Here is a 56,520-nt window from a genome sequence, read left to right as displayed (position 1 = left end):
ACGGCACCGCGCTGGAAGTGCTGGCGGGCAACGGCGTCAGAGTGCTGGCCGATGACGGGCTGACTCCCACTCCAGCGGTCAGCCACGCAATCCTGGTGCATAACGCCAGCGGCGGCGAGCAGGCCGATGGCCTGATCATCACGCCCTCGCATAACCCGCCGACCGACGGCGGCATCAAGTACAACCCGCCGCATGGCGGACCGGCCGAATCCGAAATCACCGGGCCCATCGCCGCACGGGCCAACGAGCTGCTGGCCAGCGGGCAGATCAAGCGCGGCGAGCCCAATGCCCAGCCATTCGACTTCCGCGAACTGTACATCGCCGATTTGGCGGAAGTGATCGATTTCAAGGCCATCGCGGATTCCGGAATTTCCATTGGCGCAGATCCGCTGGGTGGCGCTTCGGTCCACTACTGGGGCGAGATCGCCCAGCGCTATAACCTGAACCTCGAAGTGGTCAACGAGTCCGTGGATCCGCGCTTCGGCTTCATGACCCTGGACAAGGACGGGAAGATCCGCATGGATTGCTCTTCCGCCCATGCCATGGCCTCGCTGGTGGCCAATCGCGAGAAGTACGACATCGCGACCGGCAACGATGCCGACGCCGACCGCCACGGCATTGTCACCCCGGATGCCGGCCTGATGAACCCGAACCATTTCCTGGCCGTGGCCATCGACTACCTGCTCACCCATCGCCCGCAGTGGCCGTCCGATGCCCAGATCGGCAAGACGCTGGTCTCATCGGTGCTCATCGACAAGGTGGTGGCCTCCCACGGCCGGGTGCTGCGCGAGGTGCCGGTGGGCTTCAAGTACTTCGTTGAGCCGCTGGCTTCGGGCAGGGTTGCCTTCTGCGGCGAGGAATCGGCTGGGGCAAGCTTCCTGGACTTCTCCGGCAAGGCGTTCAGCACCGACAAGGACGGCCTGATGCTGGCCCTGCTGGCCAGCGAGATCCGCGCGGTAACTGGCAAGAGCCCCAGCCAGTTGCATGCCGAATTGGTCGAGCGCCATGGTCCCAGCTTCTACGACCGCTTCGATGCGCCTGCAAACCGCGAGCAGAAGGCCCTCCTGGGCAAGCTGGATCCTTCGATGGTCACTGCCACCGAGCTGGCTTCGGATCCGATTACCGCCAAGGCCACGCAAGCGGCCGGCTTCCCGATTGGCGGTCTGAAGGTTTCCAGCGAGCACGCATGGTTTGCCGCGCGCCCGTCGGGCACCGAAGACATCTACAAGATCTATGCAGAATCGACAAAATCACCCGAACATCTGCAGCAGGTGCTGGCAGAGGCCCGGGTGATTGTCGATGCCGCGCTAGCTGGCTAATTCAGCTTCGCGGTCCATGGGTCGATTTCCACGGCTGGCTGCTTGCGGGTAGCCAGCCAGTGGCCCAGCCACAGCAGCAGGAAGATCGGCAGGCCGATGTAGCTGGAAGCCATCTGCAGCAGGTTTCCATCCAGGATGGCCTGGTAGTTCTGGCCGGCGATCACAACGATCAGGATCACGAAGGCAAGGATCGGACCCAGCGGGAACAGCGGCGCCTTGTACGGGAGCTTCGCCAGATCCTGTCCGCTGGCAATGTATGCCGTGCGGAACTTGTAGTGGCACACCGCGATGCCCACCCACGCGATGAACCCGGACAGGCCCGAGACGTTCAGCAGCCAGGTATAGGCCGAGCCCTGCCCGATGATCGCGGTCAGGAAGCCGAAGAGGCCCACCGATGCGGTCATCAGCATGGCCGGCATGGGCACGCCGCGCTTGTTCAAGCGGGCGAAGATCTTTGGCGCCTTGCCGTCCAGCGCCATCGAATAAAGCATGCGTGCAGAGGCATATAGTCCGGAGTTGCCCGCCGAGAGGATGGCCGAGAGGATCACCGCATTCATCAAGGCCGCGGCGAAGGCCACGCCTGCGCGCTCGAAGACCAGGGTGAATGGCGAGGTGGTGATATCAGATGCCTCGGAGGAGAGCAGCGACGGATCCAGGTATGGGATCAGCATGCCGATTACGAAGATCGCGCCGATGTAGAACAGCATGATCCGCCAGAAGATCGCCTTGATGGCCCGCGGGATATCGCGCTTGGGGTTCTCTGCCTCGCCGGCGGCCACGCCGATCAGCTCCGTGCCCTGGAAGGAGAAGCCGGCAATCATGAACACCGAGACGATCGACAGCCAGCCGCCAACGAATGGCGCCTCGCCCTCGGTCCAGTTGCTGAAACCTGGCGTGGAGTCGCCCAGGATGCCGAAGATCATTGCGACACCGCAGATCAAGAAGACCACTACGGTGATGACCTTGATCGCGGCCAGCCAGTACTCGCCCTCGCCAAAGGCCTTGGCGGACAACGCGTTCAGGCCGGTGAGCAGCGCCAGGAAGACGGCAGCCCAGATCCATCCCGGAGTATCCGGGAACCAATAGGACATGATGATCCCGGCGGCTACCAGTTCGGCAGCCACGGTGATTGCCCAGTTGAACCAGTAGTTCCAGCCGATCGCGAAGCCGAAGTGGCGGTTCACGAAGACCGTCGCGTAGGTCTGGAAGGACCCGGCGACCGGAAGGCGGGCGCTCATTTCCCCCAGTGACTGCATCAGGAGCAGCACCATCAGGCCAATCAGCGCATAGGCCACCAGCGAACCACCGGGTCCTGCTTGCGCAATGGTGCCGCCGGAAGCGACGAAAAGTCCGGTACCAATCGAGCCGCCAATGGCAATCATCTGCATATGGCGAGCTTTGAGGCCACGCTTCAGACCGTCTTGGGACGGTGCGGGCTCAGTCATGCGTTACATCTCCTGATGCTTGAAAATTTCCAACCTATCAATCCAAGCACCCTGACAAGCCACAACACTATGAACCGCGCTACAGTAAGCGATCAATAATCTTTCGCTTAGCCCATGAATACGGAGGATATATTGCGCTCAGGGTGTCAACTACCGTCGTTTTGTTGAGTTCAGAGCGCATCTGTGAAAGCCGCTCGAATCCGTGCCTGCCATGGTAGGCCCCCATCCCGCTCGGTCCGATACCGCCAAAAGGCAGGGTTGGAACGACCATCTGGACCAGCGGGGCATTATGCACGATTGAGCCGGCGCGCACCCGGTCGGAGAAGATCGACTGCAGCCGCGGGCTTTCGCTCATCAGGTAGGCAGCCAGCGGAGACGGCCTCCGGGCGATGAATTCGAGGGCCTCCTCGAAGCTTTCCACCTCGATCACTGGAAGAATTGGACCGAATATCTCCTCGGTCATCAAGCTTCCTTCAAGATCTGGATTGCGCATGATGCTCGGTGCGATGCGCAGTGTTTCCTCGTCATATTCGCCCCCGAAAACCACCTCGCCCTGCTCGAACATCGACAACAGCCGGTCGAAGTGCTTGCGGCTGACGATGCGGCCGTAGTCCGGGTGGGTCAACGGCTCCTTGCCGTAGAAGCTGGTGATGGCCTGGCCCAGGCGCTGGATGAGCTCAGTGGAGTCCCCAATGCTCAAGACATAATCCGGGGCCACGCAGGTCTGACCGGAATTCATGAATTTGGCATAGGCGAGGCGCTTTGCCGAAGCCAGCGAATCGTTTTCCACCACGGCCGGCGATTTTCCGCCCAATTCCAAAGTGGTTGGCGTCAGGTGCTTTGCCGCCGCGGCAGCCACGATCTTGGCCACGCGTTCACCGCCGGTGTAGAAGATATGGTCCCAGCGGGCGGCAAGCAGCTCGGTGGATGTGTCCACTCCTCCCTCAACGACCGCATAAACACGTTCATCCAGGTAGACCGGGAGGAACTTGGCCAAGACGCCCGAGGTGGCCGGAGCCAGCTCGGATGGCTTGATCACCGCGGCGTTGCCGGCGGCAATGGCCGCGACCAGCGGTGCGAGTACCAGCTGGACCGGGTAGTTCCAGGCGCCGATAATCAGCACGACGCCCAGCGGACGCGGCTCCACCTTGGCCATGGCCGGCTGCAGGGCCAGCGGAACTTTGACGCTGGTGGAATCCATCCATTCAGCGAGGTGGCGTTGGGCGAAATCTATTTCTGCGCGCACCACGTCGATCTCGGAGAACTTGGCCTCGGTGGCGCTCTTGCCCAGGTCTTCAGCCAGGGCCTGGACAAAGTCTTCCAGATGCTCGTCGAGCATCTTTTCCAGGGCCTTGAGCTGCTGCAGGCGGAAGCGTCGCGGATGCGTGATCCGGGTGTCAGCGGAACGCCGCAAATGGCTCAGAACTGTTGCGATGCGTGATGGATGCTCGTCCACCGGAGGTGCGGAATCGCCGACCGGTTCGGGCAACGGCGTGGAAGTAAACAGACCCATGTTTTGAGCGTACGGCAACGAGGCGGATATTCACTGATTAATTCACGAAGGGATTCAATATGTATCAAATAGTTGATACATTAATGGCCATGAGCCAGATCCCGGCGAGCGCCATATCCATCGCTTTCGTTGGCGCAGTCATTTACCTGTGGTTGCGCTCCGTGGCGCATCGGCGTGAGGCACCGGCCATCGTCCGCGCCCAGTCGCACTCATTCTGGTGCGCATTGATCGCATTCTTCGCTTCGACTTCGTGGGATCTGCCTGAGACGTGGCGCATTCCTATGAACGGGACCGATTCGAGTTCGGTTTTCGCTGCAGCTCTCTCGCCGGGAATCTGGATTCTTCTCGTTTACCTCATTGGCTTGTTCACCTGGCCCAAGGAACTCCAGCCGGTGCGCACCGCCTCACTTGAGGCGCGCACCCTGGCGACGCCGTTCCCGAGGTCCCTGGGGATTTTCGTCGCGCTGTTGCTTCTGGCCGCGGTGGGATTGCTGTGGCCGGCCTCCCGCGTCGAAGGGAGCGTTGGCATCCCGGAGTCGGAAACCACTATGTTCGATTCTGATGGCAGCTACTCCTACACCTCTGCGGGCCCAACCGATGGCCTGCTGCCCGGAAACCAAATGCTCCCGGTCTTCATCGTGGCTCTGGCAGGTATCGTCGTGGCCGCCGGAGTGATTGCAGCAGTGATCCTGAACCGGCGCCCCTTGGCCGGCATCACCGCCGAAGACAACCAGGCCTTGCGCACGGTATGGCTCAACCGGTTGCTGCGCAATACCGGTATCGTGCTGCTGGCATTTTGCGTATCGGTGGCCAATTACTCGCAAGGCTATTCAACCGGTGGACCGTACGAGTTATTGAACTATGGCGCCCTTGCGGTGGCTCTTACGCTGTTCTTCTGGGGCCCGCGCACCACATTCTCGGCTCACTCCACCATCAGGGAACGGACCGCCTTCTCGCGATTGCGAGATCAGCTCTTCGCATTGCAATACACCACGGCTACCCTTGCATTGCTCGCCGTTGCCATCGGCTGGTCATTCCTACCCGTGGATGAGGAATTCCGGATGCCGACCAATGAACGAACTACGTGGATCCTGGTGCTCTTTGCCGGTGCGGCATTGCTCTACATCATGCTCAATACGCTGTATCTGGGCTACGCCAGCAAGGTGGCTCGGCAGGCGAGTGCAGCACCAAAGCATCATGCACCCCTGCCCTTGTGGTCCTACATCGCCGCTGGCTTGCTGGTTGCCATCTGCGCTTTCCTGCTATTGGATCCACCGCTGGAGACGCTTTGGGGGTTCGCTCCTCCGAACCGGGGACTAGTCATCGGGCTGTTGCTGCTGCTTGCGGCGGCGCATATGGGCTTCATCTGGTCCTGCCGCCGGGCGACTATTCCCTGGGCCGTCTCGCCAGCTGAAGAAATCTGGTATCGGCGGGTTCTGGAGCTGCGGTCGATGCGCGTTGCCACCAGCGCTGTGCTTGCCATGCTGCTGATTGGCTACGGCTTCCCAGCAGGCCTGGGGCTGTTTGCACTTCTGGTCTTCGTTGTCCCAGCGGTGATTTTTCTGGAGCGTCCTGGTACCGCGATGGTGCGTGCACAGCAGCCGACAGCAGCATCATGAGCACGCAAATCAGTGTCGACCTCGCGGCGGCCACTGCACCCTACGAGCAGATCCGCTTGCAGATCGCCTCGCTGATCACCCTGGGAGAATTGCCCGCAGGCAGCAAGCTACCCACCGTGCGCGCACTGGCCACCGACCTCGGTGTTGCTGCCGGAACGGTAGCGCGCGCCTACAAGGAACTGGAAGCCGAAGGTCTGATCACCTCTCGGCGGCGAGCCGGCACAGTGGTCAACGAACGGCTTCGGCCGGTGGATGCCAGCGAAGACCTGCTGGCCGCGGTGGATCACCTCTGGGCGCTGGCGGCGGCCCAGCAGGTCGATGCGGCCACGCTCAAGGCCTTGGTGGCGCGGCGCGAGCGTAAGTAACTTGTCCTTGGAACCGCTTGTGCGTACGCTCTATGGCAGTGACACGGGGTGTCGGAACAACCGACTGAGATGAGACCCGTTGAACCTGATCTAGTTCACGCTAGCGGAGGGATGTCGCATGGCTTTGCATGCAGTTGCCCAAGAATACCGGCAACAATCACCTTTGGTTTTCTGCCTGACCAACACCGTCGTAGCAAATTTCACCGCCAATGCCCTGCTGGCATCCGGCGCGTCCCCGGCCATGACGGATCTGCCCGGAGAGGCCGGCCCCTTCGCAAAGGCGGCTTCCGCCGTCTTGGTGAATCTGGGAACTCCGAGCACCGAGCAGCTGGCCGCCATGGAAGAAGCCGTGCAATCGGCGAGCGCAGCAGGCACCCCATGGATCCTTGATCCGGTGGCGGTCGGCGCCCTGCCGGTGCGCACGGATTTCGCGCGGCGCATTGCCCGGCAACGCCCGGCCCTGATTCGCGGCAACGCCTCGGAAATCCTGGCCCTGGCCGGACGGCAATCGGCTTCACGCGGTGTCGATGCCTTGGATGACGTCTCTGCCGCCTTGGCGGCTGGACGCGAGCTGGCCGAGCGGCATGACTGCGTGGTGGCCATTTCCGGCCAGTCCGATGCCATCATCGATGCCACGCGGACGGTCCTGGTGCACACCAACGGAATCGGCTTGACGCGGATCACCGGCGGCGGTTGCGCGTTGGGCGCGTTCTGCGCCGGCATGATTGCGGTCCACGATGACCCGTTCGAGGCCGCCATCGCGGCCCACGGCTTCTACGGGCTGGCCGCTGAAAAGGCCCTGGAGAACAGCACAGGTCCGGGCAGCTTCGCCGTCGCATTCATTGATGCGCTGTCCGCAACCGATCCAGAAGAACTTAAGACTTTGAAGCACGAGGAACTGAACCATGCATAATTACGGAGCCTACCTGGTAGCCAATACTGCCAGCTGCACCCCGCGCAGCACCCTGGAAGTGATCGAAGGCGCCGTCGCCGGAGGAATCCAGTGGATCCAGCTGCGCGCCAAGGATGAAACCGCCCGGGAATTCTTCGAGCTGGCCTGCGCGGCCGCCAAGCTCACCGAGGGCAAGGCCCAGTTGCTGATCAATGACCGCATCGATGTCTACCTCGCGGCGCGGGCTGCCGGCGCAGCCGTGAACGGCATCCATATCGGGCAAAAGGATGTGCCGGTGCAGTTGGCCCGGCAGATCATCGGCGAAGGTATCATCGGACTGAGCGCTTCCAGCGATGAGCAACTGGCCCAGGCGAACAAGGACGCCGCGGTCATCGACTATCTCGGTGTGGGGGCCGTCCGCGCCACCCCGACGAAGAAGGACCATCCCACTCCCCTGGGCCTCGACGGCTTTGCGCGTGCCACGACGCTGGCCTCACTGCCCTGCGTGGCAATCGGTGCCATTACCCACGAGGACGCGGCGGCCATCCGTGCCGGCGGCGGAGCGGGCATGGCAGTGGTCCGCGCCATCTGCAATGCAGAGGATCCGCAGCAGGCCAGCGCGCAGCTCGTTTCGGCATGGGAGGCCGCCAAATGAACATCTTGTCCATCGCAGGATCCGATCCTTCCGGTGGCGCCGGAATCCAGGCGGATCTGAAGGCCATTGCCGCCAACGGCGGCTACGGAATGTGCGTGATCACCGCCTTGACCGCGCAGAACACCCATGGGGTGTCCGGAGTGCAGGCGATCAGCGGCGATTTCGTCCTCGCCCAGCTTGAAGCCATCAGCGCGGATATCCGCATCGATGCAATCAAGATCGGGATGCTCGCCAACGCCGAGGTGATCCGCGCAGTCACCGGCTGGCTGGAAACCGTGGATGCTCCGGTAGTCCTGGACCCGGTCATGGTGGCCACCAGCGGAGACCGCCTGCTCGATGGCGAAGCGGCGCTCGATTCGCTGCTGGACCGGGCCACGGTGATCACCCCGAACCTGCTGGAACTGGCCAGCCTGCTGCGCGAGCCGGTAGCCGCATCATGGGACGAGGTGCTGCGCCAGGCCCAGCGCCTGGCGGCCAAGCACGATGCCCTGGTGCTGGCCAAGGGCGGGCATCTGGCCGGGGCGGTCTGCCCCGACGCGCTGGTAGCAGCGGACAGGGTGCGCTGCGAGCTGCACGGTGCGCGCCATGCCACCAAGAACACCCACGGCACCGGCTGCACCCTCTCCAGCGCCCTGGCCACCCGCTTCGCTGCCACCGGAGACTGGACCGCCGCGTTGGAGCAGTCCAAGGCGTATCTGTCAGCGGCAATTGCGGCGGCCGACCAGCTGCAGGTGGGCAGCGGGCACGGCCCGGTCAACCACTTCGCCGGGTTCTTCGCCGGCGCTGATCCGATGGCCGGCTGGTGGGAGGACATCGCGGGCCTGCGTGCGGGCATCGACGAGCTGGCGTTCATCATGCAGCTGGCCGACGGCAGCCTGGAACGCGAGAAGTTCGAGTACTACCTGGCCCAGGACGCCCTGTACCTGCAGCGCTACGCCCAGGTGCTGGCGCAGGCCAGCGCGCTGGCCCCGGACCTGGATGCGCAGCGCTTCTGGGCCAAGGGCGCCGGTCAGATCCTCGAGGGCGAGCTGCAGCTGCACCGCAGCCACCTAGTGGAAGGGCTGGCGAACCCTTCGGCGACCACACTGAACTACGTGAACCACCTGTCCTCCTGCACCGGGAGCTATGCGGAGCTGATCGCCGCAATCCTGCCGTGCTACTGGCTCTACCAGGACATCGGCAAGCGGCTGGCGGCGGCCAACCATGCCGGGCACCCCTACGGCGACTGGCTGGAGACCTATTCTTCCCCGGAATTCGACGAGGCCACCGCCCAGGCGATCGAGATGGTGCGCACCGCGTGGACGCTGGCCGACCCGGCGCTGCGCGAGAAAATGCGCCAGGCGTTCCTGCGTTCCAGCGAGCACGAGCTGGCGTTCTTCGCGCAGGCCCACGAGAACCAAGTAGAATTCTCTACGGCCTGAAACCCGCAGGGCCGGGAAGAGGAATCATGAGTTGGAGCATCCACGGCAACGGCAAGACCATCACCGAAGGCGAGGTAGTTGCCCCGGATGAGCGGCTGCATTGGCCGCAGACCGTTTCCATCGGCGCCCAGCACATCCTGGCGATGTTCGGCGCCACCATACTGGTTCCGACGCTGACCGGATTCCCGGTGACCACCACCTTGCTGTTCACCGGCTTAGCCACCATCATCTTCCTGCTGATGACCAGGAACAAGGTGCCCAGCTACCTGGGTTCCTCCTTTGCCCTGATCGCCCCGGTGGTCGCGACCACCGGGTCGCACAGCATGTCCGGCGCCCTGGGCGGCATCGTGATGACCGGCGTGCTGCTGTTCGTCGTCGGGCTGATCGTGCAGAAGACCGGCACCGGCTGGATCCACGCGCTGATGCCGCCGGTGGTCATGGGCACCATCGTTGCGCTGATCGGCTTGAACCTGGCTAGCGCCACCCTGGCCCCGATGAAGGACTTCCCGCTGACCACCTTCCTCACGGTGATCTTCACCGTGGTGGCCACGGTGGCCTTCAAGGGCCTGCTGGGCCGGCTCTCGATCCTTGTCGGCTTGGTCTGCGGCTACCTGGTGGCGCTGGCCCAGGGCCAGGTGGACTTCTCCAAGGTGGGCGACGCCGCATGGTTCGGCCTGCCCGAGTTCCACACCCCGACCTTCCATTTCGATACCGCGCTGATGTTCCTGCCTGCGGTCTTCGTGCTGATCGCCGAGAATATCGGCCATGTGCGCACCGTGGGCGTGATGACCGGCCGCGACCTGTCGGCGTTCAACGGACGGGCGCTGATGGCTGATGGCGCCGCCAGCGTGCTCGCCGGTTTTGGCGGCGGCTCGGCGACCACCACCTACGCCGAGAACATCGGCGTCATGGCCGCCTCGCGCGTGTACTCCACCGCCGCCTACTGGATCGCCGCGATCGTGGCCATGTCCCTGGCCTTCCTGCCGAAGTTCGGCGCCTTGATCGGAACTATTCCGGTAGGCGTGATCGGCGGCCTGGGCATCGTGCTCTACGGCATGATCGGCATCGTCGGCGCGCGCCTGTGGATCGAGGCGAAGGTGGACTTCGGCAATCCGATCAACCTGATGACCGCGGGCACCGGCCTGATCATCGCAATCGCGGTGACCAGCGAAATCGCTTTCGGCCAGTTCCAGCTCGGCGGCATCGCCCTGGGCTCGATCGCCACCCTGGTGGTCTTCCACCTGATGAGTGCCGTGGCCAAGCTGCGCGGCAACGACTTGGCCGACGCGCATAAGAGCGCGAAAATCTAGCAAGAAATATTTCGGCAGGCCGGCAGTGCGCGTTAGCGCACTGCCGGCCTGCTTTTTAGCGCAGGAATTCCCCTGCTGGTCAGGCGTGAAACAAAACGGTTGTTCAGGCCACGCAAAACGTTAAAGTAAGGAATCCTTCCAAATTGTGATTGATCTCCCAAGAAAATTCGGAAAATCTGGATTCTGCGGCGCTCGAATCCGATAGCATGGCACATTGTGACTGCGACAACACCAGACGGAAAACTCTCCGCGCGACTCATCTTCATCGCCCTCGGTGCTGCCTTGGGCGGGTTCGTTTTCGGATATGACTCATCAATCGTCAACGGCACCGTGGACGCCGTCGAGCACGAATTCGGGCTCAACGCGGTAACCATCGGCTTCACCGTTTCCTGCGCCCTGCTCGGCGCGGCACTGGGAGCATGGGTGGCCGGCATGGTCTCCGAACGCGTGGGACGCGTGCGCACCATGCTCATCGCCTCCATCCTGCTGGCCGCATCGGCCCTCGGCTGCGGCCTGTCCTTCGGCGTGGCCGACCTGATCATCTGGCGCATCGTCGGCGGCATCGGCGTGGGCTTCGCCTCGGTGATCGCCCCTGCCTACATCGCCGAGGTCTCCCCCGCCGCGCACCGCGGACGCCTTGGCACCATGCAGCAGATGGCCATCGTGCTGGGCATCTTCGTGGCCTTCCTGGTCAGCGCGCTGCTGGTCTTCGTGATGGGCTCGGCAGATGCCATCGGCCTATTCGGCTTGGCCGCCTGGCGCTGGATGTACCTGTCGCTGCTGGTTCCAGCGGCGCTCTACGGCCTGCTCTCGCTGCGACTTCCGGAATCCCCGCGCTATCTGGTCGAGCGCGGCCGCTATGTCGAGGCCGCTGCCGTGCTGACCCGCGATATGGGCATGAAGGCCGGAGCCGATGCCGAGAAGAAGATCGAGGAGATCCGCGCCACCGTGCACATCGAGCGGCGCCAGGCTTTCAAGGACCTGCTGGGACGCTTCGGCTTCCACCCGCTGGTGTGGGTCGGCATCCTGCTCTCGGTCTTCCAGCAGTTCGTCGGCATCAACGTGATCTTCTACTACTCCACCACGCTGTGGAAGTCCGTCGGCTTTGCCGAATCGGACTCCTTCACGATTTCGCTGATCACCTCGGTGACCAACGTGGTGGCAACAATCGTGGCGGTGCTGCTGATCGACGTTCTGGGACGTAAACTCCTACTGACCATCGGCTCGGCCATTATGACCCTGTCTTTGGGCATGATGGCAGTGGCCTTCGCTCAGTCCGTCACCATCGACGGTGCGGTATCCCTGCCAGGTAACTGGGGCATCGTTGCTCTGATCTCGGCCAACCTGTTCGTAGTCGGCTTCGGCGCCACCTGGGGCCCGGCCGTATGGGTACTGCTCGGCGAAATCTTCCCGAACTCCATCCGCGCCATGGCGCTGGGTGTGGCTGCTGCAGCCCAGTGGATTGCCAACTTCATTGTCTCCACCACCTTCCCGGCCCTGGCCGATGCCGGCTTGGCTCTGGCTTATGGCATTTATGCGGTCTTCGCGCTGCTCTCCTTGCTCTTCGTGATCTTCATGGTCAAGGAAACCAAGGGGCGCCAGCTGGAGGAGATGACCCTCTAGGCATCCCCTGGAGGCGAACCGTGCGCGTCGCGCAGCAGGAGGCAAGAACCCAAACCGGGTTCTTGCCTCCTTTGCATTCCGCGCTGCCTACCAGGCCTTGTTGGGCACCTCCGCGCCGGCCTCCCGTTGCAGCGAGAGCACATGCTCCAGGCTTGGCCTGCCTTCCAGCAACGGGCCCTGTCCGGCGAGCGCAACGCTGATAGCTTGCCCTGGCTGCAGGTCGACCTGCTGGCCGCGCACCCAGATCGGACGCGAGAATTCCCCATGCAGGGTGAACTCGATGGCTTCGGGGCGCAAGCATACGGAAATCCGCATGCCCCGCCACCCCAGGTTGAAACGCAGGGCCCGGAATCTCTCCGGGAGCCGCGGATCGAAGCGCAGCCGGTCGTCATCGTCGCGCAGCCCAGCAAAGCCGTAGACCAGCGCCGACCAGACCCCGCCGGTCGACGCCACGTGCACGCCGTCAGCGGTGTTGCCGTGCAGGTTCTGGAGATCCACGTTCAGCGCATGCTCGAAGTACTCCCAGGCGAGATCCCGGTACCCCACTTCCGCGGCGAGGATCGACTGCACCGTGGCAGAGAGCGTCGAGTCTCCCGTGGTCAGCGGATCGTAGTAGTTGAAATCGGCGAGCTTCTGGTCGTCAGTGAAATCACTGGACCGCAGCCAGAGGGCCAGCACCGCGTCGGCCTGCTTGATCACCTGGAAGCGGTAGATCACCAACGGGTGGTAGTGCAGCAGCAACGGCCGCTTATCCGCACCGGTATTAGCCAGGTCCCAGACTTCGCGGTTCAGGAAGTGCTCGTCCTGCGGGTGGATTCCTACAGCTTCCGAATACGGGATATGCATGCAGTCGGCAGCCTTGAGCCACAGCGCGAGCTCCTCGTCTTCCAGCGTGTGCCGGCTGGCCAGTTCCGCATACTCCCGCGGATGCTCCTGGGCCATTTCGGAGAGCAGCTGGGCGCTGCGGCGCAGATTGAAGCGCGCCATGACATTGGTGTAGAGGTTGTCGTTGACCACCGCCGTGTACTCATCGGGCCCGGTGACCCCATGGATGTGGAAGCTCTCGTTGCCCTGCTCGCCGCGCCAGAACCCCAGCGAAGCCCACATGCGCGCAGTGCCCACGAGGATCTCGGCCCCGCCGGCCAGCAGGAATTCGTCGTCCTCCATGACCCCGAGGTACCGGTTGAGCGAATACACCACGTCGGCGTTGATATGGTACTGCGCCGTGCCCGCCGGATAATAGGCGCTGGCTTCCTCGCCGTTGATCGTGCGCCAGGGGAAGAGCAGCCCTTCCTCGTTCATGGTCCACGCCCGCCGGGTCGCTGCCGGAATCATCGAGACCCTGGCGCGCAGCGTATTGCGCGCCCATTGCTGGTTCGTGTAGGTCAAGAACGGCATCACATAGATCTCGGTATCCCAGAAGTAATGCCCGGAATAGCCGTTGCCGCTCACGCCCTTGGCGCTGATGCCCAGTCCGTCGGCCCGGCCGGCGGCCTGGGCGAGCTGGAACAGGTTCCAGCGGATTTTGCGCTGCAGCTCGGGCTCATCGGTATCCACCTGCACATCGCTGCGTTCCCAGTAATCAGCCATGAAGCGGCGCTGGGCGCGGAAGTGCTCATCGATCCCCAACGGCACCAGATGCTCCAAGGCCCGCTCCGAACGCAGGAGCATCTCCTGGGCAGGATGGCGCCGCGAGGAGTGGTAGACCGCGAACTTGGAAACGCGCACGCCTTGCCCGGCGTCCAGCCTGGCGCTGACAACTTCATCCGCGCGGTCATCGCGTACCTTGCGGTCCACGGACAGTTCTGCCTGCGTCCCGCCGGTGGCTGACACCTCGTGCTGGACCATTGCCGCTACCGACATCCCCGATCCGAGGACCTCGTAGGAGACGCCCAGCCGGGGCCCATCGCTGTGGATGCCGGCAGGGTGCAGCGGATTGGCACGGACCGTCTCGCTTTTGCGCGGGTCAACGGGGCCCAAGGCATCGGCTTCCTGCGGGGACGCCACCTGGCGGCTGGAAGGATACCCGATCACCGAGGACTGGATCAGCACCTGGGCCGGGGCATCAAGCAGGCGCACATGCACGTCCTGCAGCGCCAGATGGCGATCGGTGAAGGAGATCATCGAGCGCGCGGTGACGGCCACGCGGTGGCCTTCTGCAGTTCGCCACAGGGTGTGCGCTGTCAGCGTCCCGTCAAGGAAATCCAAGCGCAGTTCGTCACGAACCATCTCGGTGCGGCCGACTTCCAGGGCCTCGTCATTGATGAAGACGCGCATGGTGCGGAAATCCGGGGCGCTGATCATGGTCTGACCGGTTTCGGCCAGCCCGAAGGCGCTCTCGGCATGGCGTATTTCCCAGGTCTCATGCAGCCCGTTGATGAAGGTGCCGCCGGCCTGGTCCCCCAAGCCCAGTTGCGCCGCCCGCGCGCCAAGGAAGCCGTTGCCCAGGGAGAACACCGTGTCCTCAGCGCCGCCGCTTTCGCGCTGGTTCCCGCGCCACAGCGACCAGGAGTCTTCTTCCCAGGCCTTGGCGTCATGCTCGGAGACCAGCTCGGACAGGTCATGGACCACGAAATGGGCGCCGGCGTCCAGCAGGGCCGCCTCGTTGTCTTCACGGGCCACGCCGATGACGCCGAAGCCTCCGGCACGCGCGGCGCTCACCCCGCTGGTGGCGTCCTCGATGACTGCGCATTCCTCCGGACGCCAGCCCAGATCCGCGGCGGCGGCCAGGAACGTGTCCGGGGCCGGCTTGCCCGCAAGCTGGCGCGCGGCGGCTTCCTGCCCGCCCATCACCAGCGGGAAATGGCCAGCCAATCCGGCGGCAGCCAGAACCATCCGCGCATTGCGCGAGGAAGACACCACCGCGACGTCCAGCCCGGCCTCCAGCACCTGCTGCAGGAAGGCCACGGAACCGGCGTAGGGGTCGATCCCGTCGCGTTGCAGCACCTGCGTGAACTTCTCATTCTTCATGTTCCCCAGGGCGCAGATGCTGTCCTCGCCGGGCAGGTCGCTTTCCTCGCCGCGCGGCAACTGGATGCCGCGGGATTCGAGGATGGCGGCCACCGCGTCATAGCGCGGACGGCCGTCCAGCAGGTTGAAGTAGTCCGCGGTCGTGTATGGAGCCACGCCCGGGTGCTTGTCGAAAAAGCCGGTGAAAAGTTCTTCCCACGCCTTGCGATGCAGCAGCGCGGTCGGGGTGATCACGCCATCCAGATCGAAGAGGACGGCCTTGTAATCACGATGTCGGTACTTAGGACGAAAAGCGTTCACAATCGAAATCCTTCGAAAGAGGAGCGTACTACTGGCCGTAGTCTTTACCGTAGCAACTGAACGCGCTTGCATCGACATACTACGATAAGAATGTGGCTCATTGGATAGATGCATGGAATAACGATGACTGGCGTGAGGCTACCGCCGAATGGATCGACGCTGCGTGCGAGGCCTATGGCATCGCGCGCACCGCAGGACCCGACTTCTGGCCTGCCGATCTGCACCAGATCCAGGCAACGGTGCAGACCGATGCCGCCGACCTGATCTTCAGCGCCAACGCTCCGGGGCTGGCCTCCGAGCCGGCCACCACGGTCGTTGCCGGCCAGCTGCTGCCCGACCGCGTGGTGATGCCGTTGGCCATCGACCGGATCGCCGGGTACATGCTCAGCCCGGACTACGGGCACACCCTGGCGGACCTGGGCGATTCGGTGGAGAACTGGGAGCTGGCCATGGCTTCGCTCGGCTCTTTCCAGGTCGCGCTGATGGGCCACGAGGACGAATTCTTCGATTCAGGGGTCACCGTGGTTGATCCGCAGTTCCTGCCCGAGCAGTACGAGCAGGCACTGATGATGCACGTGTCATTGGACCCCTCCCACCCGCTGCACCTGGATGGTTCCAGCGCGGATAAGCTGGTCTCGCATCTGGGTGCGCTGAAGAAGGCCACCGGCGCCCTGCATGCCGGTGCGGTGCCGTTGAGCATCGAGCACGGCAGCTTCGACTTGTCGCAGGTCGTGGTGCCAAGCGAAACCGGGGAACACGGCCGCATCCTGAATCTGGGCTCCGCGCATTGGGCGCACCCCTTCTCTTCGCTGAACACCCCGCTGGCCGCCATGTGCGAGGCATGGGATTGCGAAACCGGTGACGAGCGCGTGATGAAGGTGCTCTTCGCGTACCTGGACCAGTTCTCCGCCTACGGCTCGCCCGATGAGCTGTACGACCTGATCAATCCGGCCTGCCTGGTTGCGCCGCTCTCGCAGCATGAGACCTGGCTGCGCCTGCTCTTGGATGCCAGCGACGAGCAGCTTCAGGAGCATGCCCCGGCCGTGCTGGGTACCCTGGATATCTCCTAGGGCATATTTCACAGGCTCGGTTCAGGAGCCGAGAACCCGTACCAGCAAGGCCGCGTCATCGCTCATGATGGCGTCGGCCTTGCGGTCCATCAGCAGCCGCATGGTCGGCTCGTCATCGATGACCCAGACATGCACCTGCGCGCCGGCGCGGTGGACCGCCTTGATGAAGCGGCGCGTCGCCACCGGCAAGATGCCCTGCTTCAGCGGCACCTGGACTGCCCAGTAGCCCGCCAGCAGGCGCTTCGGAACCCAGCCCAGCAGGTGGGCGCACAGCCAGATGGCAACCATTTCGCGTTGCCCCGGCGAGCGCCGGATCGGCGCGGAGAGCAGGTGGCCCACCGCGGCGCTGCGCGCCGTGGAGAAGGATGCCAGGGCAATCTGCCCGTGGGCTTTCCGTCGCTCGATGAGCTCGGCCAGCGGCCCGATCACGTGCTCGTCCTTGACGTCCAGGTTCAGCGTGGCCTGCCCAAAGGCATCAAGCAGCTCGTCAAGCGTGCACAGCGGCTGCCCGCCGGCGCGGACCTCTGCCAGCTGTGCGTCGGTGAAGCCGTTGAAATTCCCGCTGGCGTCGGTGACCCGATCCAGGGTGTGGTCGTGGAAGAGGTAGACGGTGCCATCCGCCGAGGCGTGCACGTCCGATTCGAAGTGGGTGATGCCCAGTTCCGCGGCGCGCTGGAAGGCGAGCAGCGTATTCTCCTCGTTCCCTGTGCGCACCCCTCGGTGCGAAAAGGCGTAGGTCATTTCAGCAGGTCCTCGATGACTTGGGCTACCCCGTCCTCGGCCAGCGAGGGCGCGCGGAATCGGGCGGAGGCCAGCGTGGTGGGGTGCCCGGAGGACATCGCGTAGCCGTGGCCTGCGTATTCGAGCATTTCGATGTCATTGGGCATGTCTCCGAAGGCCATCACCTCGTAGGCGGCAATGCCCAGGCGCTGGCAGTATTCATGCAGCGTGGTGGCCTTGTGGATATCCACATGCGCCATTTCCAGCAGGGAAACGTCGAAGGCCGAATGGGTCACTGAAACCAGTTGAGCCAGCTGCGGCCCGGCCGCGGCATAGAACTTGTCGATCGGCAGGTGCGGGGAGCGGGCCAGGAACTTCACGATTCCCTCGGAATCAATGGAGTCGCTGGTCAGATCCAGCACCGCCTGCACGCCGAAGTTGTGGTGGCGGTCGGCGAATCCTTCGCCCAGGTGCAGCCCCTTGGTGGTCTCCGCGGCGAAGGCCGCCTTCGGTTCCAGCTCCAGGATGATTTCGCTCGCCTTGCGCGCGGTGGCCGCGCTGAGCGTGCGCGACCAGATCACTTCGTCCTGCTCCAGGTCGTAGAGCACAGCCCCATTGGAGCAGATGACCTTGCCCATCCCGCCGAAGGCCTCGATGATCGGGGTGAGCCAGCGGAAGGGGCGTCCGGTGACGAAGACAATCTGGATGCCGGACTCGCGGGCCTCGATGAAGGCGCGCTTGGTCCGCTCGGAAATGGTGCCGTCCTTGGCGACGATGGTGCCGTCGAGGTCCGAGGCGATCAGCTTGATCATCTACAGCTCCTGGCGGTGCGGCGGGTTCGCCCCTGCACGCTGCACGGTCACAGCGGCGGCCATGGCCGCGAATTCCAGGGCCTGGGACAACTCGTCAATCTGCAGCCGGTTCAGCTTCTCCCGGTTGGCCGCGCCAATCAGGCCGTGCTCGGCCAGCCAGCAGAGCAGCGCCGCGGTGAACGTGTCGCCGGCGCCCACGGTATCGGTCACCTCGACCAAGGGTGCAGCGAATTCGGCGTCGCCGGCGCGGACCACTCCCCAGGAGCCGCGCGAGCCCGCGGTGGAAACCACGATCGCCGGACCCATGTCCAGCCAAGCGCGGGCCGAGTCCTGGACCGAGCGCATCGGGTACAGCCACTTCAAATCGATGCCGGAAACCCGCACCACGTCGGCCTGGCCGACGAAGCGCTCCACCTCGGCGACGGTCTGCGCATGGTTGGTCACCAGCGACGGGCGCAGGTTCGGGTCGTAGCTGATGGTGGCGTGGGTGCGCGCTGCCGAGAGCAGCGGCAGCAGTTCTTCGGGGCTGAACAGGGTGGCGATGGAGCCGGTGTGCACCAGCTCGGCGTCCTGGGCCAGTTCCGGACCGATGGTCGGCATCTGCCAGTAGGCATTGAACGCGAAGGCCGCGCCGCCGGCCGGGTCGAGGATGCCGTGGGCGATGACGGTGGCCTGGTCGTCGGCCCCGCCCAAGTAGGCCACGTTGTTCTCCTGCAGGTACTGCTCGATCTTCCGGCCCTTGTCATCGGCGCCCCAGCGGGAGATCAGGGTGCCCGGGTAGCCCAGCCGGGAGAGCGCCACCGCGACGTTCAGCGGGCTGCCCCCGACGAACTCCTGGGCTGGGGCAATGCCTGAGGCCAGGACGTCAACGAGGGCCTCGCCGATCACCGTCGGGTTCATGCTGCTCCTTCAGTAGTGCAGTGGGGACAGGGCCCGCACGCAGGCAGCCCATTGGCTGCTGTGCGGATCAATCCAGGTGTAATGGTCGCCGTCGAACAGCGAGAAGCTGTGCTCCTGTCCGAGCGCGGCCGCCTTCTGGGCCGCGATGCGGGCAATTCTTGGAGGAACATCGCCATCGTCCCGTCCATGAAAGATTACGACACGGGCAGGCATTGGCCATAATTCCACCGGGTTGCAGGCGCCCAGAGACGCACCGCCGAGCATCTCGTCCACCGCGCCGTCGCTGAGCTTCAGCCGCTGGGCGGTGTCCAGGTCCAGCACCCCGGCCTGGCTGATCACCTGGGAGACCCGCTGGTCGTGGGCCGCCAGCACGCAGGCAAGCTGGGCACCGGCCGAATGGCCCATCAGCGTGATCGGCCCATCTTCCTTGACCAGGCCGAGCGCGAGCCGGGCATCGGCCAGCATTTTCGCCGCGCTGCCCGGCCCGCGCCGGTATTCGAGGTTGTAGGCGGGAATCCCGCGGGCAGCGAGATCCTCCGCCAAGGGCACGCCGAGGCTGGCCGTGTACTTCTCGCGCCAGTATCCGCCATGGATGATCATCACCGCTCCGCGGGCGATGATGCATTCGGGCTCGTAGAACTGGACGTACTGGTCCTGGTGCGCCCCGTAGTGCATGGCTGGCCGCCCGGCTAGTTGCCCGGGAAGACCGGCGAGCGCTTCTCGACGAAGGCGGCCCGGCCTTCCACCGAGTCGGCGGTGTGGTAGGCCTGGAGGAACGCGTCGACCTCGCGTCCCAGCCCCTGATGCGTGTCCAGCCCGTCCATCGAAACCATGGCGCGCTTGGCAATGGAGATCGCGGTGGGAGAGACCGCCGCGGCCTCTTCGATGGCCGCCACGGCAGCGTCGAGCAGCTGCTCGGCGGGGACCACCCGGTTGGCCAGGCCGATGCGCAATGCCTCCTCGGCCTTGATGCGCCGGCCGGTGAAGATCAGCTCGCGGGCCATCGCGTTGCCCACGCGGCGCGGCAGGCGCACCATGCCGCCAAAGCCGGGCACCAGGCCCAGGTTGACTTCCGGCTGGCCGAAGCTGGCCCGCTCGGATGCGTAGATGAAATCGCAGGCCAGCGCCAGCTCGCAGCCGCCGCCCAGGGCGAAGCCATTGACTGCGGCAATGACCGGGACTTGCAGCGACTCCAGGCGCTCAGTCACGGCGTGCATCTGCTTGGCGTAAGCGGTGAACGTGGCCTCGTCCATGGAGTTCATCTGGACGATATTCGCCCCGGCGACAAAGGACTTCTCCCCGGCGCCGGTGATGATCAGTCCGCGGTATTCGTATCCGGTGGTCTCGAACCAGTCCAGGAAGGATTCGAGGTCGTTGACTACTTCTTTTGCCAGTGCGTTCAGTGACTTTGGCTGGTCTACGGTCAGGATGAGGGCCGAGCCTCGGGTGCTCAGGCTGAGGGTATCGAATTGTTTCATACCCCTAACTCTCTCACGTAACCTGCGTCACGTGATGGATTATCAGCGGCGCTTGCGTGGTTTGGCCTTGCCCCCTTGCGGCTTCTTGGATGGGCTTTTGGCCTGCTGTTTTGCCTTGGCCTTGGCTTTTTCCTTGGCTTTCTTCTGCTCGTTGACGCGCTTGGCCTTCTGCTCCTGGTTGCGCACCGAATTCTGCCGCGAGGAGCTGGCGGTGCGTCCGCGCACAATGCCGATGAATTCCTCGAGCACTGCAGTGTCCTCGGTGGCGGTGGGCCAGGCGATGCCCACCTGGGTTGGCAAGCCGTCTTCGATGAGGCGCACCACTACGTCCTTGCGGGCGAAGAGCCGCGCGATTGACTGCGCGGTGCGCAGCACCTGGGCTCCGGAGGCGACGACCTCCATCGCTACCGGAATGCCGCCCACGGATTGAGGGTAATCGGCCAGGTCCAGTTGCGGAAACGAGTCGACGATGTCCAGCGGCACTGATTCTTCGTAGTACTCCACGTCGTGGTCCTTGCCCGCGCAGACCACTTCGAGTTCCTCATAGAGCGGGATGACGTGGCGCGTTGCATCCTTGGGCGAGTCCCCGCGGTAGCGCACGAACACTGCGTCGGCCTCGCCGTTGGCCAGCAGGTCCAGGATTTCCCCCTCGTCCAGGCGCCAGGCTTTCAGCTCGATGGCCGGATAGCGCTCCTGGAAGCGGTCCATCCATTTGCCGGGGGTGACGCCGGTGGCGTAGGCGATTCGAAGTTTCTGCACGGGTATAAGCCTACGCGTTGCCGGGTTAAATGCCGCAGGCGGGCACCGGTGATCCAGTGCCCGCCTGCGCTTGCGCAAGCTTGGAGGCCTACTTGTCGGTCTTCACGACCAGCACGTCGCACGGTGCCGAGTGGGCTACCGAGGAAGCAACGGAACCGAGCACGCGGCCCAGGCCCTTCATGCCGACGTTGCCGACGACGATCATCGAGGCCTTGCGGTCCTCGGCATCGGAGATCAGCACGTCGCCTGGCTTGCCGCGGCCGGCGGCAGCGGTGATCTTCACGCCTGGTACGGCGTTCTTCACGTCGTTGGCCACGCGCTGCGCGAGCTTGCGGGCCTGCTCTGCGTCGTCCAGGATCCAGGTATCGGAACCGATGGAAACGACCTCGGTGTTATCCGATGCGTGAGCGGTGATGACCACCAGGTCAGCGTCCAGCTTGACAGCGAGTTCTGCGGCGCGGCGGGCGGCGCGCCGTGCGGTTTCGGAACCGTCGACGCCTACGATGATGGTTTCAGACATATTGTTCTCCTTCATATGAGTGATGCTTTAAGTGATGGGTAACACTTTATGGCCTTCAGGCCACTTTAGCTTGCAAAAAGTCCACGGCGCGCTGCCATGCGATGGCCGCCTGCTCGGGATCGTAGTTGCCGGCAGGGTTCTCGTCGTTGTGGAAGGCATGGTTGGCGTCGTAATAGAAGTACTGGACGTCCGCGCCAGATTCCCGGCGGATCTGCTCCTCCTGGGCCTTTGCCTGCTCTAGCGGATACATCTGGTCCAGGTTCGCGTAGTGGCCCTGGATGGCGGCGCGGACGCCGGAGAAATCGTTGGGAACACCCTGGCCGACACCGTAGAACGGCACGGCCGCGGCAATTTTCTCGCCCTGCTGGGCTGCCATCTGCAGCACGAATCCGCCGCCCATGCAGAAGCCGATGACGCCGAGCTTCTGACTGGTGACATGCTCATTGGCCAGCAGGTAGTCCACTGCGCCGCCGAGCAGCTGGGCGCCAACGGCTTCGGGGAGTTCGGACATCATCTGCGCGGCTTCCTCGCCGTCATGGGTGATCCAGCCGCCAAAGAGGTCCGGGGCCAGCGCCACGAAACCCTGCGCAGCCAGCCGGTCTGCCACATCGCGGACATGGTCGGTCAGCCCCCACCATTCCTGGATCACGATCACTCCGGGGCCCTTGCCGGACTCGGGCAACGCGAGATAGCCGTGCGCTTGCGTACCTGAAGAAGGGAAAGTCACGTTCTGGTGCGGGGTTTTTTCCGCCATGGTGCCTCCTGCTCTGCGATTTCCTCCAGTTTATGCAGGTCTAGGCGCGATTGGCATTGAGCTGCCCCACATTGCGCAAAGTTGTTCTATTTTCCGTGCGTGACCTCGCCGATACGTTCCAGCGCGTCTACCACCAGATTCCAGAAGCCCTCATGGTCCAGGCCCACTGCCACCGAGGTGTTGCAATCGGCGGAAGCCGGCGCACGGAAGTCCGCGACGGTCATTCCCAAGGTCAGCTCGCCGCGCAGCTCGACGCTTACCGGAGCCTTGACGGTACGCACCACGTCCGGGTCGATCACGTAGGCCACGGCGCACGGGTCATGCACCGGCGGCGCGTCGAAGCCCTGGTGGTCGCGGTAGGCCTGGGCGAAGAAGTCCATCAGCTCGCGCACGAAGGTCGATGGCCCGGTGCCGATCTTCTCGATGCGCTCGACCACCTCGGTGGTGGCCAACGCCTGGTGGGTCAGGTCCAATCCGACCATGACTACCGGCCAGGCCTCGTTGAAGACAATATGCGCTGCCTCGGGATCGATCTTGATATTGAATTCAGCCACCGCCGACCAGTTGCCGGTGTGGTAGCCGCCGCCCATCAGCACCACCTCACGCACGCGTTCGACGATGCGCGGTTCCTTCCGGGCAGCCAAGGCGATATTGGTCAAGGCGCCGGTGGGCACCAGGGTGATTTCGCCGGGTTCATGGCTCATCACCAGATCGATGATGACGTCCACTGCGTGGCGTTCATCAAGCTCGATGCTCGATTCCGGCTGCGCCGGTCCATCCATCCCGGAATCCCCGTGGACCTCTCCGGCGGTTTCCACCTCGCGCACCAGCGGGCGGGCGCAGCCTGCCGCGAAGGGAATGCCGATGATCCCGGCGATGGTGCCGACGGCCAGTGCGTTCGCAGTCACCTTGTCCAGGGTCTGGTTGCCGGCCACGGTGGTCACCGCCAGCAGCTCGATCTTGGGATTGCCATGGGCAAGAATCATTGCCACGGCGTCGTCATGGCCCGGGTCGCAGTCCAAAATGATCTTGCGCGGGGCATTGCTGTCCTGGGTCATGGTTCTTCTTTCGCTCTGCCGACTGAGGGCCGGCAGCTAAGTCGTGGAGGGCGGATAGTCATCCATTGATAATTCTTTCGCGCCAGCGCACTTTCGTCAAGCGCTTAACTAAAGGCGGTCGAGCACTGCGATTCCGACTACGATGGAGCCATGAAGAATGGTGAAAAGTCCGGCAACTCGCGCGTTCGGCGCCGCGTCACCGCAGCGATGGTCGCCGAGCACGCCGGCGTTTCCACCGCAACGGTCTCACTTGTTGCCAACGGAAAATCAGCGGGCCGGGTATCGGCCGCGAATGAACAGCGCGTGCGCGAGTCAATCCGCGAGCTGGGCTACTTCGTCGACAGCATCGGCAGCTCGCTGGCCAAAGGCGTCAGCTCGCTGGTGGTCCTGGTGGCACCGGACATCTCCAACCCGTTCTTCGCCAAGGTCATCGCCGGCGTGCGCTCGGTCCTGGCCAGCGACTACCAGCTGCTGCTCTCGGTCACCGATGCCGGTGTCTCCCCCAGTGCCAGCGAGACCAGGAAGATCATGGGTCTTCGCCCGGCCGGGCTGCTGGTCCATGCCCCGAGCCAGGACTTCCTCGAAGAAATCTCCAGCACCCTTCCCCTGGTGGCCCTGGACGCCCCGGGCATCGATCCGGCGATTCCCGCAGTGAATATGGATGTCGCCCAGGGCGCGCGGGATGTCGCAGCCCATTTTGCCGCGCAGGGGCACACCAGGGCCGCCTACCTGGATGCGAGCACCGGCACCGAGACCTTGGCCGTGCGCCGCGAAGCGTTCTTGGCAGCGGCCAAGGAATACGGCATCGAGGTCCTGCCTACTTCTGTCGCCAGCTCGATGATCGACGTCGCCGCGGCTTCGGCGGCTTTCAGCCAGCACTGGCCCACGTGGCGGGAAGCCGGCGTAACCGCGCTGGGATGCGCAACCGACAACCACGCGTTCGGCGTGCTGCATGCCTCCCGCCAGCTTGGCCTCAGCATTCCGCAGCAGCTTGCGGTGGCCGGATTCGACGATCTGCCCTACTCGGCGACTTCCAACCCATCCATCACCACCGTGGAACTCAATGCCCAGGAAGTCGGGCGCCAAGCCGCACTGAAACTGCGTGCGCTGCTCGATGGGAAATCCCCTGATCCGCTGCAGACCATGCTGCCAAGTTCACTGGTTGTCCGCGGATCGACAATGGAAAACGCAGGAGGTTAACCGATGAACATGCGCAAATGGCCCGCCAAGGTCACGGCAATCATCGCCCTGCTCGTTGCCCTGGGCCTGATCGTCATGTCCAGCGGAGTGCTCAGCCTCTTTACCGGCCCGCCACCCCCTCCGGGGTCCGGCATCGAATCTGCCGCACGAGGCCTTCCGCTACTGGATGAGCTTTCCGCTCTTTGACACCTCGGGATCGGTGCACGAGGACAAGTCGAAGCAGCACGGGCGGCGCTTGCCATCGCGCAGCTTGGAAATGCTGGCATCCACTCGGCGTTCACGCGTGGAAGGGTTCTTGGTCGCTTCGACCCAGCGGACCCATTCCCAGCGGGCCATCGGGGTGAGCCCCGCCCACACCTCTTCCAGATCATCGGCATCATCCAGGGCGCCGGCCAAGTCCTGCGGGATCCTTGCTTCCGGCCAGGTTCCGGCAAGGCGAGCGGCCAATTGCACCTGCTCCCCTGCATCGGCCGATACCTGCGGCATCCCATGGCTATCAAGAGCCAGCCAGTGGCCACGGCGCCCGTCGGGATCAATCACGACCGCATGCCCCTCATACGCCTGGAGAAGTTCTACCGCGACCTGTCCTCGACTTGGCAACTTGTCGCTTGATTCCTGGTCGAATCGGAGAATTCTCCGGTCATTGACCAGATCTACAGTTCCCTGCAGTTCGAGGATTTCATTGGATGCCGCCACGGGAATCAGCCCTTTCAGTTGCTCAAGGGCAGTCTATGGCACAGCCGCATCCAGCTTCCACGCGGCGAGACTGCTGTCATGACCCGACGCCCGGTGCTCGTCAGTTCCTGCCTTGCCGGCATCCCTCGCCGCTATAACGTCAAGGCCAAGGCCAATCCGGCGATCGTCGAAGCTGTGGCACGTGGAGATGCTGTTGCTGCCTGCGCCGAGGAATTAGGCGAACTGAGCAGCCCGCACCCGCCAGCAGAGATTTCCGGCGGCGATGGCAACGACGTGCTGGAAGGGAGGGCCGCCGTTCTCGATATCAACGACGAGGATGTCAGCTGGCTGTTCGTGGCTGGAGCCCAGAAGGTCGAAGATTTGGTCCAGCGCGAGGGCATCACCGAAGCTATTTTGCAGGATCACAGCCCTTCCTGCAGTGCGGGAGCATCTACTATGGCTCGCATTCCGGAAAACTTGTTGCGGGCGATGGGGTGCTGGCTGCGTTGCTGAAGCGCCGGGGCATCAAGGTCAGTGGATCTCCAGCAAGCTGACACACCTTGGAAGATAACGATTCAGTTGCGCTTTTAAACAAAACAATAACCCTCAATCCGAAGATCAAGGGTTATTTTCCATTTGTGCGCGAGGGGGGACTTGAACCCCCACGACCTTGCGATCACTGGCACCTGAAGCCAGCGCGTCTACCAATTCCGCCACTCGCGCATATTCTGTTTTCGTCGCCTTCGTTCTTTGCAACAAGAAATAGCTTACACACACATTTTCCGTTCACCTAATCGAAACCCCCATTTGTGGCTAGCGACACATGGGAAACCTTTTTGCTGCCTTTATCGTTGATACTGACGCACTTGAGCCGTTCAAGGATTTTTCGGCATTTGCACAGCTGAAAACAGTAAGATCGAATATGAAGTTATGCGTTCATAGCTCGGAAAGGATGATCGCAGGCTCGTAATAACCAGCCATGGACCTTAAGGAAGGAGCACGAATAATGGGCTTTCTCGACAACGTCGAACGCGGCTTAGAGAAGGTCGTCACTAGCTTCTTTCGTGGCACCAGCACCGCAGATCTAAAGCCAGTCGAACTGACTACCGCGCTACGCAATGACATGGACCGCGGAATCACGCCGATTAGCGAAGGCCGCAGCCTTGCGGCCAATGACTTCGTAGTCTCACTGAGCACCAAGGACTACAACACCGCCAAGGGCTGGGGCCAAGGCGTCGTCAATGAAATGGCAAAGGTCACCGCCGAGCACGCCGCCACCCAGGACTATTCAGTTCACGGCGACATCATGATCTATTTCGTCTCCAATGATGATTTCAAGCCCGGTGAGATGGAAATATCCAGCTCGGTCAAGGAATCCAGCTCACGCCCAGCGGCTTCGGCACCGGTCAAGGAGCGGGCGGCCGCGCCAGCGGCACCGGCAGCTCCATCAGCAACCCCGCCAACAACCGCGCAGCCACGCCCAACGGTGCGTCCGATTGCAGAGATCCCCAAGAAGCCCGTGCAGAAGCAGGCCGTCCTCGAGGTTGCCGGACAGCGGTACGCCCTGCATCACCACTCGATCGTGCTGGGCCGTTCGGCCAGCACCGATATTCCGGTGGACGACTCCGGCGTTTCCCGGCAGCATGCACGTGTCGAAACCCGTGGCAAGACCAGTTTCGTCGTCACCGATCTGGGTTCAACCAACGGAACCTACGTGGACGGCAAGAAGATTTCGGAAGAAACCCGTATATTTGACGGTTCGGTCATTACTATCGGACAGACGAAAATCGTCTTCCGGCTGATTACCTCGAACAACGGAGGCCGCGCGTGAACGATCTGGTTCTAAGCCTGTTCCGATTGGGCTTTTTGGTCCTCATCTGGCTGCTCGTTTTAAGCGTTGTCGGATCGATGCGCCGCGACTTGGCCATCGGCTCACGGGCCCGCACCGGCAAGCCCAGCGCTCGTGAGCTGAAGAAGAACCCGGAACTGGCGGAACCAGAAGTGCCCGCGCGCAAGGCGGCCACCTCACTGGAAGTCGTCGAGGGCCCGCTGGCAGGCAGCAGCATTCCGCTACGAGGCCAGCCGATCATGTTCGGCCGCGCCCAGGATGCCACCGTCGTTCTCGATGACGACTACGCTTCGGGACGCCATGCCCGCCTGTTCCCCCAGGGATCACGCTGGTTCATCGAGGATCTCGGTTCAACCAACGGCACCTTCGTGGGTGACAACCAGCTCTCACGCGCCCAGGCAGTGGAGCCCGGCCAGCGAATCCGCATCGGGAAGACTGTCCTGGAATTGAAGGCCTAGCCTATGGCCCTCAAACTCAAATTTGCCGCGAAATCCGATGTTGGCCGGGTGCGCAAGAAGAATGACGACTCGGCCTACGCCGGCGAGTACCTGGCGGTCCTTGCCGACGGCATGGGCGGACACGTCGGCGGCGATGTCGCTTCGGCCTCTACCGTGCTCGATCTGGTGCATCTGGACCACGAAGCCACCGCGGATCCGCAGAATGCGTTGCCGGACGAAATCCAGGCCGCCAATCTGGTGCTCAATGAACTCGTCGGCGCCAATCCGAAGCTGTCGGGCATGGGCACGACCGTCACTTCCCTGCTGCTCTCGGGCGACACCCTGCACATGGCGCACATCGGCGACTCCCGCGCCTACCGCTTGAAGCACGGTGAGTTCGAGCAGATCAGCAAGGACCACACCTTTGTCCAGCGGCTCGTCGACGAAGGCCGAATCAAGCCGGCCGAAGCCGAGGTCCACCCGCATAAGAATGTGCTTTTGCGCGTGCTCGGCGACTCGGACGCCTCCCCCGAGCTGGATGTCGAGAAATTCACGGCAGAACCGGGCGAACGCTGGATGCTGTGCTCCGACGGACTCACCGACGCGGTGCCGGTTCCGGTGATCGAGCAGATCATCCGCACCACCGCCGACATAGATGAAGCGGTCAACGACCTGGTTGCCATCACGCTGAAGAATGGCGCACCGGATAATGTCACCGTGGTGATGTTCGAGGTCATCGAGAACTCCGCCCTTGACGGCGAGGCGCCGGCCGCGCCGGAGCCTGCGCCGGATACCGGCCAGCTCACCATCGCCGCCGAAGGAGATGTCGAAGCCAGCGCATCGCTGCTTCGACACGAGATTTCCCAGCGCCCCCACCTGCTGGTGGGGGCAGCCCAGCTGGCAACGCAGACCGGCCAAATCCCGGTGGTTACCCAGCACACCGGCGAACGCCGCGCTGCAGCCCTGTTGACCCACCGTTCCCCGGCTGCCGGCGAGGTGCTCGATCCGCTGGAAGCTCCGGTGCAGCATCGCCGCTGGCTGCTGCCGATCCTGCTGACCCTCACGGCCTTCCTCGTCGTAGCACTGGCCGTCTGGGGCTACATGTGGACCCAGACCCAGTACTTCGTGGGCGCCGTCGACGGCAAGGTCGCCATCTACAAGGGCGTTCCGCAAGAACTTGGGCCGATCTCGCTCTCCGAAGTCGACACCGTCAGCAAGGTGCCGCTGGAAGCCCTGCCGGAGTATTCGCGCCAGCGAGTTGAATCGACCATCTCGGCCGAGAACCAGCAGCATGCCCAGATGATCATCCAGGAACTTCTGGTCACCGCGAAGCAGAACTGCCCGGTCACCGTTCCCGGATCCTCGGATTCCGCCAGCCAGCTCGAACTGCCCGCCTACTGCCAGGAGATAATGCAATGACCGAAGTGCAAACCGCACCGGTGCCTCGGCGCAATCTCGAGCTGCTGCTGGTACTTCTTGCCCTGTGCGTCGGAGGTGCCGCGTTCTATCTTGTCGGCAGCTCCACCGAGGACGTCAACAATACCGATTTCTACGTGCAGATGAGCATCCTGGCGGGGCTGTCCCTCACGGTCCACGTGCTGCTGCGCATCTTCGCCAAATATGCTGACCCGGTAATACTTCCGATCACGATTGCGTTGAACTCCCTTGGCCTAGCCATGATTCACCGCATTGACTTGGCAAAAGGAACTTCACAGTCGGCTCGCCAGCTGCTGTGGACAGCCATTGCAATCGTCATTGCATCGGTAGTCCTCTGGGCCATCAAGGATCACCGGATACTGCGGCGCTTCACCTATATCGCTCTGCTGGCATCCATTGTCCTGCTCTTGCTTCCGCTGATTCCAGGGCTCGGCGTGACCATTAACGGCGCCCGAATCTGGATCCGCATGGGAATGTTCTCCTTGCAGCCAGGCGAACTCGCGAAGATCACCCTGTCGATCTTCTTCGCCGGGTATCTCTCGTCGAACCGCGACTTGATTCTGATGGCCGGACGCAAATTCGGGCCGCTGCAGCTGCCTCGCCTGCGCGACATGGCTCCGATGGTGATTGCCTGGCTGCTGTCCATCGGCGTGCTCGTGGTGCAACGCGACCTCGGCTCCGCGATCCTCTTCTTCGGCCTGTTCATCGTGATGATCTATGTGGCCACTGCCCGGATCTCCTGGGTGCTCATTGGCGCCTTGATGGTTGTCGCCGGCGGCGTGGTCGCGGGCCTGACCATGGGCCACGTGACCCGCCGCCTGGACGTGTGGCTCAATGCCTTCGACCCTGAGATCTACCAGGCCACAGGCGGCAGCATGCAGATCGTCGAGGGCCTGTTCGGCATGGCCGACGGCGGCCTGTTCGGCACCGGCCTGGGCGCTGGTTCGCCATACCGGGTGCCGCTGGCCAACTCGGACATGATCATTGCCTCCTTCGGGGAGGAAATCGGCCTGATCGGCTTGTCAGCGATCATCCTGCTCTACATGCTGCTGATCTCCCGCGGCCTGCGTGCCGCCCTGGGGTCTGCCGATACCTTCGGCAAGCTGCTGGCTGCTGGGTTGTCCTTCACCCTGGGCCTGCAGTGCATCGTGATCATCGGCGGCGTTACCCGGCTGATCCCGCTGACCGGCCTGGCCACGCCATTCATGGCAGCTGGCGGCTCCTCGCTGCTGGCGAACTGGGTCATCATCTCGCTGCTGTTATTGATCTCCCACAACTCGCGCCGCCCGAAGACCGGCGGCGTAGGACCAACCGATGAATTCGCATCTGCCAGCACGACCCTTACCTCAAGCACCAAGGCGGTGACGAAGAAGTGAATCATGCAATCAAACGCGTTTGGGTTGCGCTAACCGTCCTGTTCGTCATCTGCCTGGGCGGTTTGAGCTATATCCAGTTCTTCGACGCCGAGTCGCTCTCGGAGAATGCGCTGAACAAGCGTGAGCTCTACCGCGAGTTCGACCTGCCCCGCGGGGCGATCCTGGTTGACGGCAAGCCGATTGCCGAATCGGTACCGACCGATGACGGCCAATTCGAATTCCAGCGCGTGTACAACGACGCGGAAACCTACGCCCACCTGACTGGCTACTATTCGCTGGCCAACGGCACCACTCAGCTCGAATCGCAGTTGAATGACTGGTTGACCGGCACGAGCTCGGATCTGCTCTTCGACCGGCTCTCTGCCATGTTCACCGGCACCCGTTCCGAGGGCGCCTCGGTTGAGCTGACCATTGACGGCCAGCTGCAGAAGACAGCCTTCGAAGCGATTCCTGAGGGCCTGAAGGCCACGATCATCGTGACCAATCCGAAGACCGGCGACATCCTGGCGATGGCTTCCAAGCCTAGCTATAACACGAACCGGCTGGCAGTGCACTCCACCGCCAAGGCTGCCGAGAACCTGAAGGAAATCAGCAACATCGATGGCCTGAGCCCCTACCGGAATCCTGCCATCAGCAACCCGGTGACTCCCGGCTCATCGTTCAAGATCATCAGCACCGTCGCGGCGCTGGAATCCGGCAAGTTCGACATGGACACCCCCATCGACAACCCGGTATCGGTGAATTATCCGCATTCGACAAAGCAGATGAGCAACTTCAGCGAGGGCATCTGCGCGCGGGATACCCGTGCACGGCTAGAATTCATCTTCGCGCAAAGCTGCAACACCCCGTTCATGGAAATCAGCCAGACCGTCGGCAAGGATGCCTTCACCGAGGTGGCCGAGCGCTTCGGCTACGGCCAGCAACTGAACATCCCGCAGAATGTCGTGCCGAGCGAGTTCCCGTCGGCCGAGGCGAATGAAGCCCAGATGGCGCAGATGGCCATCGGTGAATGGGACAACAAGGCCACGCCGCTGCAGATGAACATGGTTGCCATGGCCATCGCCAACGACGGCGTGATCATGAAGCCGAACCTGATCGACAAGGTCATTGCGCCGGATCTGCGGGTGATTGAGGATCCGAAGCCGGAGAAGTTCTCCACGGCCACCACCCCGGAAGTTGCCGAACAGCTCACCGAGCTGATGGAAGGCCCGGTGCTGCGCGGCACGGCGATGAACGCCCGGGTTCCCGGCGTGGATTTCCGTGCCAAGACCGGCACCTCGGAGCGGCCATCGGAAGAGGGCGGCCCCCGCATGGTGAACTCCTGGATGACCGGTTTCGCGCCGGCCGATGATCCGCAGGTAGCCATCACGGTCAATATCCAAGACGTAGATTACGACACCGGCCACAACACGGCGGGTGCACTGATGAAGACGATGTTAGAGGCGGTGTTCAACAAGTGAGGCCAGTAACCGGCACCACCTTGGGCGGTCGTTACAAGCTGACCGATCGCATTGCGATCGGCGGCATGGGCGAAGTTTGGAAGGCGCGAGACCAGGTCCTTGGACGTCTGGTAGCGATCAAGATCCTCAAAGAGGAATACACCGACAACGAGAGCTTCCTGACGCGTTTCCGCGTGGAAGCACGCCACACCGCGCTGCTGAATCACCCCGGCATCGCTGGCGTCTTCGACTACGGCGAGGAACAGGGATCCGCCTATCTGGTGATGGAACTCGTTCCCGGCCCGCCGCTGTCCACCATCATCGAACGAGAGCGCAAGCTCGAGGTGGACCGCACGCTCTCGCTGATCGCGCAGACCGCCCGCGCGCTAGCAGCAGCCCACGAGCACGGCCTGGTGCACCGCGATGTGAAGCCGGGCAACATCCTGGTGATGCCTTCGGGCGTCGTCAAGATCACCGACTTCGGCATTGCCCGCCTTGCCGACCAGGTTCCGCTGACCGCCACCGGACAGGTCATGGGCACCGCCCAGTACCTGGCTCCGGAACAGGCCACCGGCCAGATTGCCACCGGCAGCTCCGACATCTACGCCTTGGGCGTCATCGGCTACGAGTGCCTGGCAGGACGGCGTCCGTTCACCGGCGAATCGCAGATTGCCATTGCCCTGGCACAGGTCAACGACGCTCCCCCTGCCCTGCCCGACACCATCCCGGCCCCGGTTCGCCAGCTGATCATGTCGATGCTGGCCAAGAACCCGTCGGAACGCCCGAAGGATGCAACCGCACTGGCGAAGGCCGCAGATGCGCTGCGCGCAGGCGACACCAATACCGCTACCTTGGCGGTTCCCGGCATGCTGGCCACCGGTATCGCCACCGACGCGACCCAAGTGGTCAACATGGATGACGATGCCACCCAGGCGGTGCCGCAGGCCGATTCCGCCCCGACCATGACCAATGCCATGCCCACCGTGGTGGAACCTGCCCGCACTGCCGGCGGTTTCTCCGGTTCCAGCGCCGCCGCCGGCGGATTCGATGACGAGGACGTGGATACCCAGGATCCTGCTCGCGAGGCTGGCGCCAAGCGCAGCCCGTGGCTGGTCCCGCTGATCGTGATCATCGCGCTGGCTGCGGTGATCGCCTTGCTGGCATGGCTGATCCCTGCCATGAGCAGCGACAATGACAACCAGCCGACGTCGTCGCCGACGCAGAGCACCGAGCTGTCCGATTCCTCGTCTCCAACCGAGGAATCGACCGAGCCGACCGAGGAAACCACCGAAGCCTCGGAGACCTCCAACTCCCCATCGCCGACCCCGAGTGAAACCGTCACCTATGTAGATGTTCCGGCGTCGCTGATCGGCCAGGATATCGACACCGTGACCGCGGAACTCGAGGGCAAGGGCTTGGTCGTTGACGCGACCCCGCAGGAAACCAGCGAGTACGAGCCGCGCGAAGTGATTTCCCTGAACCCTACCGGCAGTGTTGCACAAGGCGAAACCGTTTCGGTGACCTATGCCATGGCCCCTGAAACCGTTGGCGTGCCATCGGTGACCGGCATGAGCTTCGAAGCCGCGCAGAAGCGCATCCAGGACGCTGGACTGGCCGTGGCCAAGGGCGAGGAACGCCCCGACCCATCCGTCGCCGGCACCGTGCTGGCGCAGGACGTTCCCGCCGGCAGCGAAGTCGAGCCGGGCACCACGATCACCATGGATATTTCCACCGGTCCAGAAAAAACCGAGCCAACCGGGTCCGCCACGGAGTCGGCATCTGAATCCCCAGAAGCCGCAGAGCCGGAGCAAAGCGAAACGCCATGAGTGAAGTCGAAGCTTTGCCTCCTGGCTTGCCGCGAATGATCAACGACCGCTATGAGATCGAATCGCTGATTGGCCGTGGCGGCATGGCGGATGTGTATCTCGCCACCGACCACGTGCTGTCGCGCAAGGTGGCGGTCAAGGTGCTGCGCCCGGATACCGCCGGCAACCCCATGGTGGTCAATAGATTCCGCCGTGAGGCCAAGGCCGTCGCTGGCCTGAGCCACCCGAATATCGTTGCCGTGTACGACACCGGCGAGCTACCGGCCACCGAGTACAACCGTGAACGCCTGCCATTCATGGTGATGGAATACGTGACCGGACGTACCCTGAAGCAGTTGATCGCTGCGGGAGATGTCGATGGCTCCGTGGCTGTGCACATCACCCGCGGCGTTTGCGATGCCCTGGATCATTCGCACAACAACAACGTCGTCCACCGCGATATCAAGCCGGCCAATGTAATGGTGACCGATTCCGGCCACGTGAAGCTGATGGATTTCGGCATTGCCCGTGCCTTGGATACGTCGGCAACCATGACGCAGACCGCTGCCGTAGTGGGGACAGCCCAGTATTTCTCGCCCGAGCAGGCCCGCGGCGAACAGGTCGATTTCCGTTCGGACATCTACTCGGTTGGCTGCCTGTTCTACGAGCTGGTGACCCACCAGCCTCCATTTACCGGCGATTCGCCGGTGTCGGTCGCCTACCAGCACGTTGGCGAGATTCCCTCGGCGCCAAGCGAGGTCAAGCACGGCGTCGACCCGATCTTCGACCCAATCGTCGCCAAGGTCCTCTCCAAGGAACGCGACGACCGGTTCCAGAGCGCCGGAGCTTTCGCCTCGGCGTTGGAGGATGCGCTGAACGGCATCGAATTCCATGATGACGAGCCGGAGCCATCCACCTACACCTTGCCGATTTACGGCACCCACCATGAGGCTGAAACCGGCTTCATCGCGCAGTCTGCGCCACGAACGAGCCAGCACCCGGTCTTCGTGGAAGACGAGGCACCTGAGCCGCCTGCACGGCACAAGTCCAACCGCGGCCTGATCATCTTGCTGACCGTCATCGCCCTGATTGCCGTGGGCATCGCCAGCTTCCTGGTGATCCGCTCGATCCAGGCGGAAGCTGAAAAGCGTGCCCCGATCGCAGTACCCGAGGTCCTTGAAATGCCCGAGGACGACGCAAGGCAATTGCTGCGCGATAACACCTTCCAGGTGCGTGTAGAGCGCGAATTCAGCGATGACGTAGAGCAGGGCAAGGCGACCCGTACCGATCCGGAAGCAGGATCCATGGTCGCCAAGGAGTCCACGGTCGCCCTGTACATCTCCGACGGCTCAGAGCAGCGCACGATTCCCGAGGATCTGGCGAACCAGTCCGAGACCGCTGCCCGCGATGCCCTGCGCGAAGCAGGCCTGGAAGTTGGCGAAGTCAGCCGGGAGAACTCTGCAACGGTACCCACCGACTGGGTCATCGGCACCAGCCCTGAGCTGGGGTCCATGGTGAAGGCCGGCAGCGAAGTCGATTTGATCCTGTCTACCGGCATGGTGACTGTTCCGGTGGTGACCGAGATGAGCCGCGAGGAAGCTGAAGAAAAGCTCTCGGCAGATGATGTCGGGCTGGAAGTCCAGTTCGTTGAGGTGGAAACCGATGACTACGCCGAAGGAACACTGTTCAAGCAGTCCCCCGAAGCCTCCGAGGACGTGCCACAGGGAAGCCTGGTGAAGATTTCCGTGGCCAAGGCACCGCCAGCGCCCGAGCCTTCCGAAGAACCATCGTCTAGCGAGTCCGAATCATCGGATCCATCCGAATCCGATGATCCAACCGAGGATGCTTCGCCAACCAGCGATGCCCCGGCTCCTCCCAACGGGAATGGCCGGCCAGACCGGACCGGACCACCACGGGACAATGACTGAGACTAGCCGTCAGCCAGTTATTCTCCGCTGAATAGCGGGCTCAGGGCAGCAGCCTTCTCGGCCGCGCCCTTCAGTCCTACGAACTCCAGCCAGTTGCCCAGCATCTGGTAACCCTGTTCGGTCAGCACCGACTCCGGATGGTACTGCAGGCCCCACAGCGGCGCTTCGCGGTGCGCCAAGCCCATGATGACTCCACCGGAGGTCGCCGCAATGATCTCCAGCTCAGCCGGGATGCTCTCGCGTACCGCTGCCAAGGAATGGTAGCGCGTTGCGGTGAACGGGTTGGCTACCTGGTTGAAGACCGGGTGGTTCTCGTGGTTGACCAGCGAGGTCTTCCCATGCATCAGCTCTTCCGCGTGCGTGACCGTTCCGCCATAGGCCTCGGCGAGCGCCTGGTGCCCGAGGCAGACGCCGAGCATCGGCTTGCGCTGCGCTCCGCACCACTTGATCAGATCGATGCTGACGCCAGCTCCTGCAGGCTCTCCGGGCCCTGGGGAAATCAGCACGCCGTGGTAGTCTGCGGCCAGCTTGGTCGCTTCCTCAACGCTCAGATCGTCGTTGCGGTAAACGGCGGTTTCCGCGCCCAGCTCCTGCAAGTAGCCTACGAGGGTGTACACAAAGCTGTCGTAATTGTCGATCACAAGGATCTTGGTGCTACTCACGGTGTGCTCTGGCCAATCGTTGAATCGGTAAATGGGCTGATGTACTGGTTCAGCCATGGGAAAACGTACATCATCAGTAATAGCACGATCGCGGCAATGAGAATCAATGCTTCAAGAATACGAAGCCACAAAGGGCCGGGCAGGTTTCTGAATATCCAGGCGTACATTTCTTCTCCTAGCTCGTTGCGTCAATGACCATGTCGCGGATTTCCTTCGGCGGTCCCGCGTCCAGGGGGCGCCAGTCGGTGAGTTCCGAGTAAGCGATCATGCGTTGCCGGGTCGAGTACTTCGGATGGCAGGTGGTCATGGTCAGGATCGACTTCGTTGGCTCCACTCCCCACTGGTGCGGGGTGGGCAACAGGACACCTCCGTTGGAGGGAGCCACAATCTCGGTGGCGTACCAGGTATAGGTGTAATATCCTTCGGCGGTCTGCAGATAGATCTTGTCGCCATCCTGCAGCTTGTCGATGTCCCAGAAGACCTGGCCATGGGTCTGGCGGTGGGCCGCGACAGCGAAGTTGCCCAGCTCCCCCGGCTGCTGCGTGGTCGGATAATGCCCGATGCCGAGGTTGTCGAGCACGTAGTCTTCCACACCGTAGGTCACCGGGTGGTGCGAACCGTTAGCGCCGAAGCGCGGGAAGTACATGATGCCGAAGGTTTCTCCGGGAACCAATTCCGTGACCGGAGCCGGACCGTAGTCCTTCTCCTCTTCTGCTTCCTCATTGATTTCCGGCACCTTCACGTCGCCGAGTTCCTGCACGAGATTTGCGGTGACTTCCTTCTGGGCCTGTGCCGAGTCGATGTTCGTCCACCACAGTTCCCACACCACGTAGAGCATCAGCAGGATGCCAAGGGTAATCAGCAGCTCACCAAAGAACCCGGCGATACGGTTCCCTGCCGACGGTTGTCGACGCTGCATGCGTCGACCCTGCGCTGTGGCGGTTCGGTTCACGGCGGTCTGGCTCCTTAGGCAAAAGAAATGCGCGAATCAGGTCAACTAACGTGGGCCGATGCTGGCCAAAACCCAGAGTTCCAGCGCGTAACGGCTAGTATTGAAGCTACGTAGGAATGCACTAAGCAGTTCTCAGCATTCTTGCACCCAAGCCTACCGGGAAGACCTGAAGGTCACCCACATTTACTACTATTAAGCAGATGAAGCCGAGGGAGCATTCGAGTGCCGGAGTCAAAGCCACGACGCAAGAAGAATTCACAGCCGCAGGAGACGCGACAGAACTCCCATGCCATCGATAAGCCGATGCCGGGCTGGTACAAGCCAGTCATGTTCGGACTGATGCTTCTGGGCCTGCTGTGGATCATCGTTTATTACGTTTCGCAGACCCTGTACCCGATTCCGAATATCGGCGGATGGAACATCGTCGTCGGCTTCGGAATCGCCATGGTCGGATTCTTCATGACAACAGGCTGGAAATAGGCCTATCGCCGGTCCCCTTGAAGAAAGGGACCGGCGAAGCTGTTTAATGGCGGTCGTTGATATTAGTGGCTGACGGCTTTCAATCCGATGATGCAGCCGACGAGGCCGAGAATGAAGACCATCTTCAGTACGCTGAAGGCTTCCTGCCCGGTGGCCATCGAGTAGATGACGGCAAGAGAGGCGCCGATGCCTACCCAAACGGCGTACGCGGTGCCCACGGGAATCTCTTTCATCGCGTAAGCCAGTCCGCCCATGGAGATAACCAGACCAACGAAGAAGATAACGGTCGGAACGAGTTTCGAGAAACTCTCACTCATGCCAAGAGCGACGGCCCATACGGCTTCAAACAGTCCAGAGACGATCAAAACTATCCAATGCATGCCAGATACTTTCTGGCCGTCTTGTCGCGTTCCGGGTACGGCTCCCTCGTCCGGGTCCAAGCAGTTATTGCTGGTGACCACCTCAGGCTAGCAAATGCAGGTCATGCTGTCTTGCGGCTGTGACCAATATGCCACCTATCCGCCTGAGGATCTTCGAGTCCACCGCCCAGCGCTGAAAATACAGTGGCACATCGATAAACCATTGCTCGTTGAGCACCTGCAGCCCTTTGGCTTTCTGCAGTTGCGGCTCCGGCACCATACCCCATCCCATCCCTGCTTCGATGGCCGCAACAAATTGCACAGAGTCCGGTACATGGTGGACCTGTCCCGCCGGGCGCGCCTTGGCTCCGGCAGCCCGCTCGAGCATGAGGTGCTGCAAAAGATCCTCGCGATCAAAGACCACCATAGGGGTGCGAATCAGTTCATCCGCGCTCCCGGTGGGTACTTGGTGTTGGGCCACCGTAGCTTTCGCTGCCGCGCGGTAGCGCATTGCCCCCAGCTTCTGGCTGATGCATCCTTGGATGTTCTCTTCAGAATTCGTGACCACTGCACTGACACGGCCTGTACGAAGCAGCTCCAGTCCCCTGTTTTCGTCGGTTCGCACGATTTCGCAGGAAAGATCCTCAAATTTGGCGAGCTCCGAGAATACCGAACCGAACCATGTGGAAAGCGAATCCGCGTTGACTCCGATCGCGACCTGGACTGGATTCTCCGAGGCAATCTCGTTTGAGAACTCTGCACTGAGCAAGGACATCTGACGCGCATAGCGCAGTACTTTGGTTCCTTGCTCGGTGGTAGCAACCGGTCGACTGCGAACTAGCAGAATTGCCCCCAAACGATTCTCCAGCGCTTTGATGCGCTGACTGACCGCCGAGGCCGTAATTCCCAGATCAATTGAGGCATCATCGAAACTTCCCGCATCCACAACTGCTAGCAGGGTTTCAAGCTGTTCCATATCCGTATTCACATTAGGGACTCTAATGTAGATTCAGGAACTTAAGTTAGACGCAGTTTAAGGATTCACCTACAGTTTTTACATGTTCTCTGGATCCTTGTTCTTTGGCTTCACCACAGGCTTGTCCCTCATCATCGCCATTGGTGCGCAAAACGCTTTCGTCTTGCGCCAAGGAATCAGGAAAGAACATGTTTTCGTTACCGCGCTGGTGTGCTCGTTGTCAGACGCAATGCTGATTGCCGCCGGCGCCAGTGGCATGGGAGCACTGGTCGAGCGAGCGCCTTGGCTATTGATGATTGCGCGAATTGGCGGTTTCATCTTCTTGGCAGGCTACGCGATTTTTGCTTTCCGTCGGGCGTTGAAGCCCGAAGCGCTAAAGGTCTCTGCACTGCCTGTCGCAACATCGGTCGCTTCAATCGTCGGGACGACTTTGGCCCTCACCTGGCTGAACCCGCATGTGTATATCGATACGGTTCTGCTTCTGGGGTCAATGGCCACTTCCCAAGCCGCGGGCGCACCTAACTTCGCCATTGGTGCCATCCTTGCCAGCTTCACCTGGTTCTTCGCACTCGCCTATGGCGCGCGGTTCTTGGCCCCGCTCTTCGCAAAGCCGAAAGCGTGGCAAGTACTGGATATATCCATCGGTTTCGTCATGCTCATCTTCGCGAGCATGCTGATCCTTCCAGTCTTCACCAAGTAATCCACAGGCTAGAACGTTTATCCACAGTCTTTGTGCATAACTTTAATGAACAGTTGTTCACAAAGTTATCCACAAATGGGGACAAGTGGGGGATATTGAGTGGATTTCTTCAAAGCTACCAAGTCAAGTGCGCTTTCAAGGCTTGAAATCACATGCTTGTAAGTTATTAACACTGTGGATTTCTATTGTGGATAAGGCTTGGGTTCGCCATTTGCGCCGCGATTTGCCAGATTCGTTTAAACTTTCGAACCCAAAGTAATTAACAGACTTGGGGTTCGTATATGCACTATCTACAGGGGTGTTTAAAAGTTATCCACAGTTGGGGACAAAGCTGTGAGTATTGCGTGCTTGAAGTCGAATACCCTTGATTCCAAGGGGGAGCAGGGGTGTTAATAACCTTTATGCACAGAGAGTTACACGCTTGTAAGTTATTAACAGTGTGGATAAGCAGTGTGGATAAACGGTTCGTCGTTTTTTCGAATTACCCCAAGGGCCACTTCACGGCTTCGGTGGAAATGTAGACCGCGGCTAGCAACGCAATCGATAGGGCAGTGAGCAAAAGTATCTGCGTTCGCGCACGTTGTGGATTACTTCTCGGGATAAGCACGATGCAGCAGGCTCCGAGAATACCCAAAATCGCGCCGCCCAGGTGTCCCTGCCACGAGATACCGGAAATCACGAAGCCCAGAGCCACATTCAAGGCAAGGATGATTCCCATGGAGCGAAGTGCCTGCTTATTGGAGCGGAACACGACGAAAGTCGCGAGGAATAGTCCCGCCAATGCGCCTGAAGCTCCGAGCGTGGCGCTGAGCGGATCGCTCAGCAGGAGAACTCCCAGTGAGCCGCCAAAGGCACTGAGCAGGTATAGCCAGGTGAAGCGCAGCCGTCCCATTCGCGGCTCGAGCATGGTCCCGAAGATGTAGACACCGTACATGTTCATGGCCAGGTGCAGGAAGGAACTCGTGGAGTGGGCAAAGGCGCTGGTTATCAGGCGCCATGGCTCATAGGCAGCCAGAGCGGGGGCGAGTACAAGCTGATTAGTGAATCCGGGGATGATCCACTGCAGCAGATACACCAGCACGTTCAGGCCGATGAACGTGTACGTGACAACAGGGGCGCCGGAGCGGGCCCGGCCACCGAACTGGGTTTTCTGCTGTGGCAGGTTCTTATTGGCTTGCGCTACGCAGTCCACGCAGTGCACACCCACGGGTGCAGAGACTTGGCACTGCGGGCAGATCGGGCGCCCACAGCGGTTGCACGAAACATAGGACACCGTCTGCGGATGCCGAAAGCACGTAGGAGCAGCTTGGCCCTCTGGGGAAACCTGTCCGAAGGACATCGGTACCTGCCTTGCGTTGGGGGAGTAAGGATTAAATGCCCGAGGCCCCGGCAATGCCTGCTAGGAATCGCCGGAGCCTCGCGGTGGTGCGCCTGTGCTGTTACAGGGTCTCGATGTCGACCGAGTTGATGACGACGTCTTGCAGTGGCTTGTCACGGCCATCGGTAGCAACGGCGTTCAATGCGTCAACGACCTTGCGGGAATCTGCATCGACAACTTCACCGAAGATGGTGTGCTTGCCCTGCAGCCAGGTGGTAGGAACGGTGGTGATGAAGAACTGCGAACCGTTGGTTCCACGACCCATGCGGATACCCGCATTGGCCATAGCCAGCTTGTAAGGCTCGTTGAAGTTCAGTTCTGGGTGGATCTCATCATCGAACTGGTAGCCTGGGCCGCCGAAGCCCTGGCCCAGTGGGTCGCCACCCTGAATCATGAAATCGGAAATAATGCGGTGGAAGATGGTTCCGCTGTACAGCGGGGTGTTGGACTTCTTGTCACCGGATTCTGGGTGTACCCACTCCTGCTCACCGGTCGACAGGCCAACGAAGTTCTTTACGGTCTTCGGTGCGTGGTTGCCGAAGAGCTCGACAACGATATCGCCCAAAGTAGTGTGAATCGTGGCTTTATGAGTTGCGTTTGCGGTCATGCCCTCATTCTTCCATGATCTATGCTCGACCCGCTAAATACTGACGTACGCGTTGAGTGAAAATTTGGATGACTTTCAGGCTGCTGGTCCGCCTATGCTGGCTACTTGGCATGGAACTGCCTAGTCTTGAACTGTCGGTTAGTGTGAATTTTTCGGATCGGGAGCAATGCATGAGCAAGAAGAGCAAAGCAGGAAAAGTACTAGCCGTTGGCTTGATTGCGGGACTTGTCGCGGTGCTGGTTGCCGTGTGGAAAGCCTCGAAGCCTATTGAGGATCCATGGGAAAACGAGCCGCTTCCTGCACAGCCGCACCAGCCTGCTGAATCAAGGGAAGCAAGCGTGGAAGAAATCCGCGAAATCCTCGAAGATGACAAGTAGTCCTGGCTAGGCTTCAATTTTTGGTTGGGCTTGCCCTCGGATCACGAGGGCAAGCCCTACGAGTATCACCGCCAACCCGGCGTAGGTAGCGATAGAAACTACCTGGCCTAAGAACAATGCCGCCAGAATTGCTGCTCCGGGGATCTCAAGCAGAATCAGCGTCGAAACCGTCAGCGGACCGAGCACGCTGAGCAAGTGATTCATGGCGGTATGGCCGAAGATCTGGGCGCAAAGCGTCAGCAGAATGATCCCTATCCATCCTCGGGCGTCAAAACCCCAGATAGGGGTCCCAGTCACGAGGCACAGGATCAATAGCACGACGGCGGTAAACGCATAGCAGCTCGAGGCATATGTTGCAGTTCCCAAGGTCCTTCGTGCCACCGATCCGGCCAGCGTGTACACCGCGGCCAAGATGCCGCCGGCCAAGGCCAGCAGATCGCCAATGATGGCGTCCCGCCCCAGTCCCATATCGAAACCCGTGATGATGATGGCACCAAGCAGCGCAACGCCCATGCCAAGGAAAACCTGGGTCCGGTATTTGGTGCCGCGCAGAACCTGGTAAATCGCGATCCAGACACCTTGGATGCACACCAGCGCCGTACCGGCAGCCACACTGGTCAGCCGCATCGAATACATGAAGCATACGAAATGCAATGCAAGAGCCACGCCGGCAATCCCGGTGAAGAACCATTCCCGCCCGGTCATCTGCAGATAGGCTTTTGAATTTTTGCGCAGCGCCGGTGCGCTGAGCACAGCCGCGGCAGCGCCATTGCGCCAGAAGGCCATGGAGAGAACCGGGACACCCGGGAAGGCGGCGATTATGGGGCCGGATGCGGAAATACCGAGGATTCCGACCAGGGCAAGCAAGATGGTCACCAACCCAGATTACAGTTTCCGAACGCAGGGGCTTCATTCGTATGCCGAAGCCGGCGAAACCGGCGATTCCTTGGAAGAGCCAAAATATGCACAATTTGGCATATTCACTGCAAAACGCCATGTTTTCTGTCTATTTTACCGATTTTCTCCGCCAGTATGCAGCGATCAATGCGCCGGACAAGTTATGCCAAACAGAGAATACGGCACCCGGCAGCGCCGCCTCCGGCGAGAAGTATTGCTTCGCCAGCCCTCCGGCAAGACCCGAGTTCTGCATGCCGACTTCGATGGCAATCGTGCGCCGGGAATCCTCGGGAACCCGCAGGAGGATGCCGATGGCATATCCCAATGCCAGGCCCAGTGCGTTGTGCAAGACTACCGCCACCAAGACGAGCAGCCCGGCCGTCACGATTGTCTGCGCGCTGCCCGCGACGATGACCGTCACCACGAATGTAATGGCCAGCACCGACAGCCATGGCAGCGCACCGCTGATCTTGTCCACGAACCGATTGAACAGCATGCGCAGGAAGATGCCCAGCACCACCGGAATCAAGACGATCTGGACAACACTGATTGCCATGGATCCCGCATCGACCGGCATGTACTGGCCAGCGAGCCACAAGGCCAGCGCTGGAGTCAGCAAAGGTGCGAGCAAAGTCGACACCGAAGTCATGGCGACGGACAGAGCAACATTGCCGCGAGCCAAGTACGAAACCACGTTGGAAGCCGTGCCTCCGGGCGCGCAGCCAACCAGAATCAAGCCGGCTGCCAATGCCGGTTCAAGTTGCAGCATCGTGGCTACCAGCCAGCCCATCGAAGGCATGATGATGAACTGCGCTGCGACACCGCCCAGTACCGGCAAGGGATTCTTGAACACCAACGCGAAATCCGGCATGGTCAAGGTCAGCCCCATGCAGAACATGATCACCATCAGCAACGGATTGATCCAACTGGAAAGACCCAAGAACGCTTGGGGAATGAGCATTCCGCATAATCCGCCGAGCAATATCAGCACAGGGAAGAGCAGTACCGCAATGCGGGAGTTTCTTTCGGTTTCTTTGGCGTTCGCCTCGACGGTGAAAGGGCTGGGCTTTTCATTTGGCACCTAGGTAGTCTGCCACTAATGAGGTGCCGCCACAACGAGACAACTGAAGTTAATCCGTTGCCCTAGCCATATTAACTTGGGTGTCACTGGCAATCCTCATGCTGGAGACGTGAAGGTAGCAATTGTCGCTGAATCGTTCCTTCCCCATTTCAATGGGGTGACCAACTCAATCCTCAAGACCTTGGACCACCTGAGGCAAACGGGCCATGAAGCCGTCGTCATCACCCCCGCAGGCTCGCTGGCAGGGGAGTTGTCGGGCCACGGCGTGCCAAAGCTCTACCAGGGCTTCAAGATCCTCACGGTTCCTTCCATGCCGTTGGCCAGCTATCCTGAGGTGCGGGTCGCTACTACCAGCGTTAGCCGGCTGCGCAAGTTGCTGGCTCGAGAGAGAGCAGATGTCGTTCATCTGGCTAGCCCGTTCATCCTGGGCTGGCAGGCGCTGCGCGCCGCACAAGAGATGGACTTGCCCACGGTGGCGCTGTATCAGACCGAGGTTCCAAGCTACGCGGCACGCTATAAGATTCCATGGCTTACCCAAAGGCTCTGGGAGCACGTCAGAGCGATCCACACCGGTGCGGACCTGACGCTGGTGCCAAGTACGTTTTCCCACCAGCAGCTCGAATCCCTGGGCGTCCAGCGCCTGGCCATATCAGGCAGGGGAGTCGATACTGCCCAGTTCACGCCACGACGGCGCAGCGAGCACTTCAGACAGGCGGTCGCTCCGAATGACGAGGTGGTCATTGGCTATGTCGGCCGGCTGGCGGCAGAGAAGCAGGTTGCCGACCTGCAGGCCCTGGCGGACCTTGAGAATACCCGCCTGGTGATTGTCGGTTCCGGCCCGCTCGAGGACGAACTGCGCAGCCTGCTGCCCAATGCCCACTTCACCGGTTTCCTTTCAGGGGAGCGCTTGGGCGAGGTCATGGCCTCGATGGACATTTTCGTCCATCCTGGAGCCTCGGAGACCTTCTGCCAGACCATTCAGGAAGCGATGGCCTGCGGCGTGCCTGTGGTAGCCGTAGGACGTGGGGGACCGCTGGATCTGGTGGATTCCTCGCGCACCGGTTGGCTCTACCAGCCGGGGAATCTTGATGAACTGCGCAGCCGCGTCAGCGACTTGGCGTACGACGATGCAAAACGCCTGGCTTTTGCCAGCGCCGCGCTGAGCAGTGTCCAGGATCGTTCTTGGCACGGCATTGGCCAGCAGCTGCTTGGGCACTATGAGCAGGTCCGGATAGCCAGGATCCGGCACTAGCTGGACAGAAAAGTCTTTGAGATGCGCAAAAGACGGAAAGCTGCCGCTTTCCGCCTTTTGGCAAATGTGGAGCCTAGGAGAATCGAACTCCTGACATTCTGCTTGCAAAGCAGACGCTCTACCAACTGAGCTAAGGCCCCGTATTCAATTCTGAAGCTTCCGCCCCGTGATCAATTCAGCTGAACCAATCAAAAAGAATTAGCGGAAAGTTTTCACTTTCCGCCATTTTCTTTTGTGGAGCCTAGGAGAATCGAACTCCTGACATTCTGCTTGCAAAGCAGACGCTCTACCAACTGAGCTAAGGCCCCAAAAGCTTTAGGAAACTTTATCGGCTACCTGATGCCAGGTTTCCTTTGTTTCCGACGAAGCCTTCGCCTTCTTGACCAAGACTACTGCAGCAGTCGCGATCGATGCGAGAACCAGGAACTTTTTCATTGCTTCCTCTTTCCCTCCAGCAAGGTTTCCGTGGGCGTACCAAGACTTGAACTTGGGACCTCTTCGTTATCAGCGAAGCGCTCTAACCGCCTGAGCTATACGCCCTTGCTTTTGTTTTGTTCCCTTCGGAACGAAATAAAACTTTACCGGTGTTCCCCGAAAGATACAAATCGAGCCCGGGTGTCATGCATCACAGCATGAATCCCGGGCTCGACAAGGGTGTTCCTAGTCGTCGGTGAGGGTAACCCCGGCGCCGCCGACCAGCGAAGCTGCAATGTTGTACAGCACCGCGCCAAGCATGGAGACCACGGAAATCACCACAACGTTCACCACGGCGATGATTGTCGCGTAGGAAGCCACCTGGCCCAGCGACATGGTGTCGCGCAGGTCGAAGTTTCCGTCGGCGCCGATGGCGTCGCGCATCAGCTGGTTGAACGCATCAAAGGTTCCGGTCAAGTCCAGTACGGCCCAGATGCCTACGGCTGCAACCACGGTGATCACGCCGAAGGCGACCGAGAGCAGGAAGGCCAGCTTCAGCACCGAGAAGGGTTCCACCTTGGATACCAGCAGGCGGGCCTTGCGAACCTTGGCCTTGGGGGCTGGGCGAACCAGGCGTTCCTGGCCATTGGCTGGACGCTGCTGGCCGGTTGGGCGCTGGCCTGCAGGGCGCTGCGGTGATCCCGTTGGGCGCTGGCCTGCAGGGCGCTGCGGTGATCCCGTTGGGCGCTGGCCTGCTGGACGCGACTGTCCTGCCGTTGGTCGTGCACCGGCGCTAGCCGGGCGGGAGCCTGTACCGGTCGGAGCCGGACGCTTTACCTGGGTAGGTCGCGGCGCTGCGCTCTTCGGGGCACCGCCGCTGGGGCGTGGCGTCGAGGGCGTGCTCATGCGTTACCTCCGTTAGTGTTGTCTTCGTTTTCGGCGCCGGAATCAGTTTCTGGCGCAGCCGATGACTCGTCGATCGTGTTTTCTGCGTCCAACGTTACGGCATTTTCCTCCGAGTTCTCCTCGAGCCCGGTCTCAGAGTTCTTGGCAACGGCGAGGATGCGGTCCTTCTTGTCCGGCTTGGCGAAGATGACGCCCATCGTGTCGCGGCCCTTGGAGGGAACCTGCGAAACTGCGGAGCGGACCACCTTGCCCGAGCCCATCACCACCAAGACCTCATCGGTCTCGTCGACGATCAGCGCGCCAACCAGCTCGCCGCGTTCCTCATTGAGCTTGGCCACCTTAATGCCCAAGCCACCACGGGATTGCACGCGGTATTCCTCGACCGTTGTGCGCTTTGCGTAGCCTTCGTTGGTCACGGTGAACACGAAGGATCCCTCGCGGACCACATCGGCTGCCAGCAGCTCATCGCCGTCGCGGAACTTCATGCCGGTGACGCCGGACGTGGCGCGGCCCATCGGGCGCAGGGCGGTATCGGTGGCGGTGAAGCGGACCGACTGGCCCAGGCGTGAGACCAGCATCACGTCATCGGATTCGCTGACCAGCTGCGCGGAGACCAGTTCATCGCCCTCGCGCAGGTTGATCGCGATGACGCCTGCGGTGCGGTTGGTGTCGTAGTCCTCCAGTCGGGTCTTCTTCACCAGGCCGTTGCGGGTAGCCAGCATCAGGTAGGCGGCATCCTGGTAGGTGCGCAGATCCAGCACCTGGGCGATGTGCTCATCGGGCTGGAAGGCCATCACGTTGGCCACGTGCTGGCCCTTGGCGTCGCGGCCGGCTTCGGCCAGCTCGTAGCACTTGGTGCGGTAGACCCGGCCGTGGTTGGTGAAGAACAGCAGCCAGTTGTGGGTCGAGGTGACGAAGAAGTGTTCCACCACGTCGTCGCCGCGCAGGTTCGCGCCCTTGATGCCCTTGCCGCCGCGGGCCTGCGATCGGTAGTTGTCGATGCGGGTGCGCTTGACGTAGCCGCCGCGGGTAATGGTGACGACCATTTCCTCTTCCGGGATCAGGTCTTCGACGCTCATGTCGCCGTCGTAGCCCATCAGCACCTTGGTGCGGCGGTCGTCGCCGTGCTTGTCGACAATTTCCTGCAGCTCTTCGGAGACGATCTCGCGCTGGCGGGCTGGGGAAGCGATGATTGCCTGGAATTCGGCGATCATGCGCTCGAGCTCGGCGTGGCGGTCCTGGATCTTCTGGCGCTCTAGAGCGGCCAGGCGGCGCAGCTGCATGTCCAGGATGGCGCGGGCCTGGTCCTCGTCGATGCTCAGCAGTTCCATCAGGCCATCGCGGGCGGCCTCGGTGGTGGCCGAGCGGCGGATCAGCGCGATGACCTCGTCCAGGGCGTCCAGTGCCTTGAGCAGGCCACGCAGGATGTGGGCTTCTTCTTCGGCCTTCTTCAAGCGGTATTCGGTGCGGCGGACGATCACTTCGATCTGGTGGGTGACCCAGTGGCGGATGAATCCGTCCAGCGGCAGGGTGCGCGGCACCCCGTCGACGATCGCCAGCATGTTGGCGGAGAAGTTCGACTGCAGCTCGGTGTGCTTGTACAGGTTGTTCAGCACCACCTTGGCCACGGCGTCGCGCTTGAGCACGATGACCAGGCGCTGGCCGGTGCGGCCGGAGGTCTCATCGCGCATGTCGGCGATGCCGGAAATCTTGCCGTCACGCACCAGCTCGGCGATCTTCACCGCGAGGTTGTCCGGGTTGGCCATGTACGGCAGCTCGGTGACCACCAGGCAGGTGCGTCCCTGGATTTCCTCGACGTTGACCACGGCGCGCATGGTGATCGAGCCGCGGCCGGTGCGGTAGGCGTCGGCGATGCCCTTGGTGCCCAGGATCATCGCGCCGGACGGGAAGTCCGGGCCCTTCACGCGCAGCATCAGCTCGGCGAGCAGCTCTTCGCGGGAGACGTCAGGGTTCTTCAGGTACCACTGCACGCCCTCGGCGACCTCGCGCAGGTTGTGCGGGGGGATGTTGGTGGCCATGCCCACGGCGATGCCGGAGGAGCCGTTGACCAGCAGGTTCGGGAAGCGGGCCGGCAGGACCGTGGGTTCCTGGTTCTTGCCGTCGTAGTTGTCCTGGAAATCAACGGTGTTCTCGTTGATATCGCGAACCATTTCCATGGCCAGCGGGGCCATCTTGGTTTCGGTGTAACGCTGGGCGGCGGCGCCGTCGTTGCCCGGCGAGCCGAAGTTGCCCTGGCCCAGGGCCAGCGGGTAGCGCATGACCCAGTCCTGGATCAGGCGCACCAGCGCATCGTAGATCGCGGTGTCGCCGTGCGGGTGGTACTGGCCCATGACTTCGCCGACCACGCGGGCGCACTTGTTGTAGGCGCGCTCCGGGCGGTAGCCGCCGTCGTACATCGCGTAGATCACGCGGCGGTGCACCGGCTTCAGTCCGTCGCGCACATCCGGCAGCGCACGGCCGACGATGACTGCCATGGCGTAGTCAAGGTAGGACCGCTGCATTTCGGTCTGCAGGTCGATCTGGTCGATGCGGCCGCCGTCGTGGACCGCATCGATGATCTCGCCGTCCATTGGCGCGTCCTGTGGGGTTTGCTCGTCGCTCAATTTCTTCCCTTACAAGTCAAAAAATCTTCGGTGGATATCTGTGGTGGCTGCGGCCGGCTAGATATCCAGGAAGCGCACGTCCTTGGCGTTCTGCTGGATGAAGTTTCGCCGGGACTCGACATCCTCGCCCATCAGCACGGAGAAGACTTCGTCAGCGGCTGCCGCGTCGTCCATGGTGACCTGGCGCAGCGTGCGGTGCTCCGGATCCATGGTGGTGTCCCACAGTTCCGAATAGTCCATCTCGCCCAGGCCTTTGTAGCGCTGGATACCGTTGTCCTTGGGCAGGCGCTTGTTGGCGGCTTGGCCGGCGAGCAGCGCCGCGTCGCGTTCCTTGTCGGAGAAGACGTAGTCGTGGGCGGCGTTGGACCACTTGATGCGGTACAGCGGAGGGGCCGCCAGGTAGACGTAGCCGTGCTCGATCAGCGGGCGCATGAAGCGGAAGATCAGGGTCAGCAGCAACGTGGTGATGTGCTGGCCATCCACGTCGGCGTCGGCCATCAGCACGATCTTGTGGTAGCGCAGCTTGGCCATGTCGAATTCTTCGCCGATGCCGGTGCCGAAGGCGGTGATCATCGCCTGCACTTCGGCGTTGCCCAGCGCGCGGTCCAGGCGGGCGCGCTCCACGTTCAGGATCTTGCCGCGCAGCGGCAGGATGGCCTGGGTGTGCGGGTCGCGGCCGCGCTTGGCGGAGCCGCCTGCGGAGTCGCCCTCCACGATGAACACTTCGCACTCGGAAGGGTTCTTCGAGGAGCAGTCCGAGAGCTTGCCAGGCATGCCGAAGGATTCCATCGGGGACTTGCGGCGGGCGTTGTCGCGGGCCTTGCGGGCGGCCAGGCGCGCCTGCGACGCCAGCTGGGCCTTGCGGATGATGTCGCGGGCCACGTTCGGGTTGCGCTCGAACCAGTCGCCCAGCTCCTCGTTGACCACGCCCTGGACGAAGCCGCGGGCGATCGAGTTGCCCAGCTTGGTCTTGGTCTGGCCTTCGAACTGGGGCTCGGAGAGCTTGACCGAGATGACTGCGGTCAAGCCTTCGCGGGCATCTTCGCCGGTGAGGTTGTCATCCTTCTCGCGCAGGATCTTGTTATCGCGCGCGTAGCGGTTGAGCAGGCCGGTCAGTGCGGCGCGGAAGCCCTCTTCGTGGGTGCCGCCTTCATGGGTGTTGATGGTGTTCGCGTAGGTGTGCACGGATTCGGCGTAGGCGCTGGTCCACTGCATCGCGATTTCCAGGCTGATGCCTCGTGCTGCATCTTCGGATTCGAAGGCGATAACCTCGTCGTGGACCAGCTCGATCTTCTTCGCCGCGTTCAGGTGCTTGACGTAGTCCAGCAGGCCGTCCTTATACAGGTAGTCCACGGTGCGCGGCTTGACTACTTGGTTTTCGATTTCTTCTGCGACTTCGGCCTCAGGCTCTTCGATCTCCTGGACGCGCTCGTCGGTGAGAGTGATGCGCAGGCCCTTGTTCAGGAAGGCCATCTGCTGGAAGCGGGCGCGCAACGTCTCGAAATCGAACTCGGTGGTCTCGAAGATTTCCGGATCCGGGTAGAAGGTCTGGCTGGTGCCGGTCAGCTCGGTTTCCTCGCCCTTGGTCAGCTCCTGGACGGTGTGGCCGCCATTGGCGAAACCGATGCGCCATGCGTGGCCCTGGCGGCGCACGATGGTGTTGACCTTCTCGGACAGCGCGTTCACCACGGAGATGCCCACGCCGTGCAGGCCGCCGGAGACCGCGTAGCCGCCGCCGCCGAATTTGCCGCCGGCATGCAGGATGGTCATGACGACCTCGACGGTTGGCTTGCCCTCGGTGGGGTGGATGTCTACCGGAATGCCGCGGCCGTTGTCCTCGCAGCGTACGCCGCCATCGGCCTGCAGCGTGACGTTGATGGTGTCGCAGTAGCCTGCCAGCGCCTCATCGACGGAGTTGTCGACGACTTCGTAGACCAAATGGTGCAGGCCTCGCGGGCCGGTGGAACCGATGTACATGCCCGGGCGTTTGCGTACCGCTTCGAGTCCTTCGAGGACGGTAATATCCTGGGCGCCATATGTGTGTTCGACTTTGGAAGTCATCGATTCCGCGGGAGCCTGGCTTTCAGCCGGTTCCTGCGGTGAAGCATTTTCGGTAGACACGGGTGCTACGAACTCCTCGAATTTAGCGCGCGATGGCCCTCTGCGACGGATTCTACGCGTCGGGCAATCATGGTCTGGAGGGACTCCGGCGCGGGCCTTGCCCGCAACGGAGTCAATTCACTACCTCTAATTCTACCGCGTAGACCAAAATAAACGGTGACTTTGAGTCCTAAATCGCCCACCAAAAGCTGGTAATTGACGTTCTGAGGCAGTTGTGGCGATCAAGTGAGGGGGGATCCAGCCTCCGGGTCCGTGAGTGCGCCATATGCCATGCCAGCAATCTCTATCCGTAGGTGTCGCGAGGCCCCCGTCCGGCCACCGAACGCATGCCGTGGCGCCAGGAGGGAGCGTTGGGACCCAGCACCTTGAGCACGGTGACGATCCCGGGCCCCAGCTCGGCATCGAATTTCTTCAGGATGTCGTGGGTGAGCAGGCGCATCTGTGCTGCTCGCGCTGTCGTATCACAGCGCATCACCACCACGGTGTCCTCGAAGGATTCAGGTTTGCAGTGCTTCGCGTTCTCCACGCCGATGATGTCCTCCCAGCGTCCGAGCACCGAGCCGACAGCGACCTGGGTGTTCCAGCCGCGCGACTTAGACAGCCGGGAGACCACTTCGCCAATGGCGCGCGGGTCGCGAACCGCTCCTTCGGCAGATTCCGGCCTTTCCTCGGCGAATCCGCGGCGGGCGGCCTTGCGCTTGCGCACCCTTTCCATGCGGGCGGCATCGATGCGCCGCTCGCCGCGTTCTTCGGCGAGCTTGCGCATGCGGTTGAGCAGCGCCTTGGCCGCATCGATCTCTGGATCGAAGCGGTGTTCATCTCGTTCCGATGGCTCATGCATCGACAACCTGGCCAGGGGAAACCTGGAAGAAATGTCCCTTCAGCACTTCGGGGACATCTTCCACAACTGCGGCGGTCACCAGCACCTGCTCGGCTCCGGCAACGATGTGCGCCAAGCGATCACGGCGGGTGGTGTCGAGCTCGGCAAAGACATCATCCAGGATCAGGATGGGGCCTGATCCTGGACGCGGATCGTCATCGCCGAAAACACGGTAGGCGGCCAGGCGCAAGGCCAAGGCAAAGGACCAGGTTTCCCCGTGCGATGCATAGCCCTTGGCAGGAGTTGGACCCAGGATCAGGGTCAGATCGTCGCGGTGCGGTCCGAACAGCGAAATTCCGCGGTCGACTTCACGGCTGCGATTCGCTTCGATGGCGTTCAGCAGCAGTTCCTGGATCTCTTCTTGCTCCACGGACTCAAGATCATCCGCCGGCAGGCTGTTCTCATCGAGTTCGCCCTCAAGCGAGGAACGGTAGATGGCGCGCGCTTCCTTGGCGCCATCTGCCAGATCTGCGTAGGCAGCCTGCATGTACGGGCGGATCAAGGCCAAGACGTCCAGGCGTCCGCGCATCAGCCGAGCGCCGGCCAATGCCAGTTGCAGATCCCAGGCCTTGAGCGTGTTCTCCTGCGAGGGGCTCAGCGTGGACTTGCCGCGAATGGACTTGAGCAGGGCATTGCGCTGCTTCACGATGCGTTCGTAGTCGTTCTTGGTGCCGGCCTCCACCGGGCGCAGGGTTACCAGAAGCTCGTCCAGGAACTTGCGGCGGTTGGACGGATCGCCCTTGATTAGAGCCAAGTCCTCGGGGGCGAAGAGTACAGTGCGCACCATGCCAAGGATCTCCCGTGCGCGAACCGGGTTAGCCCGGTTGATGCGCGCCCGGTTGACCTTGCCGCTGGTGATCTCGACCTCGAGCACCGTGGTCTGCGGACCACGATGCACGGTGCCCCTGATTAGCGCGCGCTCGGAACCGAAATTCAGCAGGGGCGCGTCATTGCTGACTCTATGCGACGAAAGGTTGGCCAGATAGCCGATGGACTCAACGATATTGGTCTTGCCGACCCCGTTGGGGCCGATCAAGACGTTGATCCCCGGGGCTAGGTGCACGTCGGCCTGCGCATACGAGCGGAAGCTCGTGAGTGAAAGCTGCGAGATATACACCGAGGTCCTGACAGAAACGAGGTGGCTGATGGACGGAGCCATCGACCACGAATTGGCTTAGTTCGAGTTTGGCAATCGAACCGGCATCACGAGGTAGCGATACTGGTCCTGGTCTTCCTCATCCAGCTTCTTCTGTCCGGTCAGCATGGCCGGTTTCGGCGCACTGGTGAAGGAGAAGCGCACGAAATCGGTGTTGAAGGAGTTCAGGCCCTCGGACAGGAAAGTCGGGTTGAAGGCAACCACGATGTCTTCGCCGCGAAGCGAGGCAACAATGGCTTCTTCAGCTTGCGCGTCTTCGCCGGTGCCAGCATCCAAGGTCAGCTGGCCATCAGTGAAGGCCATGCGAACTGGGGTATTGCGTTCGGCGACTACCGATACGCGGCGTACAGCCTCCATCAGCTCGCTGGTGCGGACGGTTGCATGAATTGGCGTATCGCTCGGGAACAGCGAGCGGATCTTCGGGTATTCGCCGTTGATCAGCAGCGAGGTGGTCCGGCGGTTGGAGCTTTCGAAGCCAACCATCTCACCGTTCTCGCTCATGGCAAGCTTCAGTTCGCCGGAGCTCGAGAGAGTCTTGGCAACTTCGCTGAGCGTCTTCGCCTTGATCAGGAAGGAAGTCGAGATTTCTGCCTGGATCGGGGTCCAGTTGAGTTCACGCAGAGCCAGACGGTAGCGGTCCGTGGCCAAGAAGGTGATCAGGTCATTTTCGATCTCAACCTTGATGCCAGTGAGTACCGGCAAGGTGTCGTCTTTGGAAGCGGCGACAATAACCTGCGAAACAGCCTCGGAGAATGCCTGGCCATCGATGGTGCCGGCGATAGCTGGGAGTTCAGGCAGGGTTGGGTATTCGTCTACCGGCATGGTGGCCAAGTGGAATCGTGAACGGCCGCAGGTCAGCGAGATTTTCGATCCATCGGTTTCCAGGGTGACGGTGGAGTTGGGCAGAGAGCGGGTAATTTCTGCCAAGAGCTTGCCGGATACCAGGATCGAGCCCTGCTCGGAAATATCTGCAGGGATCTCGATATGCGAGGAAATCTCATAGTCGAATCCCTCGAGGCGGACAAGGCCTTCGTGGGTCGAGATGAGGATGCCTGCCAAAACAGGTGATGGTGGTCGCTGCGCCAGGGACCGGGCAGTCCAGGATACGGCGTCCGCCAATACATCCTTTTCAACGCTGAACTTCACGAAAAATCCGCCTTTCGGAACCCATAAGTCTTAAGTCAGGCCAAGAAGGTAGTTCCCTCGCCAAGTTCTTAAGCATAGAGCAGGTAGTTGCACGTTCTATCCATCTAATCTTGCCACGCCCTGATAGCGCAACGTCAGCTCAGTGAACGGAGTGTGGACGATGCAACAAAAAATCTGTTCTGCACAAGTTTTGGCTCGAGGGTGAACAGTGGACTCGTTATTTGGAGGATTAAGCATTTAAAGGAGAAGTGTTAATAACCCTTGTGGATACTGTGGATAAGGCCCATTCCCCCAGATTTTCCGCCAATTGTGCATGTGAACAATCTGTGGTTGAACGTGAGACTCGGTTCCACCAACTTGTTGATACTCAGTTTCACGATTTTTAACGTCCACATGGTTCGTGAACTTATCCGCAATCCTTCACCAGATGATCCACAGTTTTATCCACACCTGTGATTTCTCTGCTTCAGAGCTCCCGCTGGCTCTGCTTAATTCTGTTTGTCAGCTCGGTGACCTGATTAAATATCGCTCGTCGTTCAGCCATCAGTTCGCGGATTTTGCGATCGGCGTGAATCACGGTGGTGTGGTCGCGGCCGCCCAGTTCTGCACCAATCTTCGGCAATGACATGTCGGTCAGCTCACGCAGCAAGTACATGGCGATCTGGCGTGCGGTAACCAAAGTACGAGTACGGGATTTGCTATTCAGCTCGTCAATGCTCAGCCCGAAGTACTCAGCGGTCTGCTTGATGATGGTCGACGGCGTAATTTCTTGTGCGCCGTCTTCGCTGATCAAGTCCTTGAGCACGGTTTCGGCCAAGGCCAGGTCCACCGGCTGGTTATTCAGCGACGCGAAAGCGGTGACGCGGATCAGCGCACCTTCGAGCTCGCGGATGTTCGTGGAAATGCGTGAAGCGATGTACTCCATGACGTCGCTTGGCGCCGAAAGGTTCTCGGCGTCCGCCTTCTTACGCAGAATTGCGATACGGGTCTCGAGCTCTGGCGGCTGGATATCGGTCAGCAGGCCCCACTCGAAGCGCGAACGCATGCGATCTTCGAAGCCCTGCAGCTGCTTGGGAGGAAGATCCGAGGTGATGACCACCTGCTTGTTGTGGTTATGCAACGCATTGAAGGTGTGGAAGAACTCTTCCTGGGTAGCATCCTTGTTGGCCAAGAACTGGATGTCGTCAATGAGCAGAATATCGACGTTGCGGTACGTCTGCTTGAAGCTTGCACCCTCGTCGTCGCGGATCGAGTTGATGAAATCGTTGGTGAACTCTTCAGAATTCACGTAGCGCACGCGGATGCCTTTGTAGAGATGGCGTGCGTAGTGCCCGATGGCGTGCAGCAGGTGGGTCTTGCCCAGACCGGAATCGCCGTAGATGAACAGCGGGTTGTAGGCCTTGGCCGGCGCTTCGGCAACAGCGACGGCTGCCGCATGTGCAAAGCGGTTCGACGAACCGATCACGAAGGTATCGAAGATGTACTTCGGGTTCAGGCGGCCGAACTCCTGAGAGTTCGATGGCGGAGTCGGCTGCGGTGCCGGCTGTGGGCGAGGACCAGGAGTCTCGACAACCGCCGGCGCGGACGGCGCAGCAGGCTTGGCCTCAGGCTCCTCTTCTTCCAGCTCATCCGACAGCGAGAGATCAACGCTGACGGCGCAGCGGATATCATCCTGGAATACTTCCCGCAATGCGTCATCCAGCGGCTCGCGCAACTGGGTCTGCAGAATATCGCGCGTGAGGTCGTTGGGCACCGCAACCAAGAGCGTAGTGCCGATGAGACCTTGCGGTTTAGCCAGCGATACGAAGGCGCGGTAACGCGCCTTGACCCGGTCATCATCTTCGATCTTCCGGATGACTTGGCGCCAAGAGCTACCAATACTATTGGTCTCGTCGCTGCTCAC

The 56,520-nt window shown here is 61.7% G+C and carries 54 protein-coding genes, 4 tRNA genes and 2 riboswitches (1 of these 60 only partly in view); of the genes, 24 read left to right on the top strand and 34 right to left on the bottom strand.

Going from position 1 to position 56,520, the window contains the following annotated elements; translation table 11 throughout:
- A protein-coding gene (pgm, locus tag ACLQ8T_RS00290) for a phosphoglucomutase (alpha-D-glucose-1,6-bisphosphate-dependent) (protein WP_413455341.1) crosses the window boundary here: on the top strand, positions 1–1,319 show its 3' portion. 280 nt of this gene lie to the left of the window's left edge; 1,319 of the gene's 1,599 nt are visible here — the last part of the coding sequence; the start codon falls outside the window, past its left edge; the stop codon is at positions 1,317–1,319.
- On the opposite strand, the gene ACLQ8T_RS00285 is transcribed toward pgm, so the two are convergent.
- Positions 1,316–2,764: an amino acid permease gene (locus ACLQ8T_RS00285; protein ID WP_204719843.1), complete on the bottom strand. Its 1,449-nt coding sequence runs from the start codon at positions 2,762–2,764 to the stop codon at positions 1,316–1,318. The two genes, pgm and ACLQ8T_RS00285, sit on opposite strands and share 4 nt — an antisense overlap.
- Before the next feature lie 79 nt (positions 2,765–2,843).
- Positions 2,844–4,277 (bottom strand): aldehyde dehydrogenase family protein, encoded by a 1,434-nt coding sequence (locus ACLQ8T_RS00280; protein WP_141357948.1) that lies wholly within the window; start codon positions 4,275–4,277, stop codon positions 2,844–2,846.
- Positions 4,278–4,366: 89 nt separating this feature from the next.
- Here ACLQ8T_RS00280 and ACLQ8T_RS00275 point away from each other — a divergent pair, with 89 nt between their 5' ends.
- From ACLQ8T_RS00275 to ACLQ8T_RS00245, 7 genes are all read left to right on the top strand, one after another.
- On the top strand, positions 4,367–5,896 hold the full coding sequence (locus ACLQ8T_RS00275; protein WP_413455340.1) for a hypothetical protein: 1,530 nt from the start codon (positions 4,367–4,369) through the stop codon (positions 5,894–5,896).
- Positions 5,893–6,261, top strand: coding sequence for a GntR family transcriptional regulator (locus ACLQ8T_RS00270; RefSeq protein WP_038992686.1), 369 nt, complete (start codon positions 5,893–5,895; stop codon positions 6,259–6,261). The genes ACLQ8T_RS00275 and ACLQ8T_RS00270 overlap by 4 nt, the downstream gene beginning before the upstream one ends.
- A gap of 34 nt (positions 6,262–6,295) precedes the next feature.
- A riboswitch (TPP riboswitch) is annotated at positions 6,296–6,390 on the top strand.
- On the top strand, positions 6,380–7,174 hold the full coding sequence (gene thiM, locus ACLQ8T_RS00265; RefSeq protein ID WP_204719836.1) for a hydroxyethylthiazole kinase: 795 nt from the start codon (positions 6,380–6,382) through the stop codon (positions 7,172–7,174). It overlaps the preceding riboswitch by 11 nt.
- On the top strand, positions 7,167–7,808 hold the full coding sequence (thiE, locus tag ACLQ8T_RS00260; protein ID WP_204719834.1) for a thiamine phosphate synthase: 642 nt from the start codon (positions 7,167–7,169) through the stop codon (positions 7,806–7,808). Before thiM ends, thiE begins: the two co-directional genes overlap by 8 nt.
- Positions 7,805–9,229 (top strand): bifunctional hydroxymethylpyrimidine kinase/phosphomethylpyrimidine kinase, encoded by a 1,425-nt coding sequence (gene thiD / locus ACLQ8T_RS00255; RefSeq protein ID WP_413455339.1) that lies wholly within the window; start codon positions 7,805–7,807, stop codon positions 9,227–9,229. Before thiE ends, thiD begins: the two co-directional genes overlap by 4 nt.
- A 26-nt stretch (positions 9,230–9,255) precedes the next feature.
- On the top strand, positions 9,256–10,539 hold the full coding sequence (locus tag ACLQ8T_RS00250; RefSeq protein WP_413455338.1) for a uracil-xanthine permease family protein: 1,284 nt from the start codon (positions 9,256–9,258) through the stop codon (positions 10,537–10,539).
- 216 nt (positions 10,540–10,755) lie between these two features.
- Positions 10,756–12,162, top strand: a complete 1,407-nt coding sequence (locus tag ACLQ8T_RS00245; RefSeq protein WP_413455337.1) for a sugar porter family MFS transporter — start codon at positions 10,756–10,758, stop codon at positions 12,160–12,162.
- Between the two features lie 87 nt (positions 12,163–12,249).
- On the opposite strand, the gene ACLQ8T_RS00240 is transcribed toward ACLQ8T_RS00245, so the two are convergent.
- The gene (locus ACLQ8T_RS00240; RefSeq protein ID WP_413455336.1) at positions 12,250–15,432 is read right to left on the bottom strand and encodes an HAD-IA family hydrolase; all 3,183 of its coding nucleotides are present in this window, start codon (positions 15,430–15,432) and stop codon (positions 12,250–12,252) included.
- A gap of 92 nt (positions 15,433–15,524) precedes the next feature.
- Between ACLQ8T_RS00240 and ACLQ8T_RS00235 the strand changes: the two genes are divergently transcribed.
- Positions 15,525–16,502 (top strand): hypothetical protein, encoded by a 978-nt coding sequence (locus ACLQ8T_RS00235; RefSeq protein ID WP_413455335.1) that lies wholly within the window; start codon positions 15,525–15,527, stop codon positions 16,500–16,502.
- Between the two features lie 21 nt (positions 16,503–16,523).
- Here ACLQ8T_RS00235 and ACLQ8T_RS00230 read toward each other — a convergent pair whose 3' ends face one another.
- The 9 genes from ACLQ8T_RS00230 to ACLQ8T_RS00190 form a co-directional block, all read right to left on the bottom strand.
- Positions 16,524–17,243, bottom strand: a complete 720-nt coding sequence (locus ACLQ8T_RS00230; RefSeq protein ID WP_073707203.1) for a glycerophosphodiester phosphodiesterase family protein — start codon at positions 17,241–17,243, stop codon at positions 16,524–16,526.
- Complete coding sequence (locus ACLQ8T_RS00225; protein WP_413455334.1) at positions 17,240–18,034, bottom strand: HAD family hydrolase; 795 nt, start codon at positions 18,032–18,034, stop codon at positions 17,240–17,242. The genes ACLQ8T_RS00230 and ACLQ8T_RS00225 overlap by 4 nt, the downstream gene beginning before the upstream one ends.
- Complete coding sequence (locus ACLQ8T_RS00220) at positions 18,035–18,934, bottom strand: PfkB family carbohydrate kinase (protein WP_413455333.1); 900 nt, start codon at positions 18,932–18,934, stop codon at positions 18,035–18,037.
- 9 nt (positions 18,935–18,943) lie between these two features.
- A complete protein-coding gene (locus ACLQ8T_RS00215) occupies positions 18,944–19,609 on the bottom strand; it encodes an alpha/beta hydrolase (protein WP_204719820.1) in 666 nt (221 codons plus the stop codon).
- 14 nt (positions 19,610–19,623) lie between these two features.
- Positions 19,624–20,412 (bottom strand): enoyl-CoA hydratase/isomerase family protein, encoded by a 789-nt coding sequence (locus ACLQ8T_RS00210; protein WP_204719818.1) that lies wholly within the window; start codon positions 20,410–20,412, stop codon positions 19,624–19,626.
- 42 nt (positions 20,413–20,454) lie between these two features.
- Positions 20,455–21,171 carry a LysR substrate-binding domain-containing protein gene (locus ACLQ8T_RS00205; RefSeq protein WP_204719816.1) on the bottom strand — a complete coding sequence of 239 codons (717 nt, stop codon included), beginning with the start codon at positions 21,169–21,171 and terminating at the stop codon, positions 20,455–20,457.
- An 88-nt stretch (positions 21,172–21,259) separates the two neighbouring features.
- A complete protein-coding gene (locus ACLQ8T_RS00200) occupies positions 21,260–21,691 on the bottom strand; it encodes a universal stress protein (protein ID WP_204719814.1) in 432 nt (143 codons plus the stop codon).
- Between the two features lie 55 nt (positions 21,692–21,746).
- Positions 21,747–22,445, bottom strand: a complete 699-nt coding sequence (locus ACLQ8T_RS00195; protein WP_204719812.1) for a dienelactone hydrolase family protein — start codon at positions 22,443–22,445, stop codon at positions 21,747–21,749.
- Positions 22,446–22,531: 86 nt separating this feature from the next.
- Complete coding sequence (locus ACLQ8T_RS00190) at positions 22,532–23,503, bottom strand: nucleoside hydrolase (protein ID WP_413455332.1); 972 nt, start codon at positions 23,501–23,503, stop codon at positions 22,532–22,534.
- Between the two features lie 150 nt (positions 23,504–23,653).
- On the opposite strand from ACLQ8T_RS00190, the gene ACLQ8T_RS00185 reads away from it, so the two are divergent.
- Entirely contained in the window at positions 23,654–24,703 is a 1,050-nt protein-coding gene (locus ACLQ8T_RS00185) for a LacI family DNA-binding transcriptional regulator (protein ID WP_413455331.1), read from the top strand.
- A gap of 3 nt (positions 24,704–24,706) precedes the next feature.
- Positions 24,707–24,889 carry a hypothetical protein gene (locus tag ACLQ8T_RS00180; protein ID WP_204719806.1) on the top strand — a complete coding sequence of 61 codons (183 nt, stop codon included), beginning with the start codon at positions 24,707–24,709 and terminating at the stop codon, positions 24,887–24,889.
- Here the strand turns inward: ACLQ8T_RS00180 and ACLQ8T_RS00175 are convergent.
- Entirely contained in the window at positions 24,863–25,399 is a 537-nt protein-coding gene (locus tag ACLQ8T_RS00175) for a YdeI/OmpD-associated family protein (RefSeq protein WP_413455330.1), read from the bottom strand. The two genes, ACLQ8T_RS00180 and ACLQ8T_RS00175, sit on opposite strands and share 27 nt — an antisense overlap.
- A gap of 78 nt (positions 25,400–25,477) precedes the next feature.
- Between ACLQ8T_RS00175 and ACLQ8T_RS00170 the strand changes: the two genes are divergently transcribed.
- A complete protein-coding gene (locus ACLQ8T_RS00170; RefSeq protein WP_413455329.1) occupies positions 25,478–25,891 on the top strand; it encodes a DUF523 domain-containing protein in 414 nt (137 codons plus the stop codon).
- Between the two features lie 126 nt (positions 25,892–26,017).
- Here ACLQ8T_RS00170 and ACLQ8T_RS00165 read toward each other — a convergent pair.
- Positions 26,018–26,101 (bottom strand) — tRNA-Leu (locus ACLQ8T_RS00165).
- Between the two features lie 283 nt (positions 26,102–26,384).
- On the opposite strand from ACLQ8T_RS00165, the gene ACLQ8T_RS00160 reads away from it, so the two are divergent.
- Genes ACLQ8T_RS00160 through pknB form a run of 7 tightly spaced genes read left to right on the top strand, consistent with a single transcriptional unit; the run spans position 26,385 to position 35,649 of the window.
- A complete protein-coding gene (locus ACLQ8T_RS00160; RefSeq protein ID WP_413455328.1) occupies positions 26,385–27,209 on the top strand; it encodes an FhaA domain-containing protein in 825 nt (274 codons plus the stop codon).
- A complete protein-coding gene (locus ACLQ8T_RS00155) occupies positions 27,206–27,685 on the top strand; it encodes an FHA domain-containing protein (protein ID WP_038992707.1) in 480 nt (159 codons plus the stop codon). The genes ACLQ8T_RS00160 and ACLQ8T_RS00155 overlap by 4 nt, the downstream gene beginning before the upstream one ends.
- 3 nt (positions 27,686–27,688) lie before the next feature.
- Entirely contained in the window at positions 27,689–29,083 is a 1,395-nt protein-coding gene (locus tag ACLQ8T_RS00150) for a PP2C family protein-serine/threonine phosphatase (RefSeq protein ID WP_413455327.1), read from the top strand.
- Positions 29,080–30,477 carry an FtsW/RodA/SpoVE family cell cycle protein gene (locus tag ACLQ8T_RS00145; protein WP_204719798.1) on the top strand — a complete coding sequence of 466 codons (1,398 nt, stop codon included), beginning with the start codon at positions 29,080–29,082 and terminating at the stop codon, positions 30,475–30,477. Before ACLQ8T_RS00150 ends, ACLQ8T_RS00145 begins: the two co-directional genes overlap by 4 nt.
- Positions 30,474–31,937: a peptidoglycan D,D-transpeptidase FtsI family protein gene (locus tag ACLQ8T_RS00140; protein ID WP_413455326.1), complete on the top strand. Its 1,464-nt coding sequence runs from the start codon at positions 30,474–30,476 to the stop codon at positions 31,935–31,937. Before ACLQ8T_RS00145 ends, ACLQ8T_RS00140 begins: the two co-directional genes overlap by 4 nt.
- Positions 31,934–33,742 carry a protein kinase domain-containing protein gene (locus ACLQ8T_RS00135; protein ID WP_413455325.1) on the top strand — a complete coding sequence of 603 codons (1,809 nt, stop codon included), beginning with the start codon at positions 31,934–31,936 and terminating at the stop codon, positions 33,740–33,742. Before ACLQ8T_RS00140 ends, ACLQ8T_RS00135 begins: the two co-directional genes overlap by 4 nt.
- Positions 33,739–35,649, top strand: coding sequence for a Stk1 family PASTA domain-containing Ser/Thr kinase (gene pknB / locus ACLQ8T_RS00130; protein ID WP_413455324.1), 1,911 nt, complete (start codon positions 33,739–33,741; stop codon positions 35,647–35,649). Before ACLQ8T_RS00135 ends, pknB begins: the two co-directional genes overlap by 4 nt.
- Before the next feature lie 17 nt (positions 35,650–35,666).
- On the opposite strand, the gene ACLQ8T_RS00125 is transcribed toward pknB, so the two are convergent.
- The 3 genes from ACLQ8T_RS00125 to ACLQ8T_RS00115 are packed head-to-tail and all read right to left on the bottom strand — an operon-like array spanning position 35,667 to position 37,230.
- Positions 35,667–36,311, bottom strand: a complete 645-nt coding sequence (locus ACLQ8T_RS00125) for an anthranilate synthase component II (protein ID WP_413455323.1) — start codon at positions 36,309–36,311, stop codon at positions 35,667–35,669.
- A complete protein-coding gene (locus ACLQ8T_RS00120) occupies positions 36,308–36,478 on the bottom strand; it encodes a hypothetical protein (RefSeq protein ID WP_038992718.1) in 171 nt (56 codons plus the stop codon). The genes ACLQ8T_RS00125 and ACLQ8T_RS00120 overlap by 4 nt, the downstream gene beginning before the upstream one ends.
- A gap of 8 nt (positions 36,479–36,486) precedes the next feature.
- Complete coding sequence (locus ACLQ8T_RS00115; RefSeq protein ID WP_413455322.1) at positions 36,487–37,230, bottom strand: class E sortase; 744 nt, start codon at positions 37,228–37,230, stop codon at positions 36,487–36,489.
- Between the two features lie 255 nt (positions 37,231–37,485).
- Between ACLQ8T_RS00115 and ACLQ8T_RS00110 the strand changes: the two genes are divergently transcribed.
- Complete coding sequence (locus tag ACLQ8T_RS00110; protein ID WP_038992721.1) at positions 37,486–37,743, top strand: cell division protein CrgA; 258 nt, start codon at positions 37,486–37,488, stop codon at positions 37,741–37,743.
- Positions 37,744–37,805: 62 nt separating this feature from the next.
- Here the strand turns inward: ACLQ8T_RS00110 and ACLQ8T_RS00105 are convergent, their stop codons facing one another.
- Both ACLQ8T_RS00105 and ACLQ8T_RS00100 read right to left on the bottom strand, forming a co-directional pair.
- Complete coding sequence (locus ACLQ8T_RS00105; protein WP_413455321.1) at positions 37,806–38,123, bottom strand: DMT family transporter; 318 nt, start codon at positions 38,121–38,123, stop codon at positions 37,806–37,808.
- 11 nt (positions 38,124–38,134) lie between these two features.
- Positions 38,135–38,202: riboswitch (guanidine-III (ykkC-III) riboswitch) on the bottom strand.
- A 3-nt stretch (positions 38,203–38,205) separates the two neighbouring features.
- Entirely contained in the window at positions 38,206–39,078 is an 873-nt protein-coding gene (locus ACLQ8T_RS00100) for an ArgP/LysG family DNA-binding transcriptional regulator (protein WP_413455320.1), read from the bottom strand.
- 82 nt (positions 39,079–39,160) lie between these two features.
- Here ACLQ8T_RS00100 and ACLQ8T_RS00095 point away from each other — a divergent pair, with 82 nt between their 5' ends.
- Entirely contained in the window at positions 39,161–39,778 is a 618-nt protein-coding gene (locus ACLQ8T_RS00095) for a LysE/ArgO family amino acid transporter (protein ID WP_413455319.1), read from the top strand.
- A 481-nt stretch (positions 39,779–40,259) separates the two neighbouring features.
- Here ACLQ8T_RS00095 and ACLQ8T_RS00090 read toward each other — a convergent pair whose 3' ends face one another.
- Both ACLQ8T_RS00090 and ACLQ8T_RS00085 read right to left on the bottom strand, forming a co-directional pair.
- A complete protein-coding gene (locus ACLQ8T_RS00090) occupies positions 40,260–40,970 on the bottom strand; it encodes a rhomboid family intramembrane serine protease (protein ID WP_052253938.1) in 711 nt (236 codons plus the stop codon).
- A 247-nt stretch (positions 40,971–41,217) separates the two neighbouring features.
- The gene (locus ACLQ8T_RS00085; RefSeq protein ID WP_413455318.1) at positions 41,218–41,763 is read right to left on the bottom strand and encodes a peptidylprolyl isomerase; all 546 of its coding nucleotides are present in this window, start codon (positions 41,761–41,763) and stop codon (positions 41,218–41,220) included.
- 170 nt (positions 41,764–41,933) lie between these two features.
- Here ACLQ8T_RS00085 and ACLQ8T_RS00080 point away from each other — a divergent pair, with 170 nt between their 5' ends.
- Positions 41,934–42,140, top strand: coding sequence for a hypothetical protein (locus tag ACLQ8T_RS00080; RefSeq protein ID WP_128470857.1), 207 nt, complete (start codon positions 41,934–41,936; stop codon positions 42,138–42,140).
- 6 nt (positions 42,141–42,146) lie between these two features.
- On the opposite strand, the gene ACLQ8T_RS00075 is transcribed toward ACLQ8T_RS00080, so the two are convergent.
- Positions 42,147–43,016 (bottom strand): DMT family transporter, encoded by an 870-nt coding sequence (locus ACLQ8T_RS00075; protein WP_204723184.1) that lies wholly within the window; start codon positions 43,014–43,016, stop codon positions 42,147–42,149.
- A 130-nt stretch (positions 43,017–43,146) separates the two neighbouring features.
- Positions 43,147–43,926 carry a bile acid:sodium symporter family protein gene (locus ACLQ8T_RS00070; protein ID WP_413455317.1) on the bottom strand — a complete coding sequence of 260 codons (780 nt, stop codon included), beginning with the start codon at positions 43,924–43,926 and terminating at the stop codon, positions 43,147–43,149.
- On the opposite strand from ACLQ8T_RS00070, the gene ACLQ8T_RS00065 reads away from it, so the two are divergent.
- Entirely contained in the window at positions 43,883–44,122 is a 240-nt protein-coding gene (locus tag ACLQ8T_RS00065; protein ID WP_413456432.1) for a hypothetical protein, read from the top strand. The genes ACLQ8T_RS00070 and ACLQ8T_RS00065 overlap by 44 nt on opposite strands.
- A gap of 105 nt (positions 44,123–44,227) precedes the next feature.
- The gene (locus tag ACLQ8T_RS00060; RefSeq protein WP_204719779.1) at positions 44,228–45,370 is read left to right on the top strand and encodes a glycosyltransferase; all 1,143 of its coding nucleotides are present in this window, start codon (positions 44,228–44,230) and stop codon (positions 45,368–45,370) included.
- A 67-nt stretch (positions 45,371–45,437) separates the two neighbouring features.
- Here ACLQ8T_RS00060 and ACLQ8T_RS00055 read toward each other — a convergent pair.
- The 11 genes from ACLQ8T_RS00055 to dnaA form a co-directional block, all read right to left on the bottom strand.
- Positions 45,438–45,510 (bottom strand) — tRNA-Ala (locus ACLQ8T_RS00055).
- Positions 45,511–45,605: 95 nt separating this feature from the next.
- Positions 45,606–45,678 (bottom strand) — tRNA-Ala (locus ACLQ8T_RS00050).
- A 7-nt stretch (positions 45,679–45,685) separates the two neighbouring features.
- The gene (locus ACLQ8T_RS00045; RefSeq protein WP_211286071.1) at positions 45,686–45,805 is read right to left on the bottom strand and encodes a DLW-39 family protein; all 120 of its coding nucleotides are present in this window, start codon (positions 45,803–45,805) and stop codon (positions 45,686–45,688) included.
- A gap of 31 nt (positions 45,806–45,836) precedes the next feature.
- A tRNA-Ile gene (locus ACLQ8T_RS00040) sits at positions 45,837–45,910 on the bottom strand.
- A gap of 120 nt (positions 45,911–46,030) precedes the next feature.
- Positions 46,031–46,690, bottom strand: coding sequence for a DUF3566 domain-containing protein (locus tag ACLQ8T_RS00035; RefSeq protein WP_413455316.1), 660 nt, complete (start codon positions 46,688–46,690; stop codon positions 46,031–46,033).
- Positions 46,687–49,314 (bottom strand): DNA gyrase subunit A, encoded by a 2,628-nt coding sequence (gene gyrA / locus ACLQ8T_RS00030; protein ID WP_204719775.1) that lies wholly within the window; start codon positions 49,312–49,314, stop codon positions 46,687–46,689. The genes ACLQ8T_RS00035 and gyrA overlap by 4 nt, the downstream gene beginning before the upstream one ends.
- Before the next feature lie 57 nt (positions 49,315–49,371).
- Positions 49,372–51,375 carry a DNA topoisomerase (ATP-hydrolyzing) subunit B gene (gene gyrB / locus ACLQ8T_RS00025; protein WP_204723183.1) on the bottom strand — a complete coding sequence of 668 codons (2,004 nt, stop codon included), beginning with the start codon at positions 51,373–51,375 and terminating at the stop codon, positions 49,372–49,374.
- A gap of 343 nt (positions 51,376–51,718) precedes the next feature.
- Positions 51,719–52,276: a DUF721 domain-containing protein gene (locus ACLQ8T_RS00020; RefSeq protein WP_038992736.1), complete on the bottom strand. Its 558-nt coding sequence runs from the start codon at positions 52,274–52,276 to the stop codon at positions 51,719–51,721.
- Positions 52,269–53,432 (bottom strand): DNA replication/repair protein RecF, encoded by a 1,164-nt coding sequence (gene recF / locus ACLQ8T_RS00015; RefSeq protein WP_204719773.1) that lies wholly within the window; start codon positions 53,430–53,432, stop codon positions 52,269–52,271. Before recF ends, ACLQ8T_RS00020 begins: the two co-directional genes overlap by 8 nt.
- A gap of 57 nt (positions 53,433–53,489) precedes the next feature.
- Positions 53,490–54,617 (bottom strand): DNA polymerase III subunit beta, encoded by a 1,128-nt coding sequence (dnaN, locus tag ACLQ8T_RS00010; RefSeq protein WP_128470864.1) that lies wholly within the window; start codon positions 54,615–54,617, stop codon positions 53,490–53,492.
- 466 nt (positions 54,618–55,083) lie between these two features.
- The gene (gene dnaA / locus ACLQ8T_RS00005) at positions 55,084–56,520 is read right to left on the bottom strand and encodes a chromosomal replication initiator protein DnaA (protein ID WP_128470865.1); all 1,437 of its coding nucleotides are present in this window, start codon (positions 56,518–56,520) and stop codon (positions 55,084–55,086) included.

The organism is Glutamicibacter sp. FR1, assembly GCF_047300825.1.
Classification (GTDB): Bacteria; Actinomycetota; Actinomycetes; order Actinomycetales; family Micrococcaceae; genus Glutamicibacter; species Glutamicibacter nicotianae.
Note: the sequence above shows the minus strand (reverse complement) of the source record. Positions and strands in the feature narration are given on the sequence as shown.

Bases quoted from the DNA above. Each gene is read 5' to 3' on its own strand.
- ACLQ8T_RS00285 (WP_204719843.1), bottom strand. From the start codon at position 2,764: ATGACTGAGCCCGCACCGTCCCAAGACGGTCTGAAGCGTGGCCTCAAA.
- ACLQ8T_RS00280 (WP_141357948.1), bottom strand. From the start codon at position 4,277: ATGGGTCTGTTTACTTCCACGCCGTTGCCCGAACCGGTCGGCGATTCC.
- ACLQ8T_RS00275 (WP_413455340.1), top strand. From the start codon at position 4,367: ATGAGCCAGATCCCGGCGAGCGCCATATCCATCGCTTTCGTTGGCGCA.
- ACLQ8T_RS00270 (WP_038992686.1), top strand. From the start codon at position 5,893: ATGAGCACGCAAATCAGTGTCGACCTCGCGGCGGCCACTGCACCCTAC.
- thiM (WP_204719836.1), top strand. From the start codon at position 6,380: ATGGCTTTGCATGCAGTTGCCCAAGAATACCGGCAACAATCACCTTTG.
- thiE (WP_204719834.1), top strand. From the start codon at position 7,167: ATGCATAATTACGGAGCCTACCTGGTAGCCAATACTGCCAGCTGCACC.
- thiD (WP_413455339.1), top strand. From the start codon at position 7,805: ATGAACATCTTGTCCATCGCAGGATCCGATCCTTCCGGTGGCGCCGGA.
- ACLQ8T_RS00250 (WP_413455338.1), top strand. From the start codon at position 9,256: ATGAGTTGGAGCATCCACGGCAACGGCAAGACCATCACCGAAGGCGAG.
- ACLQ8T_RS00230 (WP_073707203.1), bottom strand. From the start codon at position 17,243: ATGACCTACGCCTTTTCGCACCGAGGGGTGCGCACAGGGAACGAGGAG.
- ACLQ8T_RS00225 (WP_413455334.1), bottom strand. From the start codon at position 18,034: ATGATCAAGCTGATCGCCTCGGACCTCGACGGCACCATCGTCGCCAAG.
- ACLQ8T_RS00220 (WP_413455333.1), bottom strand. From the start codon at position 18,934: ATGAACCCGACGGTGATCGGCGAGGCCCTCGTTGACGTCCTGGCCTCA.
- ACLQ8T_RS00215 (WP_204719820.1), bottom strand. From the start codon at position 19,609: ATGCACTACGGGGCGCACCAGGACCAGTACGTCCAGTTCTACGAGCCC.
- ACLQ8T_RS00210 (WP_204719818.1), bottom strand. From the start codon at position 20,412: ATGAAACAATTCGATACCCTCAGCCTGAGCACCCGAGGCTCGGCCCTC.
- ACLQ8T_RS00200 (WP_204719814.1), bottom strand. From the start codon at position 21,691: ATGTCTGAAACCATCATCGTAGGCGTCGACGGTTCCGAAACCGCACGG.
- ACLQ8T_RS00195 (WP_204719812.1), bottom strand. From the start codon at position 22,445: ATGGCGGAAAAAACCCCGCACCAGAACGTGACTTTCCCTTCTTCAGGT.
- ACLQ8T_RS00190 (WP_413455332.1), bottom strand. From the start codon at position 23,503: ATGACCCAGGACAGCAATGCCCCGCGCAAGATCATTTTGGACTGCGAC.
- ACLQ8T_RS00185 (WP_413455331.1), top strand. From the start codon at position 23,654: ATGAAGAATGGTGAAAAGTCCGGCAACTCGCGCGTTCGGCGCCGCGTC.
- ACLQ8T_RS00180 (WP_204719806.1), top strand. From the start codon at position 24,707: ATGAACATGCGCAAATGGCCCGCCAAGGTCACGGCAATCATCGCCCTG.
- ACLQ8T_RS00170 (WP_413455329.1), top strand. From the start codon at position 25,478: ATGACCCGACGCCCGGTGCTCGTCAGTTCCTGCCTTGCCGGCATCCCT.
- ACLQ8T_RS00160 (WP_413455328.1), top strand. From the start codon at position 26,385: ATGGGCTTTCTCGACAACGTCGAACGCGGCTTAGAGAAGGTCGTCACT.
- ACLQ8T_RS00150 (WP_413455327.1), top strand. From the start codon at position 27,689: ATGGCCCTCAAACTCAAATTTGCCGCGAAATCCGATGTTGGCCGGGTG.
- ACLQ8T_RS00145 (WP_204719798.1), top strand. From the start codon at position 29,080: ATGACCGAAGTGCAAACCGCACCGGTGCCTCGGCGCAATCTCGAGCTG.
- pknB (WP_413455324.1), top strand. From the start codon at position 33,739: ATGAGTGAAGTCGAAGCTTTGCCTCCTGGCTTGCCGCGAATGATCAAC.
- ACLQ8T_RS00120 (WP_038992718.1), bottom strand. From the start codon at position 36,478: ATGTACGCCTGGATATTCAGAAACCTGCCCGGCCCTTTGTGGCTTCGT.
- ACLQ8T_RS00115 (WP_413455322.1), bottom strand. From the start codon at position 37,230: ATGCAGCGTCGACAACCGTCGGCAGGGAACCGTATCGCCGGGTTCTTT.
- ACLQ8T_RS00105 (WP_413455321.1), bottom strand. From the start codon at position 38,123: ATGCATTGGATAGTTTTGATCGTCTCTGGACTGTTTGAAGCCGTATGG.
- ACLQ8T_RS00100 (WP_413455320.1), bottom strand. From the start codon at position 39,078: ATGGAACAGCTTGAAACCCTGCTAGCAGTTGTGGATGCGGGAAGTTTC.
- ACLQ8T_RS00095 (WP_413455319.1), top strand. From the start codon at position 39,161: ATGTTCTCTGGATCCTTGTTCTTTGGCTTCACCACAGGCTTGTCCCTC.
- ACLQ8T_RS00085 (WP_413455318.1), bottom strand. From the start codon at position 41,763: ATGACCGCAAACGCAACTCATAAAGCCACGATTCACACTACTTTGGGC.
- ACLQ8T_RS00080 (WP_128470857.1), top strand. From the start codon at position 41,934: ATGAGCAAGAAGAGCAAAGCAGGAAAAGTACTAGCCGTTGGCTTGATT.
- ACLQ8T_RS00070 (WP_413455317.1), bottom strand. From the start codon at position 43,926: ATGGGGCTGACCTTGACCATGCCGGATTTCGCGTTGGTGTTCAAGAAT.
- ACLQ8T_RS00045 (WP_211286071.1), bottom strand. From the start codon at position 45,805: ATGAAAAAGTTCCTGGTTCTCGCATCGATCGCGACTGCTGCAGTAGTC.
- ACLQ8T_RS00035 (WP_413455316.1), bottom strand. From the start codon at position 46,690: ATGAGCACGCCCTCGACGCCACGCCCCAGCGGCGGTGCCCCGAAGAGC.
- gyrB (WP_204723183.1), bottom strand. From the start codon at position 51,375: ATGACTTCCAAAGTCGAACACACATATGGCGCCCAGGATATTACCGTC.
- ACLQ8T_RS00020 (WP_038992736.1), bottom strand. From the start codon at position 52,276: ATGCATGAGCCATCGGAACGAGATGAACACCGCTTCGATCCAGAGATC.